57 protein-coding genes (1 of these 57 running past the window's edge) are annotated in these 57671 nt (G+C 41.0%); 22 read left to right on the top strand and 35 right to left on the bottom strand.

Annotated features, from left to right (window positions below; genetic code table 11):
• The first annotated feature begins 188 nt into the window (after nt 1-188).
• On the top strand, nt 189-1538 hold the full coding sequence (locus VHA02S_RS13560) for an MBL fold metallo-hydrolase RNA specificity domain-containing protein (RefSeq protein ID WP_038897741.1): 1350 nt from the start codon (nt 189-191) through the stop codon (nt 1536-1538).
• A gap of 74 nt (nt 1539-1612) precedes the next feature.
• Here VHA02S_RS13560 and VHA02S_RS13565 read toward each other — a convergent pair whose 3' ends face one another.
• The gene (locus tag VHA02S_RS13565) at nt 1613-2779 is read right to left on the bottom strand and encodes a nucleotide sugar dehydrogenase (RefSeq protein WP_038897740.1); all 1167 of its coding nucleotides are present in this window, start codon (nt 2777-2779) and stop codon (nt 1613-1615) included.
• 250 nt (nt 2780-3029) lie between these two features.
• Here VHA02S_RS13565 and VHA02S_RS13570 point away from each other — a divergent pair, with 250 nt between their 5' ends.
• Together VHA02S_RS13570 and VHA02S_RS13575 are read left to right on the top strand one after the other, a co-directional pair.
• Nucleotides 3030-4037 carry a sugar transferase gene (locus VHA02S_RS13570; RefSeq protein ID WP_038897739.1) on the top strand — a complete coding sequence of 336 codons (1008 nt, stop codon included), beginning with the start codon at nt 3030-3032 and terminating at the stop codon, nt 4035-4037.
• Nucleotide 4038: 1 nt separating this feature from the next.
• Nucleotides 4039-4848 carry a glycosyltransferase gene (locus VHA02S_RS13575; protein WP_038897738.1) on the top strand — a complete coding sequence of 270 codons (810 nt, stop codon included), beginning with the start codon at nt 4039-4041 and terminating at the stop codon, nt 4846-4848.
• A 223-nt stretch (nt 4849-5071) separates the two neighbouring features.
• On the opposite strand, the gene VHA02S_RS13580 is transcribed toward VHA02S_RS13575, so the two are convergent.
• The 12 genes from VHA02S_RS13580 to VHA02S_RS13635 form a co-directional block, all read right to left on the bottom strand.
• The gene (locus VHA02S_RS13580; protein WP_050567785.1) at nt 5072-6025 is read right to left on the bottom strand and encodes a glycosyltransferase; all 954 of its coding nucleotides are present in this window, start codon (nt 6023-6025) and stop codon (nt 5072-5074) included.
• The gene (locus VHA02S_RS13585; protein WP_038897737.1) at nt 6022-7236 is read right to left on the bottom strand and encodes an EpsG family protein; all 1215 of its coding nucleotides are present in this window, start codon (nt 7234-7236) and stop codon (nt 6022-6024) included. Before VHA02S_RS13585 ends, VHA02S_RS13580 begins: the two co-directional genes overlap by 4 nt.
• Nucleotides 7220-8455, bottom strand: coding sequence for a CDP-glycerol glycerophosphotransferase family protein (locus tag VHA02S_RS13590; protein ID WP_038897736.1), 1236 nt, complete (start codon nt 8453-8455; stop codon nt 7220-7222). The genes VHA02S_RS13585 and VHA02S_RS13590 overlap by 17 nt, the downstream gene beginning before the upstream one ends.
• A complete protein-coding gene (locus VHA02S_RS13595; RefSeq protein ID WP_050567784.1) occupies nt 8448-9584 on the bottom strand; it encodes a CDP-glycerol glycerophosphotransferase family protein in 1137 nt (378 codons plus the stop codon). The genes VHA02S_RS13590 and VHA02S_RS13595 overlap by 8 nt, the downstream gene beginning before the upstream one ends.
• A 39-nt stretch (nt 9585-9623) precedes the next feature.
• The gene (locus VHA02S_RS13600; RefSeq protein WP_127891273.1) at nt 9624-10877 is read right to left on the bottom strand and encodes an MATE family efflux transporter; all 1254 of its coding nucleotides are present in this window, start codon (nt 10875-10877) and stop codon (nt 9624-9626) included.
• Nucleotides 10878-11046: 169 nt separating this feature from the next.
• Nucleotides 11047-11802, bottom strand: coding sequence for a LicD family protein (locus VHA02S_RS13605; protein WP_155484949.1), 756 nt, complete (start codon nt 11800-11802; stop codon nt 11047-11049).
• Between the two features lie 72 nt (nt 11803-11874).
• On the bottom strand, nt 11875-12645 hold the full coding sequence (locus VHA02S_RS13610; protein ID WP_050567783.1) for an HAD-IIA family hydrolase: 771 nt from the start codon (nt 12643-12645) through the stop codon (nt 11875-11877).
• Nucleotides 12642-13352 (bottom strand): phosphocholine cytidylyltransferase family protein, encoded by a 711-nt coding sequence (locus tag VHA02S_RS13615; RefSeq protein WP_038897733.1) that lies wholly within the window; start codon nt 13350-13352, stop codon nt 12642-12644. The genes VHA02S_RS13610 and VHA02S_RS13615 overlap by 4 nt, the downstream gene beginning before the upstream one ends.
• A gap of 4 nt (nt 13353-13356) precedes the next feature.
• Nucleotides 13357-14394: an iron-containing alcohol dehydrogenase gene (locus tag VHA02S_RS13620; protein WP_038897732.1), complete on the bottom strand. Its 1038-nt coding sequence runs from the start codon at nt 14392-14394 to the stop codon at nt 13357-13359.
• A gap of 238 nt (nt 14395-14632) precedes the next feature.
• Nucleotides 14633-15619 carry a Wzz/FepE/Etk N-terminal domain-containing protein gene (locus VHA02S_RS13625; RefSeq protein ID WP_038897731.1) on the bottom strand — a complete coding sequence of 329 codons (987 nt, stop codon included), beginning with the start codon at nt 15617-15619 and terminating at the stop codon, nt 14633-14635.
• A gap of 291 nt (nt 15620-15910) precedes the next feature.
• Entirely contained in the window at nt 15911-18583 is a 2673-nt protein-coding gene (locus tag VHA02S_RS13630) for an SLBB domain-containing protein (protein ID WP_038897729.1), read from the bottom strand.
• A gap of 66 nt (nt 18584-18649) precedes the next feature.
• Complete coding sequence (locus VHA02S_RS13635; protein ID WP_038897728.1) at nt 18650-19162, bottom strand: porin family protein; 513 nt, start codon at nt 19160-19162, stop codon at nt 18650-18652.
• A 633-nt stretch (nt 19163-19795) separates the two neighbouring features.
• Here VHA02S_RS13635 and VHA02S_RS13640 point away from each other — a divergent pair.
• The 10 genes from VHA02S_RS13640 to VHA02S_RS13685 all read left to right on the top strand — a co-directional run bounded on the left by VHA02S_RS13640 (nt 19796) and on the right by VHA02S_RS13685 (nt 30227).
• Complete coding sequence (locus VHA02S_RS13640) at nt 19796-20014, top strand: hypothetical protein (protein ID WP_017449110.1); 219 nt, start codon at nt 19796-19798, stop codon at nt 20012-20014.
• A 74-nt stretch (nt 20015-20088) separates the two neighbouring features.
• Nucleotides 20089-20763 (top strand): YjbF family lipoprotein, encoded by a 675-nt coding sequence (locus VHA02S_RS13645; protein WP_038897727.1) that lies wholly within the window; start codon nt 20089-20091, stop codon nt 20761-20763.
• Nucleotides 20760-21518, top strand: a complete 759-nt coding sequence (locus tag VHA02S_RS13650) for a capsule biosynthesis GfcC family protein (RefSeq protein ID WP_038897726.1) — start codon at nt 20760-20762, stop codon at nt 21516-21518. The genes VHA02S_RS13645 and VHA02S_RS13650 overlap by 4 nt, the downstream gene beginning before the upstream one ends.
• 2 nt (nt 21519-21520) lie before the next feature.
• Entirely contained in the window at nt 21521-23719 is a 2199-nt protein-coding gene (locus tag VHA02S_RS13655; protein WP_038897724.1) for a YjbH domain-containing protein, read from the top strand.
• A gap of 136 nt (nt 23720-23855) precedes the next feature.
• Nucleotides 23856-24797, top strand: coding sequence for an ADP-glyceromanno-heptose 6-epimerase (gene rfaD, locus VHA02S_RS13660; protein WP_038897723.1), 942 nt, complete (start codon nt 23856-23858; stop codon nt 24795-24797).
• A 115-nt stretch (nt 24798-24912) separates the two neighbouring features.
• Nucleotides 24913-25899 (top strand): lauroyl-Kdo(2)-lipid IV(A) myristoyltransferase, encoded by a 987-nt coding sequence (gene lpxM / locus VHA02S_RS13665; protein ID WP_005434372.1) that lies wholly within the window; start codon nt 24913-24915, stop codon nt 25897-25899.
• The gene (locus VHA02S_RS13670; protein WP_038897722.1) at nt 25896-26618 is read left to right on the top strand and encodes a glycosyltransferase family 25 protein; all 723 of its coding nucleotides are present in this window, start codon (nt 25896-25898) and stop codon (nt 26616-26618) included. The genes lpxM and VHA02S_RS13670 overlap by 4 nt, the downstream gene beginning before the upstream one ends.
• Nucleotides 26615-27670: a lipopolysaccharide heptosyltransferase II gene (gene waaF, locus VHA02S_RS13675; protein ID WP_009698937.1), complete on the top strand. Its 1056-nt coding sequence runs from the start codon at nt 26615-26617 to the stop codon at nt 27668-27670. Before VHA02S_RS13670 ends, waaF begins: the two co-directional genes overlap by 4 nt.
• Entirely contained in the window at nt 27664-28929 is a 1266-nt protein-coding gene (waaA, locus tag VHA02S_RS13680) for a lipid IV(A) 3-deoxy-D-manno-octulosonic acid transferase (protein ID WP_038897721.1), read from the top strand. Before waaF ends, waaA begins: the two co-directional genes overlap by 7 nt.
• A 41-nt stretch (nt 28930-28970) precedes the next feature.
• The gene (locus VHA02S_RS13685) at nt 28971-30227 is read left to right on the top strand and encodes a CDP-glycerol glycerophosphotransferase family protein (RefSeq protein ID WP_038897720.1); all 1257 of its coding nucleotides are present in this window, start codon (nt 28971-28973) and stop codon (nt 30225-30227) included.
• A gap of 3 nt (nt 30228-30230) precedes the next feature.
• On the opposite strand, the gene VHA02S_RS13690 is transcribed toward VHA02S_RS13685, so the two are convergent.
• The 8 genes from VHA02S_RS13690 to VHA02S_RS13725 all read right to left on the bottom strand — a co-directional run bounded on the left by VHA02S_RS13690 (nt 30231) and on the right by VHA02S_RS13725 (nt 36871).
• Entirely contained in the window at nt 30231-31148 is a 918-nt protein-coding gene (locus VHA02S_RS13690) for a glycosyltransferase (RefSeq protein ID WP_080640349.1), read from the bottom strand.
• A 14-nt stretch (nt 31149-31162) separates the two neighbouring features.
• The gene (locus VHA02S_RS13695) at nt 31163-32269 is read right to left on the bottom strand and encodes a DegT/DnrJ/EryC1/StrS family aminotransferase (RefSeq protein WP_009698943.1); all 1107 of its coding nucleotides are present in this window, start codon (nt 32267-32269) and stop codon (nt 31163-31165) included.
• A complete protein-coding gene (locus tag VHA02S_RS13700; RefSeq protein WP_227740413.1) occupies nt 32262-33101 on the bottom strand; it encodes a GNAT family N-acetyltransferase in 840 nt (279 codons plus the stop codon). The genes VHA02S_RS13695 and VHA02S_RS13700 overlap by 8 nt, the downstream gene beginning before the upstream one ends.
• A gap of 127 nt (nt 33102-33228) precedes the next feature.
• Complete coding sequence (locus VHA02S_RS13705) at nt 33229-33654, bottom strand: sugar 3,4-ketoisomerase (RefSeq protein ID WP_009698945.1); 426 nt, start codon at nt 33652-33654, stop codon at nt 33229-33231.
• Nucleotides 33655-34521 (bottom strand): glucose-1-phosphate thymidylyltransferase RfbA, encoded by an 867-nt coding sequence (gene rfbA / locus VHA02S_RS13710; RefSeq protein WP_009698946.1) that lies wholly within the window; start codon nt 34519-34521, stop codon nt 33655-33657. It abuts the gene before it with no gap.
• The gene (rfbB, locus tag VHA02S_RS13715) at nt 34521-35585 is read right to left on the bottom strand and encodes a dTDP-glucose 4,6-dehydratase (RefSeq protein WP_009698947.1); all 1065 of its coding nucleotides are present in this window, start codon (nt 35583-35585) and stop codon (nt 34521-34523) included. The genes rfbA and rfbB overlap by 1 nt, the downstream gene beginning before the upstream one ends.
• 146 nt (nt 35586-35731) lie before the next feature.
• The gene (locus VHA02S_RS13720) at nt 35732-36442 is read right to left on the bottom strand and encodes a 3-deoxy-D-manno-octulosonic acid kinase (protein WP_038897717.1); all 711 of its coding nucleotides are present in this window, start codon (nt 36440-36442) and stop codon (nt 35732-35734) included.
• Nucleotides 36443-36466: 24 nt separating this feature from the next.
• Complete coding sequence (locus VHA02S_RS13725) at nt 36467-36871, bottom strand: diacylglycerol kinase (protein ID WP_005449346.1); 405 nt, start codon at nt 36869-36871, stop codon at nt 36467-36469.
• Nucleotides 36872-36975: 104 nt separating this feature from the next.
• On the opposite strand from VHA02S_RS13725, the gene VHA02S_RS13730 reads away from it, so the two are divergent.
• From VHA02S_RS13730 to VHA02S_RS13740, 3 genes are read left to right on the top strand one after another with little or no spacing between them, the layout of a single operon-like run.
• Entirely contained in the window at nt 36976-38061 is a 1086-nt protein-coding gene (locus VHA02S_RS13730; RefSeq protein ID WP_038897716.1) for a glycosyltransferase family 9 protein, read from the top strand.
• A gap of 38 nt (nt 38062-38099) precedes the next feature.
• A complete protein-coding gene (locus VHA02S_RS13735) occupies nt 38100-38867 on the top strand; it encodes a glycosyltransferase family 2 protein (RefSeq protein ID WP_009698950.1) in 768 nt (255 codons plus the stop codon).
• Nucleotides 38864-39652: a glycosyltransferase family 2 protein gene (locus VHA02S_RS13740; RefSeq protein ID WP_038897715.1), complete on the top strand. Its 789-nt coding sequence runs from the start codon at nt 38864-38866 to the stop codon at nt 39650-39652. Before VHA02S_RS13735 ends, VHA02S_RS13740 begins: the two co-directional genes overlap by 4 nt.
• 48 nt (nt 39653-39700) lie before the next feature.
• Here VHA02S_RS13740 and VHA02S_RS13745 read toward each other — a convergent pair whose 3' ends face one another.
• The 9 genes from VHA02S_RS13745 to VHA02S_RS13785 all read right to left on the bottom strand — a co-directional run bounded on the left by VHA02S_RS13745 (nt 39701) and on the right by VHA02S_RS13785 (nt 47466).
• Nucleotides 39701-40636 (bottom strand): glycosyl transferase family 90, encoded by a 936-nt coding sequence (locus tag VHA02S_RS13745; RefSeq protein ID WP_038897714.1) that lies wholly within the window; start codon nt 40634-40636, stop codon nt 39701-39703.
• Nucleotides 40623-41105: a pantetheine-phosphate adenylyltransferase gene (gene coaD / locus VHA02S_RS13750; RefSeq protein ID WP_005449352.1), complete on the bottom strand. Its 483-nt coding sequence runs from the start codon at nt 41103-41105 to the stop codon at nt 40623-40625. Before coaD ends, VHA02S_RS13745 begins: the two co-directional genes overlap by 14 nt.
• A 96-nt stretch (nt 41106-41201) precedes the next feature.
• Nucleotides 41202-42011: a bifunctional DNA-formamidopyrimidine glycosylase/DNA-(apurinic or apyrimidinic site) lyase gene (gene mutM / locus VHA02S_RS13755; protein WP_038897713.1), complete on the bottom strand. Its 810-nt coding sequence runs from the start codon at nt 42009-42011 to the stop codon at nt 41202-41204.
• A 103-nt stretch (nt 42012-42114) separates the two neighbouring features.
• Entirely contained in the window at nt 42115-42591 is a 477-nt protein-coding gene (locus tag VHA02S_RS13760; RefSeq protein WP_005449354.1) for a hypothetical protein, read from the bottom strand.
• Nucleotides 42592-42660: 69 nt separating this feature from the next.
• Nucleotides 42661-44193, bottom strand: a complete 1533-nt coding sequence (locus tag VHA02S_RS13765; RefSeq protein ID WP_038897712.1) for a phosphoethanolamine transferase — start codon at nt 44191-44193, stop codon at nt 42661-42663.
• A gap of 87 nt (nt 44194-44280) precedes the next feature.
• Complete coding sequence (gene rpmG / locus VHA02S_RS13770) at nt 44281-44451, bottom strand: 50S ribosomal protein L33 (RefSeq protein ID WP_004410866.1); 171 nt, start codon at nt 44449-44451, stop codon at nt 44281-44283.
• A 13-nt stretch (nt 44452-44464) separates the two neighbouring features.
• Nucleotides 44465-44701, bottom strand: a complete 237-nt coding sequence (gene rpmB / locus VHA02S_RS13775) for a 50S ribosomal protein L28 (protein WP_005384783.1) — start codon at nt 44699-44701, stop codon at nt 44465-44467.
• Nucleotides 44702-45004: 303 nt separating this feature from the next.
• Nucleotides 45005-45679: a RadC family protein gene (gene radC / locus VHA02S_RS13780; protein ID WP_005449356.1), complete on the bottom strand. Its 675-nt coding sequence runs from the start codon at nt 45677-45679 to the stop codon at nt 45005-45007.
• Nucleotides 45680-45792: 113 nt separating this feature from the next.
• Complete coding sequence (locus tag VHA02S_RS13785; RefSeq protein ID WP_029788917.1) at nt 45793-47466, bottom strand: methyl-accepting chemotaxis protein; 1674 nt, start codon at nt 47464-47466, stop codon at nt 45793-45795.
• A 207-nt stretch (nt 47467-47673) separates the two neighbouring features.
• Between VHA02S_RS13785 and coaBC the strand changes: the two genes are divergently transcribed.
• From coaBC to VHA02S_RS13800, 3 genes are all read left to right on the top strand, one after another.
• On the top strand, nt 47674-48873 hold the full coding sequence (gene coaBC / locus VHA02S_RS13790; protein ID WP_009701743.1) for a bifunctional phosphopantothenoylcysteine decarboxylase/phosphopantothenate--cysteine ligase CoaBC: 1200 nt from the start codon (nt 47674-47676) through the stop codon (nt 48871-48873).
• Between the two features lie 159 nt (nt 48874-49032).
• Nucleotides 49033-49623 carry a nucleoid occlusion factor SlmA gene (gene slmA / locus VHA02S_RS13795; RefSeq protein WP_005449362.1) on the top strand — a complete coding sequence of 197 codons (591 nt, stop codon included), beginning with the start codon at nt 49033-49035 and terminating at the stop codon, nt 49621-49623.
• A gap of 5 nt (nt 49624-49628) precedes the next feature.
• Nucleotides 49629-50579 (top strand): Kdo(2)-lipid IV(A) acyltransferase, encoded by a 951-nt coding sequence (locus VHA02S_RS13800; protein ID WP_005449364.1) that lies wholly within the window; start codon nt 49629-49631, stop codon nt 50577-50579.
• Nucleotides 50580-50759: 180 nt separating this feature from the next.
• Here the strand turns inward: VHA02S_RS13800 and pyrE are convergent, their stop codons facing one another.
• Nucleotides 50760-51401 (bottom strand): orotate phosphoribosyltransferase, encoded by a 642-nt coding sequence (pyrE, locus tag VHA02S_RS13805; protein ID WP_005379384.1) that lies wholly within the window; start codon nt 51399-51401, stop codon nt 50760-50762.
• Between the two features lie 224 nt (nt 51402-51625).
• Nucleotides 51626-52342 carry a ribonuclease PH gene (gene rph / locus VHA02S_RS13810; protein WP_005430192.1) on the bottom strand — a complete coding sequence of 239 codons (717 nt, stop codon included), beginning with the start codon at nt 52340-52342 and terminating at the stop codon, nt 51626-51628.
• A 174-nt stretch (nt 52343-52516) separates the two neighbouring features.
• Between rph and VHA02S_RS13815 the strand changes: the two genes are divergently transcribed.
• The 3 genes from VHA02S_RS13815 to VHA02S_RS13825 all read left to right on the top strand — a co-directional run bounded on the left by VHA02S_RS13815 (nt 52517) and on the right by VHA02S_RS13825 (nt 55591).
• Nucleotides 52517-53383 (top strand): YicC/YloC family endoribonuclease, encoded by an 867-nt coding sequence (locus VHA02S_RS13815; RefSeq protein WP_009698958.1) that lies wholly within the window; start codon nt 52517-52519, stop codon nt 53381-53383.
• A 126-nt stretch (nt 53384-53509) separates the two neighbouring features.
• On the top strand, nt 53510-54928 hold the full coding sequence (locus tag VHA02S_RS13820) for a winged helix-turn-helix domain-containing protein (protein ID WP_038897711.1): 1419 nt from the start codon (nt 53510-53512) through the stop codon (nt 54926-54928).
• A 186-nt stretch (nt 54929-55114) separates the two neighbouring features.
• Nucleotides 55115-55591, top strand: a complete 477-nt coding sequence (locus VHA02S_RS13825) for a hypothetical protein (protein ID WP_009698961.1) — start codon at nt 55115-55117, stop codon at nt 55589-55591.
• Nucleotides 55592-55645: 54 nt separating this feature from the next.
• Here VHA02S_RS13825 and VHA02S_RS13830 read toward each other — a convergent pair whose 3' ends face one another.
• From VHA02S_RS13830 to VHA02S_RS13840, 3 genes are all read right to left on the bottom strand, one after another.
• On the bottom strand, nt 55646-56599 hold the full coding sequence (locus tag VHA02S_RS13830) for a DMT family transporter (RefSeq protein WP_038897710.1): 954 nt from the start codon (nt 56597-56599) through the stop codon (nt 55646-55648).
• 201 nt (nt 56600-56800) lie between these two features.
• Nucleotides 56801-57172, bottom strand: a complete 372-nt coding sequence (locus VHA02S_RS13835; RefSeq protein ID WP_038897709.1) for a hypothetical protein — start codon at nt 57170-57172, stop codon at nt 56801-56803.
• 173 nt (nt 57173-57345) lie between these two features.
• Nucleotides 57346-57671, bottom strand: the 3' portion of a protein-coding gene (locus tag VHA02S_RS13840) for a phosphate-starvation-inducible protein PsiE (RefSeq protein WP_005449378.1). It continues 100 nt past the right edge of the window; only the last 326 of its 426 coding nucleotides appear in the window; its start codon lies beyond the right edge, outside the window; it ends in the stop codon at nt 57346-57348.

Below are 57671 nucleotides of genomic sequence, written 5' to 3' on the forward strand. Positions count from 1 at the left end.
AAGGAATCTACTAACCGCATGTGTCAAACCCAAAGTTAAGTAACGAAAAGCGCCTTACATCAAAACAAAGAACCTAATCGCACTTCCGATTATTCCCACTCAATTCCATCCAACCAACGAACTCTATTCACTTACCCTGCCCTCAGATTTAGTATTGACCTATGCTTGTTCAAGGAGGAGCAATCGACATGACAACACCAATATCAGACATCGCCAGTGTGATTCACCATGGTGGAAAACATACCGTCACTGGCTCTTGTCATGAATTGAAACTGCCACACGGCAGCATCTTGATCGATTGCGGACTCTTTCAAGGCAAAGACATCCATTTTGGTAATCGCAAGGCATCACTGGATATTGAATTTCCGGTTAAATACATCAAAGCATTAGTCCTGACTCATGCTCATATCGACCATATTGGACGCCTACCTTGGTTACTGGCTGCTGGATTTAAAGGTCCTATTTACTGCACCAAAGCAACAGCCGAACTAGTACCGCTCATGTTAGAAGATGGATTAAAGCTGCAACTGGGTTTGAACTACCACCAGCGTCAACAAGTCCTCAACGTTATTAAAAAACAGCTAAGACCCCATGACTACCAACAATGGCTGCCACTTTGCAAACAATGTTACCTGCGCTTTCAACCAGCAGGGCACATTCTTGGTTCCGCTTACGTGGAATTCAAACTCCCCAATCATGAAATCATCGTGTTTTCCGGCGATCTAGGTCCGTCCAATACCCCGCTCTTACCCGATCCGAAGCCGCCAAAGCGTGCCGACTATTTGTTCATCGAGTCCACATACGGCAACAAAGAGCATGAAGACATTGCCACTCGAACTGAGCGCTTGAACACCATTATCGATCACGCACTGCAAGACGGTGGTGTAATTCTGATCCCAGCTTTCAGCGTAGGACGTACACAGGAACTGTTATTCGATATTGAACAGCTGATTCACCAACGCGACTTGTCGTCTTCTTTGCCAATTATCCTAGACTCACCACTTGCGAAAAGAGTCACGAAGACCTATCGCCGTTTCAAAAAACTGTGGGGAAAAGAAGCAAAACAAAAGCTCAACAATCATCGTCATCCCCTCGCTTTTGAACAATGCATTACTGTAGAAAACCATCGAGAACATCAAGCATTAGTGAATCGACTAGCCTCCACCGACGAGCCTGCAATTGTCGTCGCGGCATCCGGTATGTGCGAAGGAGGAAGAATCGTCAATTACTTAAAAGCACTCTTACCAGACGAAAAAAATGATGTGCTGTTTGCGGGCTATCAAGCGCAAGGAACCTTAGGGCGAGAAATCCAATCAGGCAGCCACACGGTGGATATCGATAACCAACCAATCGAAGCCAACGCACAGATCCATACCATCTCTGGATATTCTGCACACGCAGACCAAAGCGATTTATTGAAGTTTGTAACTGGAGTTCCAGCACAACCAAAAGCCGTGCATTTGATACATGGAGAGAAAGAAGCAAAAAAAGAGTTAGGAGAGAAGTTGGAAGCAGAGGGAATTGAGGTGGTTTATTGATTAGAGCGAAGCAGATACTTAAGTAAGAGTAAAGAAAGAAGGTCCTAGCAAACTAGGACCTTACCGGAAATTGATCAGTCACTACCAAACAAGTCACGCGTGTAAACTTTATCCGCTACATCGGCTAACTCTTCCACCATGCGGTTAGAAACAATCACATCCGCACTTTGTTTGAACTCATTCAGGTCTTTAATCACTCGAGAGTTAAAGAAATCTTCTTCTTTGAGTACTGGTTCGTAAACTACGACCTCAACACCTTTCGCCTTGATACGCTTCATGATGCCCTGAATAGAAGAAGCACGGAAATTGTCCGATCCCGCCTTCATGATTAAACGGTAAATACCGACAACTTTCGGTTCGCGCTTAAGAATAGCTTCAGCCACAAAATCTTTACGAGTACGGTTAGCATCAACAATCGCACCAATGATGTTGTTTGGTACATCTTGGTAATTGGCTAAAAGCTGTTTAGTGTCTTTTGGTAAGCAGTAACCACCGTAACCAAATGATGGGTTGTTGTAATGATTACCGATACGAGGATCCAAGCCAACACCTTCAATGATCTGACGAGCATCCAAGCCATGAGCTTCTGCATAAGAGTCCAGCTCATTAAAGTATGCTACACGCATAGCAAGGTAGGTGTTGGAGAAAAGTTTTACTGCTTCAGCTTCTGTCGAATCAGTAAATAGAACTTGAATATCGTCTTTTACTGCCCCTTCCACCAGCAAGCTAGCAAATACTTCGGCACGTTCACTGCGTTCACCAACGATGATACGTGATGGGTGAAGGTTATCATAAAGCGCTTTGCCCTCTCGCAAGAACTCAGGAGAGAAAATGACATTCTCACACCCCAATTCTTCCTTAATTCGAGCAGTATAGCCAACAGGAACAGTAGACTTAATCACCATTACTGCATCAGGATTGATGGACATAACATCTTTAATCACCGCTTCAACAGAAGAAGTATTAAAGTAATGCGTGACTGAGTCATAATCCGTTGGCGTTGCGATCACAACATATTCTGCACCTTGATAAGCTTTCTGCTTGTCGGTTGTTGCGATGAAGTTTAGTTCCCTGTTTTCAAGGAAGTGTTCAATCTCAGCATCAACAATTGGAGATTGTTTTTTGTTTAGCAATTCAACTTTTTCAGGAACAATATCTAGTGCAACCACTTCATGGTTTTGAGCTAACAACATAGCATTAGAAAGCCCAACATAGCCGGTACCAGCGACAGCAATTTTCATAAGGAAACCCCTTAAATTTTTCCCCAGAAGGATAACAAAAGTAAAGACAGGGTACTATGTTAACTGCAATGCAAGAATGTATTATTGCTATTTCCTACAAGAATTTAAGTAGGATGAGATCTGCTTTTTACTTATTATTGAACACCCCAAAAATCAACTTTGACTGTTTGGGATATAAATTCACCGATAAATACACTATACTTTCTTGATTATCAGAACTTGGCTAGTCTAACATTTAAAAATTTAACCTATGACAGACACTATTGGCACATCGCTTCAAAAGAGAGAAGCAAAAACGTTAACTAACAACGGGGCTCTTAGCACTCAGGCATCATCAGATAACTCGAAAGCAGGAGTTAAGGATACTTGTATATATGTTTATTGCTCGGTATCAGACGAAGAAACCATTTCTTCAGTATTAGCAAAGCACCCTGAAATCAGGGCTCAAGTAAATAACTACTCAATAAGAGATTTCAAAAACAAGACACTATGTCATTTCAGAAGCTCTCAACTAGACAGTAATCAGCAGGCATACCTTGTCGCCGCTACAGAGCTTGGGGCTTGGGTGGAACCTTTAGTGAGTTACTTTGATAGACGTTTGGGGTATACAGAAACTGAACTACTCCATAGTGGCTATTTTCTGCACCAAAAAGCTTTTTCAATCTTGTCTAATAGGAAGAACAGTTGGCAGAAAAGAGCGATTGATTTGCTTTTTGTTTTTATGCTGGCTTGGATAGCCATTCCTGTGGGACTAATTACAGCTCTTTTAATCAAGTTTGAATCACCAGGTCCCGTATTCTTTAAACAAAGACGTACAGGACAATATAATGAGGAGTTCGATGTAATTAAGTTTCGTTCAATGCGAAATGATGCTGAGAAAGATGGGGCAAAGTGGGCAACAAAAAACGATGCCCGAATCACACGAGTCGGAAAATTTATTCGCAAGACACGTATTGATGAACTACCACAGCTAATTAATGTATTAAAAAACGAAATGTCGATGGTGGGACCACGTCCAGAACGAGAAGTGTTTATTTCGGAATTAGAAAAAGAGATTCCTTACTATCGGTTTCGTCATGCAGTAAAGCCAGGAGTTACAGGTCTTGCTCAGGTGAAATATCCATACGGGGCTTCAATTGAAGACGCAGTTTGGAAGCATAAGTATGATATTTACTATATAAAACATCAAAATTGGAAGATGGAAGTGAAGATTTTGCTTCTTACTGTAAAAACAGTTTTGTTTGGGATGGGTCGCTAGTATGAATTCACCGTTTTCTGTTCTCTGTTCTCTGTATTATAAAGAGAAACCAGATTATTTAGAACAATGCTTTAAAAGTCTAGCTTGGCAAACCTTAAAAGCCAATGAAGTAGTGGTGGTTCATGACGGTCCATTAACGCCAGCACTATATGAAACTCTAGAAAAATGGCAGAAAAAACTTCCAATAAAGCAAATAATTATAGAAAAAAACGTGGGGTTAGGAGACGCACTGAATAAGGGATTAGAGCATTGCAGTAATGATCTTGTAGCTCGCGTAGATACAGATGACATAAACCATCCTGACCGATTTGAAAAGCAAATCAAATACATGGATGATAACCCACAAATAGCAGCTGTGAGCTCTGATATAATCGAGTTCGAAGTGACACCAGACAAGCCAAGCAAGGTTAAAAAAGTTCCAAGCTATGAAAAAATAGAGAAATATAGCCTTAAAAGAAACCCTCTTAATCATATGGCAACAGTTTTTAGGAAAGAAGCAGTAGAACAGGTTGGAAGTTATAAACACCATCTTTATATGGAAGATTACTATCTATGGTTACGCCTTCAATCTGGAGGGTTTAAGTTAAGTAATATACCTGAAACTTTAGTTAGCGCCAGAGTGGGAAATGGTATGTTGGAACGAAGAAAAGGGGTGCAATACGCAATTAGTGAGTTAAAATTGATGCACAAAATATATCAGTTAAAACTCACTAAAAAGCCATCAGTTGCAATGTATTTCCTTGTGCGTTCTAGCTCAAGAGTTCTGCCCAAAAGAGCTTTAAAAAACATGTATAATTACATGAGAAAATAACCAATATACCTAAAAGCAAAGCAGGACTGAAAACAAGGTCCTGCTATTAAGTTTATGTAATCAACAAGATATCAATTGAAAAATGGAAAACAAGATTGAAATCACATCAAATATAAATTAACTTACAAAGCAGCCAAGGTAATTGTGAAGTTATATTAATTTAATATACCGATAAAATATTTATCAATATAATCTGACCACTTTGAAAAAAAGAGCATTCAAATTAAACATTAATCCTCTCTATCGTTCTATATATAAACAAATAAAAATTAACTTTGAAATTATCCAAGGCCGTCGAATTACTAGTTATCGCCCTAATTGTATAATAAAAAAACAAAGGGTAATTTTTTTTCGATTTAGAAACTCTCATTTTGTATAACCACTTTTGTTTTAAATTGTAACTTTTAACATCAGATTCCGTCGGTTGATAATCACGCACTTCTAATGAATCGAAAGTATACGTACCTAACTTATCAAAGTCATTAAATTTTCTAGTTATGTAACGACCAACGTAATTCACATATGCAGCATTATTTTTAGTAATACTTGAGTTGTTGTACCTACATTTTAAAAGAACGTCGCTTATATTTCCTACTTTGTAATTGTTAACAAAAACCCTTGCTAAAAATTCTTTATCTTCCGTATGAGGAGAATCAGAATAACCATTGAGTTGTAAATATAAATTTTTCCTGCAAAAAAACGTGGGATGAACAATTCCGATTGTTCCTTTAAGAAGCAGTTTTTTCAAGAATTTGTGTGTTTGTAATTTATCTGTTGTAAAGAAACCTTCTGGCCTAGCATCATCAAACAACAAGACATTTGCTCCAACTAAGTCTAACTTATTTTCCTCTAGGAATAAAAGTTGCCTTTCTAGCCTGTTAGGTAAAGATATGTCATCGGCATCCATTCGTGCGACATACTCTCCGGTACAAAGAGAAATTGCAATATTTAAACTCCGAACTAATCCCAAGTTTTCATTATTAAACCAAGTAACTATCCTCGGATCTCTAGAACTAATGTTTTTAATTAGATTAATATTCTCAAGATTATTGGGGTTATCATTTACGATTATAAATTCGATATCTTTATGTGTCTGATTAGTAATTGAGTATATTGATTCAGCCAGCCAATCAACGTCCTCATTATAAACGCTCATTATGACAGATATTTTTGTCATTTAATAAACTCCAAAAGTGGTGAATATAATAAATTATAAGGAAAGCCATCACCTACGATGAAGCTCTCATTTGCGTAGTTGAAAGTCCTAACGTCTATCATTCCAAGCCAAATAACAGACAACAAAATAGAAAGTGCCCTTTTACGGTATAAAACCCCATTTGCGTAAGCTTGATAGAACAATGGAATAAAAAATATAGAACCATCAATAATTAATCGACCAGCTATAGTCCTAAAGTCAATAAAAGTAATTGCGAGACAAAAATACCAAAATGCAAAATTATTATAGAAACCAAATAATTCAGTTCGATCAAATGAAAATTTGCCCTTATGAAAAAAAGACAAGAGAAAAATGAACAAGCAGATAAGTAACATTATTAAAAATCTAATGTACTCTCCTGAATCGTGAAATCGATATACAGACCAATCTCCATAAATATATGTTTGTATTTTACCACTCAAAAAAGGAATAAATGTTAAGTAAGAAAAAATAAAAGCAACTTGTTTAAGAAGAAGACCTACTAATAAAGAAACAAGAAGATATTTCAGTTTGAAATCAAAAATTCTAGAAATAAAAAATGCAAGTATAGGAAAATAAGCCACTGGATGAATACCTGCACCAAGAGCAAAAAAAAGCACACCAAAAAATTTACTTCTGAAAAAAAGCACTATACCAACAGACACCAAAGAAAATGCCCAAAGAGTCTTATAACCAGAAAAAATTGCGACAAAAGAGATAAGAAAGAAAACTTTAATAAATATAGATTTTGAAGCGTTTGGGTGATTCAATTCTTTATCAAACTGATGAATAATGAAAAAATATGCACCGTAAATAGTAAAAGCGGAAACAAAATTCAACGCTTGAACTGAAAAATCAAATTTGGATAAAAAATAGAAGATTGAATACCAAAATGGATACATCATTTCATAAAGATTCTCCACTGGAAATAATCTTCCGTTATTTAAACTACTCTTATAGTACTCCAAGGAGAGCGCATATCTAACAACATCACCACTATCACCTACTCGATAGTATAGAAAAGCGACCATAGCCATAGCAAGGCAAACATTAAAATATATTATTACCCTACTTTGTAAAGAAATCCGGTTATTTATTAAGTAATAGAAAACATTAAAAAAGAAAGATAAAACGGGAAATAGGATCGTTAATATACTCAGAGATAAAGATATATAACTACTTTTCGGATTCATAGATCAATTCCAATATTTTTTCTGTTGACTTACCTTTAAAAGAATCCCATCGCTCTTGATATACTGAGTTCAAAACATCCGCTTTTAACAAGTTTTCTTCATGAATAACCTCTAATAATGAAGGTAAAGAGTATGCTCTAGTACCCGGCATAGCTTTATAATAATCTTCAATAAACCCTCGGTCATTCATGATATAACTTTCAACATCAAAAGCATAAAATATAATCTCTTTGTTTAACAAAATAAAGTCATAATAAATAGAAGAATAATCAGTAATTAAGCAATCAACTTTGGTTAATATAGGATATACATCTACTTTAGTGTCTAAAAACTCTATGTTGCTATAGCTTCTTTGGTCGCAGAAGGAAGTAGCAGGATGAAACTTAACCAGAAGAAGATAATTGTGCCTTCTAAAAGATTCATTTATAAGTTCGAAGTTTAAATTTTCATCATTCAAAAAATCATAGTCTCGCCACGTTGGCATATATATAAATGTTTTCTTATATTCAGGTATTTTCTCGGTAACTAAAAGAGTATTTTCACAATAAGGAATTATGTTACACCTTTCATGCTCTGTCATGAAGAAAATATCACATCTTGGCATGCCAAACTCTTTAATACGACCTTCTCCTTTTATTCTAAATGCTGTTTCATAATATGATGTTATTTTTTTTGATGTAGATAACAAAAAATCTGGCTTGATAAATATATAAGGAACTAGAATTCGTGATATCAAACTTTTCTCGTTATAAACTTTTGAAGAACGCGCATTATTAGCAGAAAACTCAATATGCTTAATTGGGATACCATGCCATAGATTTATTTTTACAGCTCCTCCCCAGGTCCACATGTTTACATCAATAATATGAAAACAGAATATATAATATTTGGCAGTAAGGGAATGGTAAAGTCCCTTAAATGACCACCTGTAAAACGACTCATACCCTAGATGTCTCATATCTTCAGCAATTGATTTTGAATTTGCTATCCAATAAATAGGCTTTTCTGGTTTTAACTGCTTGCTTATAAGATAAAAGTATTTACTATTATCATTAAATTTTGTGTGACACCCCACAACTATCTTGTTTTTATCTCTCGGAGATAAAAATGATAGAACCAATAATGGATAGCCAAAAATAAGTTCGAGAAGCCTTTGTAATACTTCTCGAAAACTTCTTTTCTTTAACTGAATAAAAATGAAATCAAAGACCTTAATCATCAATAACCCCCAACTTCCTTAGAACAGACTCTGATACATTATCGCTATTGGGGTTAAACTCCCTATTGAAATCAATCACTCTTTGGAGGTCAAAACTCTCGTCAAAGATACTATCGATCAGTTCATTCTGGTTATAAACTAAATCTCCAGGAACAAATTCTTTGTAATTATAATAAAAACCGCGACAAACACTTTCATATTCTTCTAAGTCATATGCATAGAATATCATTTTTCTTTTTAGAATTGCGTAATCAAAAAATAATGATGAATAGTCAGTAACAAGGACATCAGAAATCAACATTAAATTTTGAACATCGTGATAATTACTAACATCTATTATGTTTTTTTCATAACTTAGCATAGAGGAACGCTTAATATTTGAATGCATTCTTATTAAAAAAATGTAATCATTACCTAATTTTTTATTTAAAACATCCAAATCCAAATTAAGGTCAAACTTAGAATTACCATCCCTAAAGGTAGGAGCATATAAAATAACTTTTTTTCTTTTCGGTAACCCTAACTCATTTTTTATTTCCTGCATTTTTTCATTGCTACAACTAAAAAACAAATCATTTCTAGGGTAGCCAATTTCAAGAACTCTATCTCTCGATATTGAGAAGGCATTTGATAGTTTACTGGCTATGTTATCACTAGAAGATAACAAATAGGACCAACTATTTGCATCTTTAAACCAATCCTTCTTTATTCTTGAAAACCTATTATCTTCGATATCTTGAGCAATCTTCTTTAACGGGGTTCCGTGCCAAGTTTGCAAATAAATACTTTCTGGTTTAGGTTTTAATAAATAACTCTCTTGGCAGTTATCTACTCTGAATTCCGACGTAGCTAAATAATAAAAATGGCGCAGTGAATATCTTTTTACGATAACACAGTCATCGATTATTTCATTTGAATTTAAAACCCATACGATTCTTTTTCCATAATTATAATCTCGCAATGTTTCATATATAGCTTTAGGGTCTCCTGAATATTGTTCACCATAAAAACTTGAAAAAATAAAGCTACCTTTTTCTAGTTTAAGAAGCTTAAAAAGGCCATATACCGACTTTAGATACAAATGCTTTATAAATAACTTTAACGCTTTTCTTAAATTATACTTTTTCATTTTATATTAAATAACAATTACATTTTAATTAATTAAAATTTATTCATTTGCATTTCTTTCAGAAACTATGACTGAATACACTAATTTAACCCCATAAAAACGAATAAAGAAAATAGAGAGTTCCACTAAAAAAATTGTGTATACAATAGAACGCAAACTTAGCCCATAAATAAAAAAGAACACACTTAGAAATATAAAATACAAAATTACAGAAACATATGTACTTAAGTTAAAAATGTTTTCCTTCCCAAATACTATTAATATTGAACCTCCAAGATATGAACTTATCACACTGAAAGGCACAATAGCTATCATTGGCAACAAACTCTCATAATCTTGAGGTACATTCCCAGAGGTCAAATAAAATAGAACTGTTTCAAAGTTAAAGAAAATGATTAATGAAATGCAGCTAGAAATAACAAATAACCCACCACCAACACACATTGCATTATGAAAATTCTTATCTATCGAGGTTTTTGAAAAAAACACTTGACTAACGACACCTGTTGGGACCTTTATTCCATTGCTGATTTTTTCGGCAACTAAAAATATGGCAACTTGATCGTGTAATGCTTTATACCCCATAATCATAGTGCTTAATCTTGAATATACTATTACGCTAAGCCTAGATAAAAAGAAATAGAAATTATCTTTAAGGGACTCTACGATTTGAACTCTACTCGGAAGAGCATAATCCAAACAACCACGTTTATATATAAAATAATACATGACGACACATGATACAAAATAATCTAATGTTAGTGCAAAAATATACCCGCCAGCATTATATGAAAAAAAGTAAAGCACTAATATTAATGATACCTTCCCAGGTAAAATAACTTTGGGAATTGTGCGAGCTTCTCCTAAAGCAACTAAAACCCAAGGAAGCAAAAATTGAGATAACACCCAATATGGCGTCAACAGCATAACTAAATCAAAATCCAAATACGGAGAATAGTATGCCACAGAAGAAACGACAATATAAATCAAAGTAAATAATATTAACTTTGATGTCAATATTACATTAAATCTGTCTATAAAAACACCTTTACTTTTTCGAGCTTCGGATAAGTTTTTTAATCCGGAAATCTCATAACCATAGAGAGATATTACGGTGCCAAAATCTAGAATCGCAATATGGTATAAAAGGTTACCTAACTCGGATACTTCTATACGGTCGTATAATATAGGTAAAGATAAGATAGGGACAGCCAGTTGTATCAGCTTAAAAACAATTAAAATTGTTACACTTTTTATTTCATCTAAATTATACTTTATAATTCTGGACAACATATATAACATTCACACCATTAAACAAACTATAATCATAAAATAGATACCATTTAACACCGCATTTCAGGTCGAAAAATAAAGCTGTACATCAATGTAATTGTATTCAACATGCTAAAGTTAACAGAATAGGTATTTTATGAACTTAAAGCATCAAAGTATTCTGTAATTTTTATTGTCTTTTTATTTTCGCTGGTTCTCCTTTTGTGATTTCATATTTTTTAGATTTTGTATATCCCCATTTCTTATATGCAACATTCATATAATCTTTACCATATGCTTGTTCAAGCATTCTGACGTTATTTGGACCTTGAAGTTTTAAATCGTAAAAGTCATACTTCCTTGTAGGGAACACATCACTTTTTTTACATGTCAAACTACCATGCTCTAAATCATGATACATTGTTATAGAATCCCCTTCATCATGCCAAATATCAAAGTCTAAGTGTAACGTATTAGTTTGGCTGTAAAAAACTCGAATATAACCTCCTGATTTTTTAATCATATATTTATCATTATAAGATTCGTTTAAAATATCAGTTACTTTTTCAACATCTTTTTCTAGAATTCCAATATCGATATCTGTGTCCCAAGGAATCAGCCCTTTATGTCGTACACTACCCAAGAAAGTTCCATAGTTAATAAAATATTGAATGGAGTTTTTTTCTAAAACCTCTGTAACGTCTTTCAATATTTCATAGAGATTACTAGCACAGCATATTGGAGTATCCTTGCCAAGTAGATAATATTTGTAGTTCCCACTAAATACATTCTGATCACATCTTAATGTTCCCTTGCTACATTCCTTTTTAGATGTAATAATATTGTCTAAAAGTCTAACAAATATAAACTCAAAATATAGATATGCTGCCTTGACGGTTCCAAAGAGCCCGACCTGGACAAGAAATGACTTAATATTTTTTTTCATAATAAAATTTATAAAACCAAAAAAAAGAAGGGACACCGTATAAACTTGGAGCATCCCTTCGTTTACAAAACACTATAATACTTTGTTTAAGAAATCAGACAACGAATCAACAACATTAATATCATCATTAGAAGTTAAAGTGTCGTTACCCTTTTGATATTCTCCAGTGCAGACTAAAACCGTTGTAGCACCTAACTTCAAACCTATCGCAGCATCGGTGTATACACGATCGCCAGATACTAATATATCATCAGAATCTTTGGATATAACACGAATTAAATCACACATGATATCACTAGGTTTACCAAAGTCTTTCATTGGTTGTTTACCTGTAGTATGCGAAATTAAATTAGCTATTGCACCACAGTCAGGGATTGGGCCATTTTCTGAAGGACAAGCCAAATCTATGTGTGTAATTACCCATGGAATACCACGATTAATAAAAGCACATGCAGTTTGTAATTTTTCGTAGGTTAATTCTCTATCAAACCCAACAACTACTATATCAGGTTCACTATTTGAATATTCACAATCTGCTAATGAACATACTTCATTAGAAAAATCAATTGTCCCAACAGTATATATCTTTCTATATTTGGTTTTTCTTAACCAATCGGCAAGTGTAACAGTAGGTGATATCACACAGGATTCTTTTGTTGGGATGCCTAAAGTATTCAATTTTTCATAATACTTTGCCAACGAAACTGACGTATTATTAGTCATGTAATAAATTTCAGTTCCAGATGATTCTAATTTCTTTAAACTATCTTTAATTCCAGGCAATAATTTCCCATCGACATAAATAGTACCATCTAAATCAAAAAAAGCGTGGGTATATATCACTTGAATAGTTCCTCTGCTTTTTTAAGATCATCGTGATTATCTACTTCCATCCAACTGAGACCATTAAAATCAACGCATGATATATCAGTTAAATTAGCAATATCATTAATTGCCACTTCATTCCACTTATCTAAAACACCATTTTTATTGTACTCTCGCATAACTTCCAAAAGCTTATTAACATCTTCTTGAAGGAAGTTATAGATATCAATAGAAGTAAATATATTATTTTCTTCTGGAAGTAGCTTTGATATTTCCACAACTTTATCATTTTGAAGTTTTACTTTCATATTCTCTTCAAAGTATTCAGAAGAGTCTATTGCAATAGCAGTATTATTCAACTCCAACATTTTCGTCACTATCTCGTCGGAATATATACAATCTGCATTTACAATAACGCAATCTCCGTAGTTAGTACTTTCCAAAGCCAAACGACATGACTCCATGTTATTTGTCGTATCATAGTCACTATTTATTATTACTTCGATACTTTCATCAATGACATTCATTGCATGAACAATTTGTTCAGACAAGTAACCAGCAACGACAGTAATTTTATGGTCAGAACTATTTTTGATAATTTGCTTAACAAGTCTAACGAGTAAAGGCGTTCCTGCAACTTTTACTAATGACTTAGGAGTCGTTTCAGTAATTGGACGCAGGCGACTTCCAATACCCGCCGCCAGAATAATAACATTTTTTTTCATAATTTCACCGTCTCATCGTTCTTTCGAATTCTCTATACTTTAACAATAATTCATCATCTGTAAAATCGTCAATTATTGTTTTCCTTCCTGGTCGTGTTTTTCTCGCACAAGAAAAAACCTCAACTAATTTATCATCGGCTAAGTTTTCATCTGTTAAACATTCTTTAATCATAAAGTGTTTAAATAATGAAATTATTTTTTTATTACTTTTGTTTTGCAAATATAGGCTAAAGAGCGTCGCTCTTCCTACTTTTTCACCATGTAAGAGATTTGTAGATATCCCTAGCTCATCCAGCGCATGACTAATTAGATGCTCACTACCACTACATGGTCTACTACTCCCCGCATACGCCATTGCCATTGCAGATAAAATTTGACCATGAATTACAGCACGCAGAAACTCTGGCGAATCAACTTCCCATGACACACAGTCTAAAAGTTGGAATGCAGCAATTCTAGAAAATTGATATGCCAGATAATGCATATTGGTTTGACCATGCTCTTCGGCATATTCCCAATCAGAGGTAGCACTGATATTACTTAATAAATCTAATGCTGCAGCTATGATATATTTTTTAGGTGCCTTTTTGATTACCTCTAAATCAATAAAAACATGCTCAGGCATTTTTCCCGGTAAACTGTATGTTTTTCCATCTCGACTTAGAACAGCAATAGGAGAAATTAAACCATCATTAGATACGACCGTAGGAAATAGTATCAGATTGTTTTCCGTCACATATGCAAGACGCTTGCTGAAGTCACAAACTTTACCACCACCAACACCTAATATGGTACATTCTTTTGAGCTGAGCTGTGGTTCTAATTTGTTTAGTTCTTCAACCGAGTTATTGTGGACAATAACTATCTCTTTTGGATTCAAATTTGCTTTTATAATGAGTTTTTTTGCTATATCAAATGAAAACCCAGGACCACATATTATGAATAACTCTCCAGTTATAATATCAGTGTAGTCATGGATTTTCTCTTTATCAAAAAACTCGTTATTAATAATATTGATACTTGTAGGAAAGTCTACTTTCATATTAACCTTATAGTTTTCTATTTGGTTTTTTAGTATAAATTAAGTAATTATTTATAAAAACACAAAGTTAACCATCGTGATTTCATTAAATTAGTGAACTATCAAACCAATTTTTATTAAACACATTGTAACTTAGAGAGCCAGCAACATCCCCCCTACAAATAGTAGCCTGTATAGAATAATAGGATATTATATAACCTCTAGATATATCAAACTCTACATCATGTAATTAATACAATTATTCCTGAGAAGTTACATCATCATTTTCAGCGAAAGCAAAGCGTAAAAAGACAATCGCAATACCAATTAAAATGCCAAACAAAGTGCCTAACACACAAATGAGTGCACGCTTAGGTTCATCTTTCAGTTCAGGAACTACAGCAGGATCTATTACTTTAAACACAAATTCTTCTTGAACTTCTGCTAACATCAAGCTTTTAGTTTGGTCTTCTATTAGCTTGTAGAACGTACTTTGCATATCTGCAATAGCTGTTTTTTGTAGTTGAGTGTTTAAATAAGCCAAGTTTTGGGAGGTCTCTGCGATTGTACGAGCTCTCATCGCTTTATTTATGTCTACAATTAACCAGTTTACCCACTCTTGCGCAACGTAAGGTGAATAGTGTCTAATAGATATAGCGTATAATCCGCTCTCTTGGTCTTGCTTTATATTTAATATCTTTTTTCGGAAAAACTCAGTAGCCTCTTGTGCACTTGGTTGTGCACCTCGCAAGCCTTTTGCTTCACGCAGCCATTCATGTGTTTCAGGATTGTAAAGATCTTTATCGATGATAAGTTTGTTGTTTCCTATATCCCACCCCTTTGCAGCCATCAGAGGTACCAATAAATCGTGTTTATCTATGAAGGCATCCAAAAATTGACGAGATTTGATAACTTGTACAGCTAAATTAGCTTGTGAGGCTTCACTTCCACCAAGATTGACTCCAGCTAGAGCGGCTAACCCCCCTAATTGACCTGCCATTTTTGATAAACCACCTCCGTTTGAACTTTCTGCGGGAGCCAACAAAGCATCAGCTTTATAGATATTTGGCAGGCTTAATGCGTAAAGTACGGAACCAATAGCAAACACAAATGTTGTCGCGAGAATGATCCACTTGCCTTTCCATAAGGCTTTAAATAGCTCATGTAAGTCGATTTCATCATCTTTGGACTGGGATAGGGGTGGGTATGGTAGATAATTTGGATTGGGTTCTTTTTGTGGTTCCATTGGTCTTTAGTCCTAAGCTCTGAGGTTCGTTATATTGGACTCAGAGATTGGTGAAATTTGGTAGATTGTTCTCCGACGTTCAAACACAACCGCGCTGTGACAAGATTCCTAGTCTCGCTTCGGCTCGCTGGAATGACGGGCTACGGCTGAATAATGCCACTATTCGTGTTCAGAGTAGTATTTGCCGTTTTGATTAATTATGTTCATAAAATTGAGCTTATGTAACTTTCATCGTTACATAAGCTCATACTATTATTGAATTTCTAACCTTGTTTAAGCTGATTGGTTTCGTTACTTCAACGCGTTTATCGCTACACCTGTTTGGTAAAGGATTTGCGTAGCTGCAGTCCAAGTGCTTAATGCATCGCGGTAGTCAGTATCGATTGGCACAACAATCGTATCGCCAGCTTTTAACTGTTCGTGATTGTTACCAAACCAGTATCCTGATGTTGGTTTGTAAACCGAACCATCTGCGCGCACAACGAAGATACGGTCTTCATCCGCTTGTTTTTTCGCACCACCGGCTTTGTTCAAGTAATCGTCTACATCTAACTTGTTATCCAATAGGTATGTAATTGGAACTTGAACTTCACCCATGATCGAAACCGTGTTTCGGAAGGTCGGTACAAATAAGAAGTCACCGTCTTCTAACATAAAGTCCGCAGAACGCTCGTCTTTAAGGATACGATTAAGCTGTACGACCATACGACCAAGCGCTTTGCTGCGACTTGCTTCTTCAACAAACTTCAGTGTTTTGTCGGGATCTGAAATAACCGAGCCCATATTGCTGTCTGCGCGGAAGGTTTTCTTCGCAGTTTCTGCTCGCATATCTGCAGCATATTGGTTTAGTAGCTTTTGCTCTTGAAGGCGCAAAGCCTCACGAGTAAAGATAGCCCCTTGCGGATGTGCGAATTCGGTTAAACCACCAGCACGCTCTAACAGTTCACCTAAGGTCTCGCCCTGACGGACGGTGTAAGTACCCGGGAAGCGAACTTCACCTTGCAGTGTTACCGTGCTTTGCAGTTTGACGTTTGGCTTCTCAAGAATATTCAAACGGTCTCTACCAACAATAATGGCATCGTCAGCCGTGCTGCCCTTAATCGCTTGGCGCAAATCAATTCGCTCAACATCAATAGAAGCGCGCTCATCTTTACTGTTAATTACCGTACGAGCTAACTCGGCGTTGATGGTGAAGGCGTTATAAGTCAAACCACCTGCAGCTTCAATCAAGGTAGAAATCGTCATACGGGGAGTAATTGGGTAACGCCCAGGGTGTTTTACCTCACCGAAGACTTCGGCAATTTGTGGAGCCAAACCCAAACGCGACTGCTGTTGAAGTTGGAGCAGCACAGGTGCAAGCAAAGTGCGACGCGTATTTTGCTTTAATGCTTCAAAATCGTCTTTAGTGATTTCTTTGCCACGGAACACGATCTTTGGTTGCTTTGAATCTTTTTCTACTGGAGTGGCAGAAGACACCGCCACTGATGAGCTCATGACTTCTTGCTCTTTCAATTGCTCTTGCTGTGCTTGAAGTTGAGCTTGCTCTAAGGTTTTCGCTTTGGTAACTGTCTCTTGATCCGCTAATGTATCCAAATCTTCGTTATTGAAGCGGTTAAACACTAAGACTCGATCGCGAGAGTTCAGCTTCAAGTTATCTTTACTCGTTGGAGAAAGAATCGCGTTAGCAAGATTGACCTGATAAACCTCGATATCGCGTTGAGGGTTAATCTCACGCACAACAATGGCATAGCTTACATCTGCAGTAGAATTAAATGAGGTATCAACGGATTGGAATAAATCTGCGATTCGCAGCCCGCTCTTCCACTCTATAAAGCCCGGATGACGAACATCACCTTCAATTTGTACGTAACGGGTCAGCTCTTCATTTTTCTTGAGCACATTAACCGCATCACCATCTTTGACTTTAGTTTGTTGGTCATGTGACTGGCTAAAGTTCAGTGTTAATGCATCGCGAGCACCTTTTGCGGCGTAACGCTTCACTTCGATTTGGTCGCTATAAGCGTTAGCCGTAAAACCACCCGCCATTTGAATCGCTTGCTTATAAGTTTCACCTGGTTTGATTTCATAGATTGCAGGACGGTTTACTTCACCATCAATCGAAATCGTGTTACCCAATGCACCGATGAAGACCACGTCCCCTGGTAACAAGCGGATGTCGTTACGCGCATCACCTTTAAGTAACAGGTCGTACATATCCAGTTTACTAATTACCTGACCATTGCGCTTAAGTTGCACGTTACGAAGGGCGCCACTCTCACTAAAGCCACCGCTATAGTAAATCGCTTGAGAGATCGTAGTTAGGGCGCTCACCGTGTAAGCGCCAGGCTTGTAGGCATCACCCATAACAAAAACTTGCATGGTGCGCATTTCGCCCAATGAAATATCACTACGAACTCCGATCATTTGCTCTTTTACACGCTGATTTAGAGAATCACGCACGTCAGGGAATGTCATCCCTGCCACTTGAACAGGACCAAGAGAGGGGAAATTAATGATGCCAGCGCGATTAACGCGAAGGCGATGAGTCGTATTCTCTTTACCAAAAAGTTGGATAACGATTTCATCACCAGCCCCTACCGTGTAGTCAGCCGGAACAGGCACGTCACTGATTGGCGCAAACGTCGTCGGTGAACCTGCAAACAAATCTAAGCCAAAACGTTTTAGACCTTGTTCGTTCTTTTTTGAGTCTTTGACTTTTGCTCCCGCCGCGCTGCTTGTGACCGGACGTTGTTCAATCACTTGAGGATTTTGGTAACTACTTGGTTGAGTTGAAGTACCGGATGGAACAGATACACCGTATTTTTTTGCCAATGCTTGTTGCTGATCTTTTGGCAAATTTTGGAACATCTGAATTTGTTCTGGGGTTGGAGTCTGTGCCTGAGTAAGTGGCGTAAATAGGCTTGCCAGAATGCAAGCGCATATCGAGAAATATCCTTTGAGCATGATAATTCGCTATTTAAAGTCAGAAGTTAAAAATCCTAGCCACAAAACTAGGCGCTAGGTCCTTAATTAAAATCGGTGTTGAAAGCCAAGAGTAAGTGCATTCAAGCGAACCTGATCTTCAGATGTGCTGTCAACAAACTCAAAGACAACCGCATTCTGCTTGTCCAAAGCGTAATGCATCCCCAAACCAAAGCTAAAGCCTTGATCTTTATTTGAGCCTACATTTTGTTGGTCAATCTGAACACTCGAATAACCAGCAAGCCCGTAAAGAGCAACACGTTCGGATACGGGCATATTCAATTTGACAAAACCACTTGCGAGACTGTCTACTGCCAGTCCGTTGTCTCGCTGTACAGAAGTTCCGTAACGCGCTTCAAAAGCAAGGTAATCATTGAAGAAGTAACCAGCTTGCGCTTGAAGAAGGAAAGGGTTTCCCTCTGTTACTGAAGAAGAATAATGAGATTCGGCGTTAGAGTAACTGACTAACGCACCAGCATAAAAATCTGCTGAGGCAGAAAATGAGCACAAGCCTAAGCTGATTGCACTCAACGCCCCTAGCCATGGTCGTTTATTAATCACGGAAGTGTTCCTTGGGTGTCGACTGACCGCTACACATTATGAATGACGCGCGCAGTGAATGTCTGTTAACTTTTGTCAATTTCGTTTGTGCGTTTCCACGCTACCGCCCGGCGGCATTACGCGTTAGCCACTGTTCGCTGATTCCCGATCCATTCGGTTTATTGATATAACTATTCTTTTTTAAGCCTCACTTTTGCGACTAGCCGTCCAAAAAACAGTCTTGATAAACGCCACACAAAAGCTGGCAAATTATGCATTGATTAGCGCAAAACGGCAAGAGGGGGGGGACTTCTAAGAGTTCTGTTTATGGCTATCAAATTCTCATGGATGAGAAAAGCATTGGCTGTCAGCGACTTAAAACAAGATATAACGAGAGTTGCTTTAAATTAAAATCGTGAACGTTTGCATGAACTCTGAAGTGACTTCAACTTAAGTAGTAGAATACGCATTTTTATTAAATACGATAATTACACATAAGCAATCCTCTATTCTCCCACGATCTTTCTTTAGCGTTAGGTAAATTCGCATAGGAAACTATTTACATGCTGATTGTTTTTTAACTAAAATGAGAGATGGTGTGTGATAAACAGACCAAACATCGATGTTTTAAAATCTGAAATACAAGGATTAATAATGAAGAACACAGCTCTAGCTATTCTTATGGCTCTAAGCGCATCAACTGCATTTGCAGCGACTGAAGCTGGTACTACTGGTACAGCAGCAGCATCTGCAACTGGCACAACTGCAGTAGCAGTAGGTGCAGCAGCAGCAGTAACTGTAGTAGCAGTTGCAGCGTCAGATAGCGATTCAACTTCTACGTCTACTTCTACTTCTACTTCAGTAACTAAATAATTATTTTAGTTTTGTAGATATGGAAACAATCGCCCTGATCTATTCAGGGCGATTTTATTTGTAATGAGGGAATGATGAACACCTTTCTATCGCTAAAATGGATGCGCTTACTTATTGCCCTACCTTTACTGAGCTCAATCTTCGGCTGTACACAAAAATTTAATGACGTATCCGCGACAGTCCAAGAAGCTTATGGCAACTACATCGATGTCGAGCTAACGCCAGAAGAAGTTGAAGCGGTTCCTTATGCTAGTGCTTACTTAAAAATTGGTGACCAAAAACAGGTCTTCGTAGTGTTGGCCTTTGCTGAGCAAAACCCATTAACTGGCAATACCCAATTAAAGTGGGTAAGTGCGGACAAGGCAATGGTGATAACAGAGAACGGTCATATTGTTAAAACTATTGGCTTGCAAACCACCAATCTAGCAGGCATTTATGGCAACGTTCCTGCCTACTCAGCACCCTCTGTACAATATTCTCTTTCTTACGATTGGTCTGACAAATACCGTTATGGGTTCCCGGCTAAAGTCCAACGTTCTCGTCAAGGTAAAGAAACCGTCATAACCCCTATTTCATCTATCTCTACTGATGTTTATACAGAGGTTGTAACGTTTACCAGCTTAGAAAAAAGTGTAGAGAACCAATACTGGGTAAACGGTAAAGGAGAAGTAGTGAAAACACGCCAACACTTAGGTCCAAACATGGTGCCTGTTGAATTGACGATTCTGAAAGGGTACAGCAAATCATGAATAAGCGACCGCTATCTTTATTAAGCCTAAGTTTAACGGCAACGATTCTGGCGACACCTACTACCGTTCAAGCTCAAAATCCCCCCTCTTCACCGCTTAGTGTTGAACTTGTCGGAACGGGCAAAGCATTGCAGTTCCAACAAGCGGCACGATTAGAGAGCCTACTTAAGCATGCACAAGAACAACAAGTCACCCTGCAATACCCTTTAGCTGTGACTCTATTTGATAATTCCGAAACAGCAGTGCAAGAAAGTACTGCCTTAAAGAATTCGGTGTTGAACCAAATGATTCAACATAATTTGGTTGCACACCCATTTTACAAGTTTATCCAACAAAACCAGTTTGCACCTCGCGTGCTGTCGGCCATTGATGTTGATCGCATCCGTCTGGATAAATTTGATAACCCTCTTTTACAAGGTCAACTTGCGTTAAGTGCACCAAAACGCAAAGAGAAAGTGTTGTATGTGGGTAACTTAGAAAAAGTCTACGCAGTAAACCAAGCGGGTATCGCTCTGCATGAACAGGTCGATAATCTACGTTCAGGTGATATTGGTGAGCTCGCCTATCCGCCAATTCTAGTTTACCCGGATGGCAAGGTCGTTCATCCTCACCATGGCAGTTGGTTAACCACTCAATATTACTTGCCGCCACTTACCATTGTGTATATCCCATTTGATGAGTTCGAAAAATCACAAATGGATAAAGACATTGTCGCTCTGCTTGCACAACGTAAACCAACCTCATCGAAGAACTAAACATGAACCTGATCAGAACCAGTTTATCCCTTTCTTTAATTGGTCCAGCGTTGGTGTGGGCTCAAGACATGCCTTTTGAAGTGCCGCCATTGCAACCATCACAAATGGACTTTGGTGGGGTCGGCTTAATGCAGATGCCAACCGGTCGTATGGCGCCTGAAGGCGAGTTTAACTTTGCTGTTACTGGCAGCGATGAGTACCTTTTCTATAATGTCACACTGCAAGTCATGCCCTGGTTAGAAACGACGATTCGCTACACCATGGTGAATGATCTTTTCTATAGTAGCGATCCAAGCTTCTCGGGTGATACCAAATACACTGACAAAGGCATCGATTTTAAAGTTCGACTTTTGCAAGAGTCAGAATACTTACCAGAGCTGTCTGTTGGTATTCGTGACTTTGCAGGCACCGGTCTTTTTGATGGTGAGTTTGTTGCAGCAACTAAACGTTACTCTAACCCAAACCTAGGTACCTTTGATTTCACTTTAGGTATGGGCTGGGGCTACTTAGGTACGCGCGACAACATCAGCAACCCAGCTTGTAAGCTGTCCGATAGTTTCTGTGAACGCCCTTCAGACTTTAAAGGTAATGGCGGTAGTGTGGATTTTGAACGCTGGTTCAAAGGTCCAGCAGCACTCTTTGGCGGTGTCGAGTATCAAACTTTGCATGCCCCGCTACGATTTAAGCTTGAATACGACAGCAACGATTACAGCGAAGATTTCCCTGTAGTACGTGGTGGTGTAGACATGACGCCTCATACGCCTTGGAACTTTGGTGTTCTGTATCGTTTAGGGCATATGGCAGATTTGCGCTTGAGCTACGAGCGAGGCGATACGTTAGTTGCAGGCGTAAGCCTTTACACAAACTTCAATGATATGCCGTCTTTCTGGCGTGATACACCAACGCCAGAAGTTGAAGACAAGCAACCAGAGCAACTGTCTGATGTAGATTGGGAACGTGTTACTGAGGAGCTGGATAAAATTGCTGGCTACCAAAATACCCAACTCTATGTTGAAGATAATACCGTTTCGGTTGTCGGCGAGCAGAAGAAGTATCGCGACCGCAACGAAGCTCATGAAAAAGCAGCGGCAGTCCTTTACAACGAAATGCCAGACAACATTGATACCTTTACTATCAATGAACGCAGTCGTGGTCTGATCGGCGATCAAACGGTTATCTCCAAAGAGAAATACCGTGACTTTGCAGAAGTTAACTACATCAATCCAAATATCGAAGATGCAACATCAACCTCAAACGATAAACCGCAAGGTGAGCCTGCTTACGACGGTTTTGAGCGCTTTGATTGGGGCTTCTCACCAAAACTGGCTCAGACCTTAGGCAACCCAGAAGAGTTCTATCTGTTCAGTGTCGGTTTAAGTGGCAGCGCCTCTTACTGGCTGACAGATAACCTAGAAATTGGTGGCTCGCTATACTGGGATTGGTATAACAACTACGATAAGTTTAACTACGTCACCCCACCAGACGGCACTTCGATTCCTCGTGTACGTACCATGTTCCGTGCCTATCAAAATGAACACGCGGTAACCATGTCCAACCTACAGTTAACTTGGTTCCAAGAGTACTCAGATACCATGGACCAGCAGTTCTACGCTGGTTATCTAGAAAGTATGTTTGCGGGTGTGGGTACCGAATTCCTGTACCGACCGAAAGGCGCAAACTGGGCGATCGGTGCAGATGTAAACTTGATCTCTCAACGTGACCCACAAAGCTACTTCGGTGTATACGATGAGAAATGGCAATACGTTCCAGAATATGGACGTCCGTTTCAAGTTGTAGATAAAGGCTTTACTGGTTTTGTGTCTGGTTATTACTACCCTCAATGGGACTTCCTACAAGATTTGATGATTCAAGTTGATGTTGGTCAGTTCTTAGGTGGAGACATTGGCACACAAGTGAACGTGTCTAAACAGTTCAAGAGCGGTGTCATTGCCGGTGCATTCGCATCAATCAGTGATTTGTCGGCTGACGAATTCGGTGAAGGTAGCTTTACTAAAGGCTTCTACATTTCAATTCCATTCGACATCATGACAGTGAAACCAAGCAACAACCGCGCGTTCTTTAGCTGGCAACCACTGACTCGCGATGGCGGTCAGAAGCTAGGTCGTAAGTACAGCTTGATTGAACTTACTGATGAACGTAACCCTTGGTACCAGAGACCAAACGCATCAAACGCTGAATAACAACACTATTTAAGGGAGCTTCGGCTCCCTTTTGTTTATACCCAAGCGCTCTATACCTTTCTTTTCCTTCCAATAGCGCTAATTTCTGTTTCTTGCTAGAATTCCTGAGAAAATTTTAATCTATGGTGGAAGTCTTATGATCATCGTAACTGGTGGTGCTGGCATGATCGGCAGCAACATTGTTAAAGCACTGAACGAAGCAGGTATTAACGATATTCTGGTTGTCGACAACCTAAAAAATGGCAAGAAGTTTAAAAACTTAGTTGATCTTGATATCACAGATTACATGGATCGTGATGACTTCCTTACTCAAATCATGGCAGGTGACGACTTCGGCCCTATCGAAGCTATCTTCCATGAAGGCGCTTGTTCTGCGACAACCGAGTGGGACGGCAAATACATGATGCTAAACAACTATGAGTACTCAAAAGAGTTGCTTCATTACTGTCTAGATCGTGAGATTCCATTCCTGTACGCGTCATCAGCAGCAACATACGGTGAGACAGATACGTTTGTTGAAGAACGTGAATACGAAGGCGCACTTAATGTATACGGTTACTCAAAACAGCAATTTGATAACTATGTGCGTCGCTTATGGCAAGATGCCCAAGAGCATGGTGAACAGCTTTCTCAAATCACTGGTTTCCGCTACTTCAATGTGTACGGTCCACGTGAAGATCACAAAGGCAGCATGGCATCGGTAGCCTTCCACCTAAATAACCAAATCAATGCTGGTGAAAACCCTAAATTATTTGCAGGCAGCGAATCATTCAAACGCGACTTCGTTTACGTTGGTGATGTGTGCAAAGTTAACCTTTGGTTCCTAGAAAATGGTGTTTCTGGCATCTTCAACTGCGGTACTGGTCGTGCAGAATCTTTTGAAGAAGTGGCAAAAGCAGTGGTCAAACACCACAACAAAGGTGAAATCCAAACCATTCCGTTCCCTGATCACCTAAAAGGCGCTTACCAAGAATTCACTCAAGCGGACCTAACTAAGCTTCGTGCAGCTGGTTGTGATGTAGAATTCAAAACGGTAGCTGAAGGTGTTGCTGAATACCTAGCGATTCAAAACCGTTAATTCCCTTCAAAGGTGGTAGTTAACTCTCTACCACCTTTACTCTGATACGATTACTAGTATCATTTCTACAGACCCCCAATCGCCTTTCTTCAAAAATATAGGTACTTAAAACTTCATGACTAATCAACGTGATGATTTCGATCCTAAAGCTTATAACCCTGAATTTGAGCGCCACTTTTTAGCGCCGAAGTATTGGGGTACGTGGATAGGCGTTGTCCTTTCTTTGCCGCTTGCTTTACTACCTTTAGGGGTTCAAAAATGGCTAGCAAAAACCATCGCGAAGAAACTGGCTAAATCGCACAAAGGTCCGGCTCACCGAGCTCGAGTAAACTTTGAGCTGTGCTTCCCAGAGAAATCATTTGAAGAGCGCGAAGCACTGATTGAAAAAACGCTTTATACCGCAGCATTGTTCTTTTTCCGTTTCAGCTTACTTAGCTTACGTTCATCTAAATGGTTACAGCAACGTTGCCAGATCCGAGGTTTAGACATCCTTCAAAAACACATCGACAATGATGAGAAAGTCATTTTGATGGTTCCACACTCATGGGCAATTGATATTCCTGCGGTGTTACTTGCTTCGATGGGAATGCCCGTCTCTGCGATGGCAAAAAAGCAGAAAAATGAAGTGGCAGATTGGCTAATGCACGAACAACGTGTGCAATATGGCGGTCGCGTTTATGAACGCTCTGGTGGTGTTAAGCCGTTTTTGAAATCAGTTCGTGACGGTTACATTGGCTATTACTTACCCGATCAGGATCATGGTCCTGAACACAGCGTTTTTGTCGATTTCTTTGCGACCAGAAAAGCAACGCTTCCAGGCTTAGGTAAAATTGCCAAACTGTCACGCGCTAAAGTGTTACCTATGTTTGCTTCTATGAATACAGAAGATGGTACGTTTGATATCGAAATCTTACCGGCGTTTGAATTAGACAAGGGCGAAGAACAAGATGCTCGCACTTGTAACCAAGCGATTGAGTACTTTGTAGCAAATAAGCCTGAACAATACATGTGGGTGTTGCAGCTTTTACACTCTCAAGAAGATGGCAATAATTATTACAATTTGTTTAAACCAAGATATAACAGCGACTGGAAAGTGCAGTGAAAGTATTTGTCGTAAGCTTGGCTAGATCACTGGATCGCCGAGAACGTATTGAAGAAAAGTTAAAACAACAGGGCATTGAGTTTGAATTTTTTGATGCCGTAGATGGATCTATTGACGGTTTTCTTCATTCAGAAAAAAGCCGTCCAGCCATAACTCAGCGCCGCAAAGGGTATCAATTAAAAACCAGTGAAGTTGCTTGCTTCTCAAGCCATTACGAGTTGTGGGTTCGCTGTACTGAGCTCGATGAACCGATCATTATCTTAGAAGATAACGTCGACCCTGTAGAAGGATTAAAGCAAGTACTCGCGCATACCCTTCCGCTGACTTCTACTTATGACTACATCAAGCTGTCTGCCACTCAGAAGCGCGCATTCACTCCAATCATACCGATTGATGATAGTCATATGCTAGGAGGCTACTCTGCTGGGACTTGTGGTACTACCGCTTATATTGTCACACCGAAAGCAGCCTCTAAGTTTGTTAAGCATGCTCAAGAGTTTATCGAACCGGTAGATGACTACATGGAAAAACCATGGCGTCATAATGTTCAGACTTACAGTGTTGCCCCAGATCTTTTCACTAGAGCTCAAATCGCTTCAACGATTGGCGCTAAAAGAAAAGACAAGTCGAAGATGACCGTACCTAATAAGATCTACGCAGAACTCTTCAGAACCTACGAATCCATTCTTAAGTTTATGTACTGGAAGAACAAAGCATGAAAATACTCATCATCGGACCATCTTGGGTTGGTGATATGGTGATGTCACAGTCACTGTACATCGTTTTAAAGCAACTTCATCCAGAAAGCCAAATTGATGTAATTGCACCAGGTTGGTGTAAACCAATTCTTGAGCGCATGCCAGAGATCCACCAAGCCATTGAAATGCCTATTGGTCATGGTGAGTTCAACTTATTGGGTCGTCGAGAAATTGGTAAATCACTACGAGAAAAACAGTACGACCACGCCTACATCCTGCCGAAGTCTGCAAAGTCAGCACTGATTCCTTGGTTTGCTAATATCCCACTTCGCACTGGTTGGAAAGGTGAAATGCGCTACGGTCTACTCAATGACTTGCGTCCAAATATGAAATCTTTCCAGTTTATGGTTGAGCGCTATGTTGCATTAGCCTATTCACAAGCGGAGATGATCGACTCTTCTTCTCTGGGCGGTTTAGAAACATTGCCTCGCCCTAGCCTGTTTATTGATAAACAAGAACAAAGCGCTACGATTTCTAAGTTTAATCTCAACCAAGAATCTCCTGTTGTTGGTCTATGCCCTGGAGCGGAATTCGGTCCCGCGAAAAAATGGCCCGAAGCGCACTATGCAGAAGTGGCAATTCAAATGGCGAAATCAGGGCATCAGGTATGGTTGTTTGGCTCTCAAAAAGATCTCGAAACCTGCAACAACATCAAGCAATTAGTACCTCAAGAACATCAGCATCAGATTCACGTTCTAGCAGGGCAAACAAGCCTGATTGAAGCGGTTGATCTTCTGGCGGCTTGCCAGACCGTTGTTGCGAACGACTCAGGTCTGATGCACGTGGCAGCGGCCGTTGGCTGTAACGTCGTGGCGGTCTATGGCTCCACCTCACCGAAATACACGCCACCACTTGCAGAGAAGGTAGAGATTGTTCATACGGACATTGACTGCCGTCCATGCTTTAAGCGCGAGTGTCAGTTTAAGCATTTGAAGTGCTTAACTGAGTTATCGCCAAAGCAAGTTTTGGATAGTATTCAAAAACTAGAAGCGATCGCTGTTGGCTCATGTTAATTCGTATTCTCTATACTCTCTTGCTCACAATCGCATCGCCTTTCCTATTGGTTGGCTTATACAAAAGTAAGCCAAACAAACCCAAATTTGGTCAACGTTGGAAAGAGCACTTTGGTATTACTCCGAAATTAACAAGCGACGAAAAGCCGATTTGGATACATGCAGTCTCTGTCGGCGAAAGCATTGCTGCTACGCCTTTTATTAAGGTGCTTAAAGAGCAAAACCCTGAGCAGCCTATTCTGGTTACGACCACGACGAGTACCGGAGCGGAACAGATTGCTAAGCTGGGTGATTTAGTTGAGCACCGCTATATGCCAATTGACTTCGCCTTTGCGGTAAAACGCTTCCTAAAGACAACACAACCGAAGCAAATGCTGATCATCGAGACGGAGCTGTGGCCAAATACGTTAAACGAGGTCCATAAAGCCGGTATTCCTATCAGCGTCGTCAATGCCCGCTTATCGGAAAAATCACGTAGCAACTACGCCAAAGTTCAGCCTTTGTTTAATCTGATGTTGCCATGCCTAACTCAAGTTCTTTGTCAGACAGAGTCAGACGCAAACCGTTTTGAACGACTGGGGGTTGATAAAGACAAACTGAAAGTCACTGGCTCTATTAAGTTTGATATTCAAATCTCGGATGACGTGAAAGAAAAGAGCAAAATACTAAGGCAAGAGCTAGGTCAAAATCGCCCTGTGTGGATTGCAGCAAGTACTCATAAGGGCGAAGACGAGCAAGTCTTGGTAGCACATAAAAGAGTGTTAGAGTCACACCCAGATGCACTTTTGATCCTTGTACCTCGTCACCCAGAACGTTTTGATGATATGTACGATCTCTGCCAACAACAAGGCTTTGAAACCGTGCGTAGAACCACACAAGAGAACGTGGCTAATTCAACTCAAGTTTATCTCGGCGATACAATGGGAGAAATGCTTCTATTGTTAGGTGCTGCTGATATCTGCTTTATGGGCGGCAGCTTGGTTGGAGATAAGGTTGGTGGACACAATGTATTGGAGCCTGCAATACTAAAAAAAGTCGTCATCACCGGCCCTAGCTATTTCAACTTTAAAGACATAGTGAATGATCTGATACAGGCAAATGGGATATTAGTATCCAAAGATTCTGTTGGCATTGGGAGTCACCTAACACACCTTATTTCTGAACCACATTCACAACATGCTTATGGACAAAATGCCTACGAGTATGCTGTTAAAAATCAGGGAGCGTTAGCTCGGACAAATAAGATAATAAAAAATTAAAACTTCCTTTATTTTACCCATAAAGTCAAAAGGTTAATAACATGTCATTAAAAACACTTTTCAAGACGCTAAAAAAACAGGTCAAGTACCAAAAAAATATTATCCAAGATAACCAACGGATCAAAAAAATAAAGAGAAAGGACAAGATCAAAGTTGGATTTTTTGTTTTACATCATAGCGTATGGAAAAGTGACCCTGTTTTCAAAGCAATGTTAGAAGATGATTATTTCGAACCATTTATTTTCATCTGCCCTGTAAATAACATTGAAGATAATCAAGCGATCGAAGATATAAAAACGAATGTTAACTTTTTTGAAAAGAAAGGATACCCTGTAATAAGTTCTTATGATGAAAATAACTCGAGCTGGGTAGATATAGATTCATTAGACATTGATCTTATATTTTTCTCTAATCCTCATAAACTAACGAAAAAAGAATATTACACAAGCGCATACCACAACCACCTATCAATATATATACCATATTCACATCAAATATCTAAATACCATAATTATAAATCACAATATAATCAAGATTTTCACAATATGATGTGGGCTATCTATGCACCTCACTTCGATGACATGGATATATTCAAAGAATACGCTATTCAAAAAGGAAAAAACGTCATTGTGACAGGTTACCCTTCCATGGAGCCTCTGCTTGAAGATAACCAACCTAACGAGAGCCCTTGGAAGCAACAAGAGAATACAAAACGAAAAATTATATTCGCTCCACATCACACTATCGACACACCTGAACTTCCATATAGTACTTTCATCAAGTTTTCTGATGTTATTAAAGAGCTTTCTGAAAAGCACAAAGATGATATTCAATGGGCTTTTAAACCACACCCATTATTAAAAGAAAAACTGTACCATCATACTGATTGGGGCAAAGAAAAAACCGACGAATATTATGATTACTGGAAAAACTCCCAGCACTGTCAACTGGAAGAAGGGGATTATTACGATCTATTTAAATCTTCAGATGCAATGATTCATGATAGTGGCTCTTTCTTGGCAGAGTATCTCTATGTTAAAAAACCTGTATTATACTTATCTCTTAGTGAAGACATTCGAAATTATCAAAATGCGTTTGGTAACAAAGCCTACGATTGTTGTACAAAAGGTCATTCTGAAAAGGATATCAATCAATTTATAAGTGAAGTTATTGATGGAACAGCAAAAGTTGATAATACATTTTTAGAAAATGATATTTTGGTTCACTTTGCTGACAAGACACCAACTCAAAAAATAATATCTCACATAAAAGAAAAACTAATGGATAGCCCCAATTAGGGGCTACTTCATTCTTCGCAACACTTTAAATGCATTGTGAAAATCACCAGTTTTCAAAAGGTAAGTCAGAGTATATATATATAGCTTTGACTTATTGTATGGAATTCCCATCATAAACTTAGCTATCTTCACTCTTTTTTCTATTGCGCTTACTACTTGTGCATTTGGCTTACTGTTAACATCGACTAAATTCATTTCGAGGTCTTTCAGTTCTCTTTCAGCATTGACAACTATATTTCTATACTTATCTTCGTATGTTGTCTTACTAAAATCAGAAACCCCACCGACTCGGTACTTCAACCATAGCTTGTGTTCATAATGGGTTCCATTTAAAAGAAAAGCTCGAATGACATTAATTCTGTCTTCGTTTATCAAACCAAAATCATACGGCTCAAACAAGTCCAAAATTTCTGAGCTATACGCGGCACAACAACCATTAACTATGCACTTTCTATTGATTATGTTGTCTAGGGAGTACGGTTTAATAGAAACGCCTTCTGATTTAAAGCTTTCGATAACTTCGCCACACTCAGAGATTTTCTCAAAGCCACCAATAATCAAAGACGGTTTATTATTGTTGACCCAAGCAGAGTATGTTTGCTCTACTCTCTCTGGATAAGCAATGTCGTCACCAGCTTGAACAATTATCAGCTTTTCGGAAAACTTTCCTCTCAGGGAATTAATTTGGCTAACAAGACCAATATTTTTCTCATTGTGTCGATATTCGACATTCAAGCCTTCTGGCGCAGCATCGATCTCTTGAAGTATAAGATCGTGACTCTTATCGGGAGAGCAATCATCTAATACTAAAACCAAGCCTGGCCAAGCTGTTTGGTTGAATATCGATCTTAGACTCTCTCTTATATACTCTTCTTGCTTATAGCAAAATAATACATAAACAACATCATCTAGAATCTTCACATTACCTTTCCTCATCAATCGATTTGAAAGCTATTGATTGCATCGACAACAAGTGCTTTTTCTTCGTCAGTCAAACACGGAGACATCGGCAATGATAATACTTCGGTCTGCAATTTCTCAGTAATAGGCAAAACAAGATGGTTGTATTGTTTGTACGCCTGCTGCTTATGAGGTGCTATAGGGTAATGTACTTGCGTTTGAATTCCGTTATCCGCAAGGTGAGCTACTAACTCATCGCGGTATTTCGTTCGTATAACGAACAAGTGCCAAACATGAGATTCTGGTTCATCGATTAATGGTAATTCGATGAGAGGATTCGTCATATTTGACAAATAAAACTCAGCTAGATTACGTCTTGCTTGCGTTTGTTTTTCCAAATATTTCAACTTAACCCGGAGCATCGCTGCTTGGATTTCATCAAGGCGGCTATTTTGCCCAGGATAGATGTTTTGATACTTAACATGAGAGCCATAGTTTCTTAGAGCTTTCAAGGTATCTGCAAGCGTATCGTCATTGGTTGTGATAGCACCACCATCACCTAATGCACCTAGGTTTTTTCCTGGATAAAAGCTAAAACCGGATGCATCACCAAATGCTCCAGATCGAGTATCTTCTAAGCTTGCACCATGAGATTGAGCACTATCTTCTAAAACGAGTAAGTCGTACTTTTTAGCGATATCAAGAATTACTGGCATATCCGCTAATTGACCATATAAGTGGACTGGCAAAATAACTTTGGTCTTATCCGTAATCGCTGCTTCAATTGCAAGTGGACAGATATTGTGAGTCTTCTCATCCGGTTCAACAAATACAGGAGTTAGTCGAGCTTCAGTAATTGCTAGAACAGAGGCAATATATGTATTTGCTGGAACGATAACTTCATCACCATCCTTGATTTTTCCTAGCTCTCGCCATGCTTTCAAGGTTAAAGTTAATGCGTCAAGCCCATTTGCTACTCCAATACAGTGCTTAACACCGCAGAACTTCGCAAATTCACTTTCAAAACTTTCCGTCTCAGAACCAAGAATATACCAACCAGAATCGATAACCCTGTTGCAAGCCTCTTTAAGCTCTTGCTTATATTCATCGTTTAGTGTTTTAAGGTCGAGAAAATTAACCATTTATATTAATCTCATAAAAGTCATGAACAACAGCTCTTGCACCAAAAGCTTCTTTTTGAAAAATAAGACCTGTATTTAAATACTTACCATTGTCTTCGTTGGAGTTACCAAAATCAAAATAGCTTTTTTCTGGATACACTTCAGTAATCAAGTGATGAATAACCAAATCCAACGCACCTAGTTTTCGTCCTAGATCATTTGACGCAAGATATTGACAGTGAACGATATTTTCATTCTCAAATACGACTGAACCAGCCAGAACTTCATCTTCATGATAAGCTAAGTAACATTTAATATTATCTTTAAAAATAGAACCAAGATGGGTAATTTCATCCAAAGTATGAACTGGATTTACACCATGTTGTTTCGACAATACATCATTTAGCAACTTCCAGTATGCATCAAAGCTATCAACTTCTTTAATGGTTACACCATTTTTGATCGCTTTTTTGAAGCTACGACTTCTATGGTATGGCAACCTGTTGCTCATAAAGATAGTTGAACTTACATCTCTTCGGTATAACTCAGCATTGATTCTAAAAAGTGCGTACAAATCTTCTTCACAAGCATTATCTGAATATATGTATGGCATCTTTTTGTAGATTAACTTATCCATTCCTTGAGACTTGTAGTACTCGAGAACGACAGAAAAAACTTCCAACATTTTCTCCGTTGTCATTAACCCACAACTCAAAAAACCACCAAAAGTTAAGCCTTGATGAGTGAAAATGGTAGTGCCAGATTCATTTGCTGGAAGCAAAGATATAATTCTATTTTTATCATCAAATATCATCAATGAATGATCATTGAATCTATCCTTGTGATACTCCATGTAATCTCTATTAAACATGAAGTGTTTATTTCTACATTTAGATAAGTATAAATCCCAATCGCTCTTAAACTCATCTGAATATCTTGTAACTCTCATCGAAAATGACCTGGTTTAAACACTGTTAAAATCAATCTGAAACTCTAATATTGTTAACGTTTTCAACTGCTAACAAAAAATCACTATAATTTCGAATATAATCGGCTTCATCATAGAAGTCGCTTGCAACAACCATCAACACACAATCTTCTGAAAAGTCGTGCATCTCTCGCCATTTAAGCCCTTTGATATGCAGGCCGACATCCGGAGAAGATAACGTCACCCGCTCCTTCGTTGTTCCGTCATCAATCAAGAACGTAACGCTACCTTTCATACAAATTGCGACTTGCTCTAAATCGTAGTGAGCGTGAAAACCTCTTGATAACCCACTTTGAGTATCAAAAATGTAGTAAATACGCTTGATATCAAACGGAATGTTTTTATTTTGCTCTAATGAGATCAAAGAGCCTCGCTCATCACCCATTTTTTGGAAAGAAATCAGCTGTATATTAGACATTTATTCTTCCAATAACTCTAGAAGGTAGCGCCCATAATCATTTTTGGACAACGCTTTACCTGCTTTCTGAATTTGCTCTTTTGTTAACCACCCATGGCGATAGGCAATTTCTTCAAGACATGCCACTTTATAGCCTTGACGTTTTTCGATCGTTTCAACAAAGTGCGAAGCTTCAAGCAAACTGCCATGTGTCCCGGTATCTAACCACGCAAAGCCTCGCCCTAAAATATCGACGGTTAACTTTCCTTTCTCTAGATAAGCTTGGTTGATACTTGTAATCTCAAGTTCTCCTCGGTGAGAAGGCTCAATGGTCTTTGCGATTTTAACGACATCATTGTCGTAAAAATATAAGCCTGTCACCGCATAGTTTGATTTCGGTTCAACTGGCTTTTCTTCAATTGAAAGAGCTCGCATTTGATCATCAAATTCAACGACACCAAAACGCTCAGCATCTTTTACTTTATAACCAAAAACAGTTGCTCCTTCACTTAAAGCCGCTGCTTGCTGAAGTTTTGGCGAAAAACCCTGTCCATAAAAGATATTGTCGCCTAGAACCAAACACACAGAGTCATCACCGATAAACTCTTCACCAATAATGAATGCTTGAGCTAGACCATCTGGCGTGGGTTGGATTGCGTATTGCAGTTCGATACCAAAGTCAGAGCCATCACCAAGCAAGCGCTGAAAACCTTCTTGGTCTTCAGGAGTGGTAATCACCAAAATCTCACGAATACCAGCAAGCATAAGTACTGACAGTGGGTAGTAGATCATTGGCTTATCGTATACAGGCAGTAACTGCTTAGAAACGCCTCGCGTAATTGGATATAAACGCGTACCAGAACCACCAGCAAGAATAATACCTTTCATTATTCACCCGCTCCTAATCGTTCAAGACTGTATGAGCCATCAAGCACACGTTGCCACCATTGCTGGTTGTTTAGATACCATTCAACGGTTTTTCGAATGCCACTTTCAAATGTTTCTTCAGGCGTCCAGTTCAGCTCTCGAGCAATTTTTGTTGCATCAATTGCATAGCGTACATCATGACCTGGTCGATCTTTCACATACGTGATCAACGATTCATAAGATTCAACACCTGCAGGTTTGTTTGGTCGAAATTCTTCAAGTAGCGAGCAAATGGTTTTCACGACTTCAATATTCGCTTTTTCATTGTGACCACCGATGTTGTATGTCTCGCCAATTTCACCTTCTGTCACGACTTTGTAGAGTGCGCGAGCATGATCTTCGACGAACAACCAATCACGGATTTGCATACCATCACCGTACACAGGCAACGGCTTGCCATCCAAGGCATTCAAAATCATCAGTGGGATCAGTTTCTCTGGGAAATGGTAAGGTCCATAGTTGTTCGAGCAGTTGGTCACCAACGTAGGAAAACCGTAAGTGCGTTGCCACGCTCGAACAAGATGATCGCTGGACGCTTTAGAAGCGGAGTACGGGCTACTCGGTGCATAGGATGTAGTTTCAGTAAACAAATCATCCGTACCTTCTAGGTCACCATACACTTCGTCGGTAGAAATATGATGGAAACGGAAAGCGGCTTTGCGTGTCTCATCCAGTGTCGACCAATATTGACGAGCCGATTCAAGAAGGTGATACGTCCCCATGACATTGGTTTCAATAAATGCCGCAGGTCCATCAATGGAACGGTCTACGTGCGATTCAGCCGCAAGGTGCATCACGAGATCAGGTTGATGCTTTGCAAATACGCGATCAAGCTCGTCACGTTGACAGATATCAACATGCTCAAAATGGTAACGTTCACTATCCGATACTTCCGCTAAGGACTCTAAATTGCCAGCGTAAGTCAATTTATCTAGGTTAATGACGGTATCTTGGGTATCACGAATGATGTGTCTTATGACTGCAGAGCCAATAAAACCAGCACCACCAGTTACTAGTATTTTCATTATGAACGTTACCTGCTTAATATTGTGCTCACGTAAAGCACGAGAAATCTTGTTTAATTGTAGTTAAATGTGCGCTTAAACTACGCCACTTGGCTTACCTTAATAAGATAGCCAAGTCTAAATTCTTGATTGTTCGTCGTTGGTACCTAACGACTTAAAGAGTACGCCTTTTCAAGCACAGCGAAGTCGCTTTCTTGCCAATGTATTTGACGTTTGTTCAACTCTTTCAGAAACGAGCGCTTCAAACGCTCTAAGTTGCCTTGCTTCCAATCACCATCCGGTTGCTGAGAGCATTTATCAAAATCGATGATCCATACCTTTTCTTGCTCATCAATTAAGATGTTGTGAATGTTCAGATCGGTATGGTTCACGTTGACGTTGTGCATCTTGGCAATTTCTTGCCCTACCTTCTGGTACATCGCTTCCGGTAATGGGTTTTCTTGCAAAATACTGACCAAGTCTGTGGCATTGGGAATTCTTTCGCTCAAAAGATCCGCTTGGTAAGTTAAGCCAGTTTTAACTGCGCGCGCAGCAATCGGTCGAGGGACATTCACACCAGACTCAATCAGCACTCTGAGCAGATTAAACTCTTGTAGGCTACGAGTCTGCTCCCATCCAGTAAACCAATAGTGATCTTCAACCAACTTGCCAAATAAACCACCACGGCGGTAATGACGCAAAGCAGCTTGCATAGTATCAAGTTGAACAAACCATGTGGTTCCACGTCCGGATGCGCTGCCCACCACTTTATCTTGCTCTTGCCAATATTGGGCATCAAACAACGCTTGGCTTGAGTCAGTGATGATTTCATCATCAAACCACACCATGCTATTGCCTTGTTGATAACTCTGAGTCATGTCGAAAGTTGCCGTTAGGTTTTATTAAAAGTAGTGGCTGATAAGAATATACAGCCATGTAAAGCCAGCAAAAAATAGCGCAACCATCACTGCAGCTGAGCCAATGTCTTTTGCTCGTCCACTCAGTTCATGATGCTCGACACCAATTCTATCAACAACGGCTTCAATGGCAGAGTTAATCAGTTCAACGATAAACACTAACACTACAACGCCTAACATGAGAATGCGTTCTACAACACTTAAATCAAATACACACACCAATGCAATCGCAAGTACCAGCATGGCTAATTCTTGCCTGATGGCTGCTTCATGTTTAAACGCCGCTTTCAGCCCTTTTGCAGAATATCCAGCCGCTTTGATGACGCGCGTCAAACCCGTGTTTCCAGGTTTACCTGAGTTCAATGATTGGTGTTGTTTTGTCTTTGACATTAAGAGGGGCTCGTCAGTACTCATTATAGAAGCGGTGTATTTTACATTTATTGGGGATGTCTGCATAATTTACCTGCATCTATTTATCTTATCAGACAATAACTATGTTCACTTCTGCCCCTTCTTCACTCTGTATATTGCGTTTATCCGCCATCGGCGACGTTTGTAATACCATCGCGACGGTTCAAGCGATTCAAAAACAATGGCCTGATACCCATATCACTTGGATTACTGGCAAGCTTGAAGCTCAATTGCTGCAAGCGATAGATGGTGTTGAAGTGATTGTTTTTGATAAAAAAGCAGGTCTTGATGGTTATAAGTCATTGTGGAAGCAGCTCAAAGGACGCAAGTTCGATGCTTTGCTTCATATGCAATATGCCATTCGAGCGAGCGTGGCGACGTTAGGTATTAAAGCGAAGTACAAACTTGGGTTCTCTTCTGACCGTAGCCAAGACTTTCAAACTTTGTTCACCAATGTCAAAGTTCCTTCACCAAGCTCTTTGCATGTTGCGGATGGTTTAATGGCGTTTGCCCATCAAATTGGTGTGCCTCAGTCAGAACTTACTTGGTCATTGTCGTACTCAGAGCAAGATGCTCTCTGGGCAGAAACTAAGATCTCAGAAACTAAGCTCTCGAAAACTCAGCGCCAAGCTGATAAGCCGAATCTATTGTTGGTCCCTGGGGCAAGCAAAGCTTATAAGAACTGGAACGCAGAAGGTTATGTTGATGTTATCAACCACGCTCGAGAGAAAGGCTGGAATGTCATCTTAGCGGGTAGCCCAGCGAAAGTAGAAGTCGACTTAGCTGAACGCATTCAATCTTTACTTACAGAACCTTGCTTAAACTTGGTTGGAGAAAGCTCCATCATGCAAATGCTGGCACTGATTGATAAGGTTGAGATGGTGATTGCACCAGATACTGGTCCTGCCCACATGGCAAGTGCAATGCAAACCCCGATTATTGGCTTGTATGCTCACCATAACCCTGTCCGTGTTGGTCCTTATAACTATTTGAAATACGCCGTTTCAGTGTATGAAGAGACCATTTTTGCAGAGACTGGAAAAACCAGCCAAGAGCTAAGCTGGCGAACGCGAGCAAAAGATGAAAAAGCGATGAACCGTATCACGAGTGATCGTGTCATGGTTATGTTTGATCAAGTCGTAGAAGATTTGTATCCCCAATATCAGTAAACTCCCCCTATATAAGATTGTTTAAGAAGGAAACCAACTTGTCTAAACCCACTTTAGCCGTTGCCTTAATCGTGAAAAATGAAGAGAAGCACCTACAAGCTTGTCTAGACACAGTGAAAGATTGGGCTGATGAGATTGTCCTTCTTGATTCAGGCAGTACTGATCGCACTGAAGAAATCGCCAGACAATATACCGACAAGTTTTACACCAACTTGGAGTGGCCAGGATTTGGCAAACAGCGCCAACTTGCTCAGCAATACGTAACCGCAGATTATGTGCTTTGGTTGGATGCCGACGAACAAGTCACGCCAGAGCTGAAAGAAAGCATTTTAAAAGCCGTTGAGAATGACGAGCCAAACACACTGTACAAAGTGAATCGTCTGAGTGCCGCGTTTGGTAAGTTTATCTACCACTCAGGATGGTCACCAGATTGGATCGTTCGTCTCTACCGCACCAGTTATACCCACTATAATGATGCTTTAGTGCATGAAAAAGTCGAAGATAAAGGCTTTGCAATCAAGAAACTGGATGGCAGATTACACCACTATACGTACGAACACCTCCATCATTACATCAACAAAACCACAGGTTACCTCAAAGCTTGGACAGACGAGCGAGAAGGCAGGAAAAAATCCGGTCTCAGCACGGCAATCATCCATGCATTAGCCAGCTTCTTGAAGATGTACATTCTTAAGCGTGGTTTTCTTGATGGTAAGCATGGCTTCATCCTTGCGTGGTTAAGCATGCATTCTACCTTCGTTAAATACATCGACTTATACTTACGCGAACAGGCGAAAAAACAATGAAAACGACTTTAATTATTACCACTTATAACTGGAAAGAAGCCTTAAAATCCGTGTTAGAAAGTGTAAAGCGCCAAACCGTTTTGCCTGATGAAGTTATTGTGGCAGATGATGGTTCTCGTGAAGATACCAAAGCAATGATTGACCAAATGCGTGAAGGTTTTCCGGTTCCACTGGTACACAGTTGGCATGAAGACAATGGCTTCCAGCTTTCTATGAGTCGAAACCGTGCAATCGCTAAAGCATCAGGCGATTACCTAATCATGATCGATGGCGACATGGTATTGTCGCAAACCTTTATTGAGTCCCACAAACGAGTGGCAAAACCAAATTGGTTTGTTCAAGGTGGTCGAGTTCTGACTGACGAAGCGTGCAGCCGTGAAATTATGGAAAACGGATTGGTTCCTTCTGTATTTAGCAAAGGGATCCGTAACCGTAAGAACTGCATCACAAGCTCACTGCTATCGAACTGGTTCTCATACGAACGCAACAACGATAAGGCGACTCGCGGCTGTAATATGGCGTTTTGGCGACAAGATGTTATCGAAGTGAATGGCTTCAACCAAGATTTTGTCGGTTGGGGACGTGAAGACAGCGAATTTGTTCATCGCATGCTTAACTCAAACAAGTCACGTCTTTACCTAAAATTCGCCGGTGTGGGTTACCACTTATATCACGTAGAAAACTCTCGTGCGTCATTGGGTCAAAACGATGAGATCTTAGATAACACCATTAAAAACAAACTTAAGCGTTGCGAAAACGGTGTTGACCAATTTCTAGAAGCGTAAAAACTTTAGAAGCTTATAAAAATATGAAAGGGGCGTTTCGCCCCTTTTTTATTGTTGTTGAGATAAGGTGAAGTACTTATCGGCAACCATCAATGAGATCAAACGCTCTTTACGTTTATCTTTAAACTGCTCAACCCATTGGTGCGCATTCTCAATGATCGCTAATGCTTCTTGCTCATTCGCTAAGTAATAGTCCATCTTTTCAGGCAAATCCGAATAATCATCCTTCACTTCAACATAGTGGATGCCAGCTTCTAGCTTACCTTCCATAAACCATGTTTCGTACTTAGGCTTCGACATAATAACCAATGAGTTCGAGGACATTGCCCACTTCAGGTTGGTTGCAACATCATTGCCTTCAATACACAACAAGAACTTGTATTGAAGCTGCTCCTCAATACTCATAAAGCCTTTTTCCCAGAGCTGTCCTTCTTGTGGTCGAGTCTGACCAATATTGCACTGCGGATGATCGTAGAAAGCATGAATTACCGTTTGACGGTGAGGCTGAAAACCGACGCCTCGCCACGCCACCATGTCTTTCTTATCTCGGTAGCTCATTTCGTCATCCACAAATTTAAAGTGACGAATTTGATTCAGCTTTAAAACGATAGAATTCTGATTGTCACCATGGATAGGACGACTTTTAATAAAGCTCGGCACATTAGGAATATGCGTCACATCACCATTGATGTAGTTAAACGTAAACTCAGATGGGAAATAGCGTATAACTTGGCGCGTATCGAAAAAATAAGTCCAACCTTTTGTTTTTTTGAACTCACCAATCTTAGCGTAACTCTGCTCTCGGCTATCGACCGAAAACAACTGTTCACACTTGTTGTAATAATTCACTCGCTCAAGACAGTACTGCTTCTCCGCTTCATTCAGAGTCGAAAGTAAACGCTTTGCTTGCTCTCGATAGACAAAACGAGGGATCAGCATCGAGAGAGCGTTTGAGAAATAATAAGGAAACTTACTGTCTTTCATTTACTTTCTTCTCGATAGCCTTAGCCACTGCCGCAGGAACAAATTGCTCAATACTGCCACCATGGATGGCAACCTCACGTACGATGGTCGACGATAAAAAAGCAAACTCTTCTTCAGGGGTCAAAAATACACTCTCAATCCCAGGCAATAACTTGCGATACATGTTGGTCAAGCCAAACTCATACTCAAAATCGACCGTCGTTCTTAACCCACGAATCAATACTTTAGCCTGCTCTTGACGAGCAAAGTCCACCAGTAACCCAGAAAAGCCTTTCACTGTTACACCAGGTAAATGCGCCACGACCTCTTCCATCAAAGCAACGCGTTCTTCCAATGTGAACATCGTATTCTTTGAAGGGCTTGCTGCGACTCCGATAACGACTTCATCGAACATTTCATGGGTGCGCTCGATAAGATTTAAGTGACCATTGGTAACTGGGTCAAATGTTCCTGGGTAAATGACTTTCATAGGATGTACTGATTTATTCAAAACTGTATGAATTATTGAAGGAAAGGTCGGCGATTACAACTGCTTGATAGAAATACACCGGAGACGATCTTATTTCTACGGCTGACACACATTGCAAAAGAAGGTATTACGTTGCCCTATTTTCTGCTCTTGGAGAGCTTCACCGCACTCTGGACATGGTTCTCCGGCTTTTCCATAAACTAATAACTCTTGTGCAAAGTAACCAGGTTTGCCGTCCGCTTGAGCGAAGTCTTTAAGTGTAGTTCCACCTTGCTGAATCGCGATTTCTAACGTGGCTTTGATGTTCTCCACCAGTAATAGCCACTCTTTCTTAGTTAGTTTTCCTGCTGGGCGAGTTGGGTGAATGCGGGTTTTAAATAAAGACTCATTGGCGTAGATATTCCCAACGCCAACCACCACTTTATTGTCCATAATGAACTGTTTAACCGCAACACGCTTACCTTTGGCTTTGTCTGCTATATATTCAGCGTTGAACTCCTCGGTTAAAGGCTCAGGTCCCATATGATCTAACACGGTGTGAGACTCATTAGGAGCGCTCCAAAGCCAAGCACCAAAACGACGCGGGTCGTTGTAGCGTAGCACTTTGCCATTGGTGAGTTTAAGGTCAACATGATCGTGCTTTGCCGCAGGGAAGTCAGCGTCGAGTACACGCAATGATCCAGACATGCCAAGGTGAACAATCGCTGTACCTTGGTCAGTATCAATCAATAAGTACTTTGCGCGACGACGAATATTACGAATAACCTGCCCTTCCAAAAGCTTAAGCTCTTGAGGAATATCCCAACGTAGCTTCGGAGTACGAAAAACAAATGCCTTGATCGTCTGCCCAATCATATGAGGGCTGATCCCCATTCGGCTTACTTCAACTTCTGGTAATTCAGGCATTTGACTCTCCTTAACAGCGTCAGAAACAACATTAGTGAGCGCTTAGCATAATAGAAAAGCAGCATGACAAACACAGTTTCAGCGAAAGGTTATTACGCAACTTTTACTTAGGCATGATGTAGTTACCATCAACAGAAATGGCAATCCACTTGTCTTGCCAATTTTTAAATAGCCAAAAATCGTCAAGGCGGTAAAAGGTGATACGTTGTGGCTCTTCCAAACCTTGATACCAGACTTCGATGCTTTCCGGCGATGAAAGGCGAGGCTTTAACTGTTCATACTGCTGAGAGTTCAGTTCTGTTCCTTCAAGTGATTGCCAGCGAGTCACTATTTCTTGTACGGGGATATTGGCTTTAATGTTGGATTGCCACTGTCCATTTTGCTTGTCTAATTCCCAACCAGCATAGTAAATGGCACTGACATCATGATCGGAGCGTAACAAGTTCGGATACGGATCCACTTGTTCATCGATAAGGTAGGTTTTGATCCAAGTTGGCGCATTAAGGATCACCATGAACACGATGATGCCTAAGATTAGAATATTGTTCCAACGACGGCGGCGGTGCACCTTTTTAGACATAATTCACCTCATCGCGTAAATCAGCAGCAGCTTAACCAAGCTGCTGCTATTTAGAGAATCTACATTAAACTATGATTGAATCGGATCATCTTTTAACGTACTTAGCGGAACCAATTTACCTTCTCCATTATTCACTTCCGGCACATCCGCGTGTGAAGAGAAGAAAGAAGGTAACGCATCCAACCTCTGACTGGAGACACCCATCAATTCAGAGATTGCTTTGATCATTGTGAAGCCATTACGTGGATAATCAACTACTTTTCGTTCATTGAAGTCCGAACCAATAACAAACAAAGGCACTTCGTAGGATTGTTTTACCGATGGATCATGACGCAAGTTTTCACCACTATTGCGATGCCCAAGTCCGTGATCGGAAACATAAATCAAGTTGTATGGCAGCGACTGCTTCCCAGCAAGTTGGGTAATTTTCTCTAGCATTGTGTCTGTTTGCTTTATCGACTCAATGTAACAAGAGATCTTGCTGCCATTGAAGTCAAACTCAACATCACCTTCCACACGATCACAGAAGCCTGGGTGTGAGCCAATTAAGTGGATCACAATCAATTTTGATTTATCGTCACTCGACAGCGCTTTTTGAATGCTTGGCAGCAGTGTGCTGTCATAAACGTTCGAGTCTCTAAAGCTACCGCTGCGTGTAAAGGAAACATGCTCAGCATAGTTAGCAATTGAACTGATCCCGGTATCGAATTCTCCCATTCGACCCTGGTTAGAAATCCAATAGGTTTCCACACCAGCCATTTGCGCTAAGGTGTTGATGTTGTTATTCAGCTCAATATCAAGACCATCATTCATTGTGACGTAGCGCATTACCGAAGTGAACGTGTTCGGACCTGGGGACAAAAAGTTTGTCCAAAGCTGCCCTTTAGCCGTCGACATAAACGGCGTGTTTTCCATCGGTAGACCATACGCATTCATGTAGTCTTTTCGTACACTTTCACCAATCACAAAAATGGTGTTCTTAGCCTCGCTCGGTGTTTTAGTAATTTGCCAAGAGGCTGGGATTTCACGCTGAGCCATGATCTCTGCATTGTATTGATGGTACATGTTGTACGAATCAAACCAATCAAAGATAAATCGAACTGGTGGGTAACGCATGTAAGAGAGCAATGCATGCGTGTAGTCGCTATTAACATTACGGTCTTTAATGGTGCGAATAGGCTTATCTAAGAGTAAGAACGAAAACAAGATCAGACAGAATACTGATGTTTTACGACCTTTAAGTTGTGGTACCCATTTGAACAGGTAAAAGGACGCTGCAGCGAAAAGTGCCGCGACTGCCAACGTTTTGAGCTCCAAGTCATTAAAGAACTCAAGCGCTTCTGAAGGGTTGGTCTCAATCAGTGAAGAAATGATGGTCAAATTAGGATGACCATAATTCCAAGAAACAGGAATATAGAAAGTCGCAGTCACAGCTAACAAGGCATATACCCAGTGACCAATACGATGAGCTTTAAGAAAAGCAATCGTAATCGACATTAAGATAAGACAGTCCGCTTTTATTTCATAACCCAGTGCGGCACTAAACATCACAGCTAAGATAATTAATGCAACAAACTTCAAGGCTTGTAACCCTAAATGCATACTTACTTTACTCCTATAACTACAGCAAATAATAAAAAACCCAGCTCGAGAGCTGGGTTTTTTAAATCGTCAAAGAGACAAAATCAATTATTTGATTTTCGCTTCTTTGTACATAACGTGCTGGCGTACAACTGGATCAAATTTCTTGATCTCAAATTTGCCTGGCATGTTACGCTTGTTCTTATCAGTTGTGTAGAAGTGGCCTGTACCTGCTGAAGATACTAGACGGATTTTCTCACGAACGCCTTTCTTTGCCATTGCCTATTTCCTCTTAAACGTTTTCGCCACGTGCACGCATATCAGCAAGAACAGTATCAATACCCTTCTTGTCGATGATACGCATACCTTTTGCAGATAGGCGTAGTTTAACAAAACGTTTTTCGCTCTCTACCCAGAAACGATGAGTTTGTAGGTTCGGCAGAAAACGACGCTTAGTAGCATTTCGTGCGTGTGAACGGTTGTTACCCGTTACTGGACGCTTACCAGTTACTTGGCATACTCGTGACATGAATGTCTTCTCCAAAATCGTTTCAGCTCGATATCAACCTTGGTGGCCGAACCTCTCTATTTCTTGGAAAGAAGTTAGAGGTTAAGAACCGCTATGGAAAATCCATACAAGGCTATCAAAGGTCGCGCATTATACTAACTTGATATGCATTGCTCAAGACCCGAACAGATCCTTTTTACAGGTTTTCGTGATCTTTTTTTAGACAGCAGGTTTTTTCTAGCAGTCCAAGCTGAATTCAGTTAAAAATTTAGTGGCGAGGATGATAGCAGATTTTTAGCAACTAACAACCTAAAAAACGCACAGTTATATCCAACCTCTTTCGGCAAAAGAGACGCTTTCCCCATCTCCGATAACGAAATGGTCCAAAATCCGAATATCCACCAGTGCTAATGCATCAACTAAACGCCGCGTAATCCTTCTGTCTGCTTGGCTCGGCTCCGCTACACCAGATGGATGGTTGTGTGCCAGAATTAACGCAGCGGCATTATGGTGCAAGGCGCGTTTGACCACTTCTCTTGGATAAACTGACGCCGCATCGAGTGTGCCTTCAAATAAAATCTCATCTTTTATCACTCGATGCTGGTTATCTAAGAAAAGAATGTAAAAAGCCTCTCTTTGACGGTCTCTTAATATAGAGGAAAGGTAAAGTTTGGTTTGTTCTGGACTGGTTAACGCATCACCACGCTTTAATGTCTCAGCTAAATAGCGTTGTGTCATTTCCAAAACAGCTTGCAACTGCACATACTTGGCTTGCCCTAACCCTTTATGCTGGCAAAACTCTTTCTCTGAAGCCGAAAACAACTGGCGCAGTGATCCAAAGTCTTGAATAAGAAAGTCAGAAAGCTCTATTACGTTCATGCCTTGCGTGCCTGTACGTAGGAAAATTGCAAGTAACTCCGCATCCGATAGCGCTTGCGGACCGCGTTGCAGCAACTTCTCTCTTGGCATGGACTCGTTAGGCAAGGTTTTCAGTGTCATTAGTCGGCTCGATTGATGAGTGAGCGCCTATTGCACAAAATAAAAAGCGAAAGTCGAACCTGACTTTCGCTTTTTTCGTTAGCCACTGCTTTTCTATGTAATCAAGCGATCCATCAAAGCTTGAAATTTCCAACCAGATCGTGAATTTCAGATCCTGACTGTGACAACTGAGTACTGATGCCTTCCGCATGCTGAAGTGTGTCATTAATACGATTCACGATTTGCTGAATCGCCACTAGATTCTGGTTGATGTCTTCAGCAACAGCACTTTGCTCTTCAGCCGCAGAAGCGGTTTGAATGCCCATATCTCGAATTGTTCCGATAGAATGGTGCACGCCGGACAGCGATTGCTGAATCATTGACGACTCTTCAACGGTCTTCGCGCCGCGCTCTTGGCTAGCCGACATAGTGGTCACCGCTCTCGAAACACCAGTTTGTAGTTGCTTGAGCATATCGCCAATTTCATGGGTGCTGTTTTGCGTTCGACTGGCTAACGAGCGAACCTCATCAGCCACCACAGCAAAACCTCGACCTTGCTCGCCAGCACGTGCAGCTTCAATCGCAGCATTCAATGCGAGTAAGTTGGTCTGCTCGGCAATTTCACCAATAACATCGAGCACCTTAGTAATCTGCTCAGTTTGTTGGCTCAGTTCTGCAATCGCATCAGAAGTACTGTTCACTTCATCGACCAGCTTGCTAATGCCATCAATCGCTTGATCGACTTCGCGCTGCGCCTCGGTCACTTGTTCGTTCGCATCGTCAATCGCCTGAGCAGTAGCATTGGTATTACTTGCGACCTCTTTTGCCGTCATGCTCATTTGTGTTACTGCTGTTACCACCTTATCAGTTTCGAGGCAGTGGTTTTGCATTTGAGCACTGGCTTGAGACGTTTGCTGATCCAATTGTCCAGAGACGCTTTGTACTGTATTAGCAGAGCGCTGAATGTCCTGCATTAGCGGATGAAGCTTATCCATAAACTCATTAAATGCCGATGCCACCTCACCGACTTCATCTTTACTTTCAATTTTTAGACGAGCCGTCAAGTCGCCGCCACCGGCAGCCACGTCTTGTAAAGAAGCGGCAATATGTTGCAACGGAAGAATTCCTTTGGAGACGATGATGCTGGTAAGTACGCTAGTAATAATAAGCCCGATAACCGAGATTGTTACCGCTGAGATCGTATGTTCATTCAACTCTTGTGTACGCAGTTCACGCTGCATTGCCACTTGCTGATCAATATCATCAATATAGATGCCCGTACCAAGCACCCAGTCCCACTTAGACAAGTACTCGGCATAACCTAATTTTGGAGCTTGCGCATCAATAGTTGGTTTATGCCAAGAGAAATAAAGGAAACCATCTCCGTTCTTAGATGCATCAATCAGTCCGCCAATCACTGCTACGCCATTTTCATCTTTCAAGCCGATAAGGTTTTTACCTTCTAGGGATGGCTTAATCGCATGCAGCGTGTTGACCCCTTTCGAATCATAAGCAAAGAAATAACCGTCGCTTTCAAAACGCATCGCTTTGAGAATTTCTTTTGCCGCTTCTTTGTTATTGCCGTTTACGTCCGTATCGTAAAGCGGCTTTATCGCTGTAACACCCATCATCATGTAGGCTTGCAGCTCTTTTTTACGTGTATCAATCAGCTCTTGTCTATCTCGAGCTAATTCCGCTTCTAAGCTATTACTACCATTGATGTAATACACCACCGAGATCAATGTGGTGATCAACAACAAAGGGATCAGAGTCACCAGCAGCAATTTACTTCGACTTTTCAACACCATCTTATTCCACTACCTCATTATTGTTATTTTTCCCTTTCTATCTTGCAGAGCAAACAGAGATTGTCTGTGAAGTAAGCAAAAGTTTTATATAAGGCTCAGCAATTAATATTCGGTAGTTTGATATGGATTAGCTTCTGATCAGATTTGCGTGGGCGGTGAGAGATTCAGTTGTGCTAAACTCGTCGCCAGAAAAATTGGAGATCTCACATGCAAACACTAGCAGGAAAGAAAATTCTACTCGGCATCAGTGGCGGTATTGCCGCGTATAAATGTGCGGAGCTAACCCGTCGCCTAATAGAAAGAGGCGCACAAGTTCAAGTAGTGATGACCAAAGCGGCGAAGGAGTTCATTACTCCCTTAACCATGCAGGCAGTCTCTGGGCGTCCGGTGTCGGACAGCTTGTTAGACCCTGCGGCAGAAGCATCAATGGGTCACATTGAACTGGCAAAATGGGCAGATTTGGTTCTTCTTGCACCTGCAACTGCAGATTTGATTGCACGTATGTCGGCAGGTATGGGCAATGATTTGCTCACTACGTTAGTACTTGCGACAGATTCTCCTATCGCTGTTTCACCAGCAATGAATCAGCAGATGTACCGTAACGTCGCAACCCAAGAAAATATCGCAACACTGGCACGCCGTGGTATGCATATCTGGGGACCTGCGGCGGGTGAACAAGCATGTGGTGACATTGGTCCTGGTCGTATGCTAGAGCCAATGCAACTTGTCGGTTTGTGTGAACAGTTCTTCCAACCAAAACTGTTAGCAGGAAAATCAGTATTGATCACCGCGGGTCCGACTCGCGAAGCGATTGACCCAGTGCGATACATCTCTAACCACAGCTCAGGAAAAATGGGCTTTGCATTAGCGAATGCCGCAGCACAGTTGGGAGCCAAAGTAACGCTTATCAGCGGACCTGTCAGCTTGAATACGCCAGCAGGTGTTGAGCGTATCAACGTTGCGAGTGCTCAAGAGATGCATGCTGCTGTGACAACTCACGCGCCTAACCACGATGCTTTCATTAGCTGTGCGGCAGTGGCGGATTACCGCCCAGAAAATGTAGCGTCTCAAAAGTTAAAAAAGACTGAAAACAACGACCAGATGACCATCAATATGGTGAAAAACCCTGATATCGTAGCGACCGTTGCCAATATGACTGAGCAACGTCCATTCACGGTTGGCTTCGCAGCCGAAACCAACGATGTCGCTACTTACGCTCGTGGCAAACTGGTGAAGAAGAACCTCGACATGATTTGTGCGAACGATGTATCAGTTGAAGGTCAAGGCTTTAACAGTAACGACAACGCCATCACCCTGTTCTGGTCGCAAGGCGAACTGGCGTTAGCATTGGAATCAAAAGAAGCATTGAGCTTCAAAATCTTAGAAAAGATGCATGATTTAATGTAATAACCCTTTCGTTTTCATCGAAAACTGGCACAAATTTGGTACAAACATGACAACTGAGGGTGTTAAAGCTCCCATTACACCCTCGCTAGTCTAGTTTGATGCCAAATAGCGTCTTATAATCCCCTCCGCTCAACTTTGTATTTTGAAAGGAAGTAACTAATGGCCGGCAGTAAAAAATCCAATCGTCGTGAAGAAATCTTGCAAGCTCTCGCACAGATGCTTGAATCTACAGAAGGCGCTTCACGCATTACTACGGCAAAATTGGCTAAGCAAGTCGGTGTTTCAGAAGCGGCACTTTACCGTCACTTCCCAAGTAAAGCTCGCATGTTTGAAGGCTTGATTGAGTTCATTGAAGAAGCACTCATGACACGTATCAACCGTATTTTGGATGATGAGAAAGACACGCTAGAACGCATTCGCTTGGTTATGCATCTTATCTTGGCATTCTCAGAACGTAACCCAGGTTTGACACGCATTCTTTCTGGTCATGCTCTAATGTTTGAAAATGAGCGCCTACGCGATCGCATCAACCAGTTGTTTGAGCGCATCGAAACACAACTTCGTCAAATCCTGCGTGAACGTAAGATCCGTGAAGGTAAATCTTTCCCCGTTGAAGAGCGTATTTTAGCCGCTCAGATCCTAGGGCAAGTTGAAGGTAGCTTGAACCGCTTTGTTCGCAGTGACTTCAAATACCAACCAACGGCAAACTTTGACGAGTACTGGGCACTTCTTAGCGCACAAATTAAGTAGAGATTATGAGTAAAGACAAATTCACTAAGCCGGAGTTTTCTCTTTCCCTTCTCCACCCTCGCCACTGGGGCGTTTGGCTCGGCTTTGGCTTTTTGGCTATCGTAGTTAATATTCTTCCATACCGCATGCTGCTATCGTTAGGTCGTACGCTCGGTCACATCGGCATGCGCTATGGTAAAAAGCGTGTGCATGTTGCAACGCGTAACCTAGAGTTGGCATTTCCAGATAAGCCAGCAGAAGAGATTCAACATATTGTTGAAGAGAACTTCAAAAACACCGGTATGGCGTTAATTGAAACGGGCATCACTTGGTTTTGGCCAACGTGGCGTTTCAAAACGCTGATCATTGAGAAAGACCTAGTCGCACTTCGTGAGAAAGCCGCAGAAGGCAAAGGTGTCCTACTGTGCTGTGTTCATGCTCTTAACCTTGAGATCACGGCGCGCGCTTTTGCGGTTCTTGGCGTGGCTGGGTACGGTGCGTTCCGTCCACATGACAACCCTGCGTACAACTTCATCCAGTATTGGGGGCGCACACATAACGGCAACAAACTGATTGACCGTAAAGACGTTAAACAGATGATTCGCGTTCTACGCAGCGGTGAGCGCTTGTTCTACCTGCCGGACCACGATTACGGTCGCAACAAATCTGTATTTGTGCCGTTCTTTGCGGTCGAAGATGCATGCACCACAACTGGCACTAGTATTTTGGCTTACACATCTAAGTGCTCGATTATTCCGGGTTCTGGTTTCCGCAATAAAGATGGCAAGTATGAAATCATTGCTGATAAGTGCATTGAAGCCGACTATCCGAAAAAGGATGAAGTCGCAGCAGCGGCTTATATGAACACCTTTGTAGAAGAAGTGATTCTGCGCGCACCAGAGCAATGGATGTGGCTACACAAACGCTATAAAACAATGCCTGACGAAAGCACGCCGAAAGGTATTCGCTACAAATAGGTGACGTCGACAGATTAAAAAGGGGCTGATGGATAACCACCAGCCCCTTTTTCTTTCTGTAAAACCAGACTCCCAATTCATCGTTCTTCCTCTTGAAAATGACGATGAACAATCTCATTAACGTCATTTCCTACAGTGAGGAGCAAACGCGATAGGAAATCTCGCTTTCCAAATTCAGAATTAAATGCCGTATTCTGCGCGGTACGCTTTGACTGCTTCTAGGTGCTCTTTGTCTGTACCTTTCTCTTCAAGGAAAGTCACAAGGTCAGTCAGGCTAACGATTGAGATGATTGCACAACCAAAGTCACGCTCCACTTCTTGAATCGCAGACAGCTCACCTTTGCCTTTTTCTTGGCGGTCAATCGCAACCAACACACCAGCAAGGTCTGCGCCATTTGCTTGAATGATTTCCATCGATTCACGAATCGCAGTACCTGCTGTGATTACGTCATCCACTAGCATAATACGACCTTCAAGCGCCGAGCCTACAAGGTTACCGCCTTCGCCGTGGTCTTTCGCTTCTTTACGGTTGAAGCAGTAAGGCGTGTCGATATCGTGGTGATCCGCTAGCGCTACTGCTGTTGTCGTCGCGATTGGAATACCTTTGTACGCTGGACCAAACAGCACATCAAACTCAATGCCTGAATCCGCAAGCGCTGCGGCATAAAAACGACCAAGACGCGCTAGGTCACGACCAGTATTGAAAAGACCAGCGTTAAAGAAGTACGGGCTTTTACGGCCAGATTTCAAAGTAAACTCACCAAACTTAAGAACTTCTTTCTCAAGTGCAAACTCAATAAATTCACGCTGGTATGCTTTCATTATTTTCTCTCTAAATGCAGGCTTGGTATCCATATTCCCAAGCAGTTAATAAACACTAATGCGTTATCTCCTAAGTAGATGGATTTACAGCTAGGCAGCAAGTTTTTCTATCCCTATGAGCATAGTTTTCTATGTGATTAGGGTAGAAAAATGAAGCGAACAACGCTGTAGATTCATATACGACGGAGATAAAAAAATAGCCCCCATAATGGGAGCTATCTAAATCAATTGGCTAACGCCGCCTTCTGCGCTGCGACAATTTCCGTAATGCCGACTTTCGCCGACTCTAACAGAGCCATCAGTTGCTCATGACTGAACGGTTCACCTTCTGCGGTGCCCTGAATTTCAATCATCTTGCCTTCTTCTGTCATCACAACGTTCATGTCTGTGTCTGCCGCTGAATCTTCAACGTACTCAAGGTCACACAGAACATCATCGCCTAGCAAACCAACTGAAACTGCCGCTACGTGACCTTTCATTGGGTTTGCTTTTAGCTTGCCGCTATCCACTAGGTGTTGAAACGCGTCTGCCATTGCAACGCTTGCGCCGCTGATAGATGCAGTGCGAGTACCGCCGTCTGCTTGGATAACATCACAGTCAACCGTGATCATGAACTCACCCATCGCTTGTAGATCAACCACTGCGCGTAGGCTACGTGCGATCAAGCGTTGGATTTCCATCGTACGACCACCTTGCTTACCGTTTGCCGCTTCACGACGAGTACGCGAGTGAGTTGCACGAGGTAGCATGCCGTATTCAGCCGTTACCCAGCCTTTACCTTGACCTTTTAGCCAACGAGGCACAGATTCTTCAACGGTCGCATTACACAACACTTTGGTGTTACCAAATTCAACTAACACTGAGCCTTCAGCGTAAGCTGTGTAGTTACGAGTAATTTTGATTGGGCGAACTTGGTCCGCCTTGCGATCGTTTGGACGCATGGGCATCTACCTTAAGTAATGAGGAGAAGACGATTTGGTTGGGCGCAGATTATAACGGAATCGATTAAATAAAGCTATCTGGACAATCTCGACTCAGAATAGCAAAGCCACTGCCATTTGGCTGTGCTACTATTGCGGGGTAATTTTCAGCAAATTAGAAGACAGGAAAATTCAATGATTTACAGTATGACAGCGTACGCGCGTAAAGAAGTGAAAGGCGATTGGGGTAGCGCAGTATGGGAAATCCGCAGTGTAAACCAACGCTACCTAGAAACTTATTTCCGTATGCCAGAGCAGTTCCGTGCTCTTGAGCCAGTACTGCGTGAGCGTTTTCGTAAGCGCCTAGCACGCGGCAAAGTAGAATGTAGCCTGCGTTTTGAAGCTAACCCAGCAGCAAAAGCTGAACTAAGCATCAATGAAGCACTGGCAAACCAAGTGATCAAAGCCGCTGAGCAAGTGATGCACATGACTGGTGAGCTAAGCCGCATTAACCCATTCCAAGTAATGCAATGGCCAGGTGTGATGGAAACACCAGAGCAAAACATGGATGAGGTAAACAAAGAACTGCTTGCTGCTTTTGACGAAGCAATCAACGAGTTCATCGACGCGCGTGGTCGTGAAGGCGACAATATGAAAGCGCTTATCGAGCAACGCCTAGAAGCGATCACTGCAGAAGTTGTAAAAGTTCGCGCACGCATGCCAGAAATCCTAGAGTGGCAACGTGAGCGTCTGTTCTCGAAGTTTGAAGATGCAAAAGTAGAGCTAGACCCATCTCGCGTTGAACAAGAACTTATCCTTCTGGCACAAAAATCAGACGTAGCAGAAGAGCTAGACCGTCTTGACTCTCACGTGAAAGAGACCACAAACATCTTGAAAAAAGGTGGTGCTGTCGGTCGTCGTCTGGACTTCATGATGCAAGAGTTCAACCGTGAATCGAACACGCTAGCGTCAAAATCTATCAGCACAGACATCACCGCATCAGGTGTTGAACTGAAAGTTCTGATTGAGCAAATGCGCGAACAGATCCAGAACATCGAGTAATAAAAGACCTTGATGAGATATCAAAAAGCCTCGCACTGCGGGGCTTTTTATTTGCTGATGCTGAACTTGCTTCCTATTTATAAAACCAATAGGCTTGTGTGGTTACTTCTAAACCATTGAATCGCTATGACTCGCTCGCATTGCTTCATCCTGCAACATGACTCCCCTATTTCTTTCTATCCTGATAAAAATCAGTTGATGATTGATAGTGAGGAGATTCATTTAGAACCATTGCAAGCAAAACTGCTGAGCTACTTTATCGAGAACCGTGGGAAAGTACTGAGTACCCAGCAAATAGCCGCCGATGTCTGGCAAAGAACGCAGGTTTCCGACAACTTGGTGAGACAAGTGATCAGTCTACTGCGCAGTCAGCTTCAGGACAAAACGCGTCCATATCGCATCATTCAAACCATTCCTAAGCAAGGTTACTTATTTGATATCGAAGTGACTGAGCCAAGCATAACGCGCACTCCAATCACTGAAGAAGCCGTTTTACTTACTCGTACCACTAAGCCTAAAAACAAGCGCTTAGTTTTAGCTGTAGCGACAATCCTGACTGTTGGAATTATTGCGGCTTGGGCAGTGCAAAATGGTGACACCATTGATGACACCACGGTAATCACAGCACAACAAAGCGACGTAGTGCCCGTTTATATTCATGATATTACGCTTGATTCCACCAGCAACTTTGAAATGGCAGAAAGCGTATATAACTATCTCTTCTATGGGTTAAATTCAGCCAAAAACCTATCTGGTTATCACTATTCTCAGTTATCCCAACAAAGTAAGCAGTCTCTTGCCAACCACGGTGTTGAGCTCAAAAGCTGGATTAAGAAAGTAGATAGCAATTATGTGCTTAGCGTCTTGGTGCAAAACAACCATCAACCCAACCAGAGCCAAAAGGTAGAGAAGACGTTTAACCAAGATAACTTCTTCGATGCTATCGGCGATGTAATTTTAGAAATCAAAGCCATCATTGCACCAATGAGTTCCGATTACGAAGTGACTAGCCATCGCGTGACTTCCATCAGTAACTATGACGATTGGAAAGTGATCTCTGAAGGGATTTCTCTTTTCTATCAAGGTAAAGGTGGTCCTGATTTTTCGGATATTGCTCAGCAGCTTAATGCGATTCAACAACAAGGGCGAGACAGCTATTTGGTCAGCGCTTTGTTGTCTTACTCTGAATCTTTAGCTTACTTACGCGAGCACAAACAAGAAGATCGCGAACAGGCGCTTCACTCAGCTAAGCAGGCGTTCGAACTGAACCCACGCTGTGATATTGCCAACCTCACTTTGGGGCTTGCTTTGCTTATCAACCAGCACCCGAATCAAGCCTTCCCCTACTTGTTTTATGCAGCAGAAAGCACGCCAAGCCCAATCAGTTTTTACTTGCTCAGTGTGGCTGACAAACTCGCAGATAACCCGAAAGGCTCGCAATACAATTACCAACGCTATACGGAGATGAAAAAAGAGCATAACGGTCAACTGTTTGATCTTATTGAATCTTCACAAAAAGCAAACCTATTCCAAACAGCAGAATAGCCTCAAATAAAGCGAAGTGAAAAATCGCTGCTCTCGCCTATTGTTCAGTCAACTTCCTCAATGCTGATGGGTATTCTGGATGTTTGATTTTTGTTTGGAGTTCAACTCGCTTGCCTTGCATCAAGCGTAAAAAACGCACCTTCCACATACTTGTAAACCAAATCATTCATTTCTTGGGATACACACATGTTGAAGAAGTTTGCTTTTCAGATCATTCCAATCCAGATCTTTCTGTTCGTCTTTTGGTTCAAAAATGGCTTTATCGATAAAGTGATGGGTGTGCTACTTGGCATCATCACGCCTGATACCGCCTATGCAGGTGATACTTGGGCTGGCTGGAAAGGTTATATCGTTGGAACGTGGGATAAGAGCCAAGTCGGTCATGCACTGCTGAGCCCAACGTTTGACTTTATGTTCCCGATTCTCATTGCTTTGCAGTGCTTACCGTTTTTATTGGTGATTCGCTCGGTGCTGGCAGGCGAGTTTATGGCTGGTAAAGAACGTCCGTGGCTACTCTATGCGGCTTTTGCATCTCTGTTCGTAACGGGTTGTATGGCTTTCACCCAAACCATTACGGGAGCAAGTGATGGGCAATATCTATGGCAATTTATTGGCTTTAGCATGGTTGCTATCATGTATCTGCGTAACGAACAAGGTAAATAGCATTACGCCAAAAGCCCCAACTAAATGGGGCTTTTTCATGATGTTTAGCCTATGTTAGGCATTGATATTCTTCATACAATGTTCACATAGCACAGGCTTTTTCTCAGCAGGTTTTAGGCGAAAACGCTGCCAAAAAGCAGGCTCGGCTTTAGTCAAAAAAATACCTCCGAGCAATGGCAGCAGCAGAGCAACGGAAACTAATGACAAACTGTTACCTGCAATCCATGTTGAAAGGCTAAGCGCTATCAACGGGAAGAATAGGAAACAAATCGAGGCGGTAAACGGCGTCGACACTTGTCCAAGCTTAAAGTACGCCACGATGCCACCAACGCTAGCAAACATACCGAGATAAATCACAGCGGTAATCGAATCCATCGAGAACTGAGAAAGATCCGGCTGTTCGACAATCAGTGAGGTGATAAAGAGCAACGCTGAGGCAACAAAGCTTGGAAAGGCGTTGTAAGTCAGCACTGGAATGCCTTTACAGAACTTTTCAACAAACACGTACATCACCGAATGAATCGCGACCGCGCCGCCTAAAGCGAGAAAGCCCAGTAGATAATCCTCGCCACCTAAACTCATCTCTTTCGCCAGAATCAAAACTAAGCTCAGAACCGCAACCAAAAGACCGGCAATCTGAGATTTACGTAACCTAAGCCCAAGGAACAAGCTCGATGTCACCATGACTGCGATTGGCATATTGGCGAAGATGATCGAAGCAAGACCTGATGAAATATACTGTTCGCCAAAAATCATCAAGGTAAATGGAATCGCGAAATAGAAAATCGCAACCACGAACATCCAAAATACTTTTCCCTTAGGAAAGAACAGGGGTTGATTGAGGTGTTTCGCCAACATGATTAATAGCGGCGCAGCGATCAGGAAGCGCAGACCGGTGGCAAAGATGGGCGGAATAGTTTGCACTGCCACTTCCATCGCAAACCACGTGGTGCCCCAAATCAAGCACACAGACACAAATAAGATGATTGGTAAATGCTTATGCGTCATGGCGACCTCCCGCTTGTCGGTTGATAACAAGGTTTGGTAGGCACGCAGCAAGGTGCTCAGTACGAGCAATTAGATTGGTTTTCATTTTTCATTCCCATCACAGGATGGTGCAAATAGGGAGCTATTTACACGCGTAACAAATTCGCACGGCATTACGTGCAGTAAAATTGTTGGCAGCGAAATGATGCTGCGAGATAGGAATTAAGCTATCGGAGGACGATAGTGAGAGTGCATTTCTGCACTGGTATAGAGCGCGATTTTGCTTATCGCCAGTTCATCTCTGTAAGGTGCTTCATAAGATCTTGGCTGAGTTTCAACAACAGCCGTCCCCGATGCGTGACCATGAGAACAACACTGCTTTTCAAAGCATGTTCCGCCCGGTTCACAGCAACCTGACTCGTTCTCTTCTACCGAGCCAAAGGTCAAATCACAGTAGCTAATATGCAGAGAATCAGCCATCGCCATGTGATTCGCCGTTGATGGTATTTCTGCACGAGCGAGACCGCTTGAAAGCGCAAAAGCAATCAAGACACTCAGCAGAAAGTAAATTGTCGATGTGCTTTTCGCTAGCATCACAATATCTCATCAAACAGGCAGAAAAAGAAAAGGTTAGTGTGAAGATACTCATCAATAGAGCAAGAAACAAGATGGCTTGAGATGACTTTACACTTTTTTACCCCCCAAGCCATTTGGATGCGATTTCCCTTCACGCAAAAATAAAGCCTCGCACTGAGCGAGGCTTAACATCATTCGTCTTTTTCGGCGGTTTGATTATCTATATACGGCCAATAATGGTGACCAACTCGAATAACCAAGGTTGCCGCAGCCAGAATAAACGCAGCTAAAGAGAGCCATACTATCATCACGGAGTCGAGCTCTTTCATACCAAGCGTGATGTAGCGAGCAATGGCCATCATGGCAATATAAATTGGGTAACGAACGGGTATCTTACCATTCATCACGAACTGCCCGACCATGGCGAGCACTTCCAAATAGATAAACATCAATAAGATGTCATCGAGCGATACACGCTTTTGTACATAAATGTGAATAAACTCTTCCACCATCGCCC

It is taken from the genome of Vibrio harveyi NBRC 15634 = ATCC 14126 = KCTC 12724, assembly GCF_001591145.1.
Lineage (GTDB): Bacteria > Pseudomonadota > Gammaproteobacteria > Enterobacterales > Vibrionaceae > Vibrio > Vibrio harveyi.

Coding starts and splice junctions, on each gene's coding strand:
- VHA02S_RS13575 (WP_038897738.1), top strand. CDS start 4,039: ATGAATTCACCGTTTTCTGTTCTCTGTTCTCTGTATTATAAAGAGAAA.
- radC (WP_005449356.1), bottom strand. CDS start 45,679: ATGACACTGAAAACCTTGCCTAACGAGTCCATGCCAAGAGAGAAGTTG.
- VHA02S_RS13820 (WP_038897711.1), top strand. CDS start 53,510: ATGACTCGCTCGCATTGCTTCATCCTGCAACATGACTCCCCTATTTCT.
- VHA02S_RS13700 (WP_227740413.1), bottom strand. CDS start 33,101: ATGGAGTATCACAAGGATAGATTCAATGATCATTCATTGATGATATTT.
- VHA02S_RS13720 (WP_038897717.1), bottom strand. CDS start 36,442: ATGACTCAGAGTTATCAACAAGGCAATAGCATGGTGTGGTTTGATGAT.
- VHA02S_RS13650 (WP_038897726.1), top strand. CDS start 20,760: ATGAATAAGCGACCGCTATCTTTATTAAGCCTAAGTTTAACGGCAACG.
- VHA02S_RS13815 (WP_009698958.1), top strand. CDS start 52,517: ATGATTTACAGTATGACAGCGTACGCGCGTAAAGAAGTGAAAGGCGAT.
- VHA02S_RS13625 (WP_038897731.1), bottom strand. CDS start 15,619: ATGGAACCACAAAAAGAACCCAATCCAAATTATCTACCATACCCACCC.
- VHA02S_RS13640 (WP_017449110.1), top strand. CDS start 19,796: ATGAAGAACACAGCTCTAGCTATTCTTATGGCTCTAAGCGCATCAACT.
- VHA02S_RS13825 (WP_009698961.1), top strand. CDS start 55,115: ATGTTGAAGAAGTTTGCTTTTCAGATCATTCCAATCCAGATCTTTCTG.
- rpmB (WP_005384783.1), bottom strand. CDS start 44,701: ATGTCACGAGTATGCCAAGTAACTGGTAAGCGTCCAGTAACGGGTAAC.
- VHA02S_RS13800 (WP_005449364.1), top strand. CDS start 49,629: ATGAGTAAAGACAAATTCACTAAGCCGGAGTTTTCTCTTTCCCTTCTC.
- VHA02S_RS13760 (WP_005449354.1), bottom strand. CDS start 42,591: ATGTCTAAAAAGGTGCACCGCCGCCGTCGTTGGAACAATATTCTAATC.
- VHA02S_RS13615 (WP_038897733.1), bottom strand. CDS start 13,352: ATGAAAAAAAATGTTATTATTCTGGCGGCGGGTATTGGAAGTCGCCTG.
- rfaD (WP_038897723.1), top strand. CDS start 23,856: ATGATCATCGTAACTGGTGGTGCTGGCATGATCGGCAGCAACATTGTT.
- coaBC (WP_009701743.1), top strand. CDS start 47,674: ATGCAAACACTAGCAGGAAAGAAAATTCTACTCGGCATCAGTGGCGGT.
- VHA02S_RS13590 (WP_038897736.1), bottom strand. CDS start 8,455: ATGATTAAGGTCTTTGATTTCATTTTTATTCAGTTAAAGAAAAGAAGT.
- rph (WP_005430192.1), bottom strand. CDS start 52,342: ATGCGTCCAAACGATCGCAAGGCGGACCAAGTTCGCCCAATCAAAATT.
- VHA02S_RS13580 (WP_050567785.1), bottom strand. CDS start 6,025: ATGACAAAAATATCTGTCATAATGAGCGTTTATAATGAGGACGTTGAT.
- rpmG (WP_004410866.1), bottom strand. CDS start 44,451: ATGGCAAAGAAAGGCGTTCGTGAGAAAATCCGTCTAGTATCTTCAGCA.
- VHA02S_RS13565 (WP_038897740.1), bottom strand. CDS start 2,779: ATGAAAATTGCTGTCGCTGGTACCGGCTATGTTGGGCTTTCTAATGCT.
- VHA02S_RS13595 (WP_050567784.1), bottom strand. CDS start 9,584: ATGAAAAAGTATAATTTAAGAAAAGCGTTAAAGTTATTTATAAAGCAT.
- VHA02S_RS13705 (WP_009698945.1), bottom strand. CDS start 33,654: ATGTCTAATATACAGCTGATTTCTTTCCAAAAAATGGGTGATGAGCGA.
- VHA02S_RS13785 (WP_029788917.1), bottom strand. CDS start 47,466: ATGGTGTTGAAAAGTCGAAGTAAATTGCTGCTGGTGACTCTGATCCCT.
- waaA (WP_038897721.1), top strand. CDS start 27,664: ATGTTAATTCGTATTCTCTATACTCTCTTGCTCACAATCGCATCGCCT.
- VHA02S_RS13740 (WP_038897715.1), top strand. CDS start 38,864: ATGAAAACGACTTTAATTATTACCACTTATAACTGGAAAGAAGCCTTA.
- VHA02S_RS13560 (WP_038897741.1), top strand. CDS start 189: ATGACAACACCAATATCAGACATCGCCAGTGTGATTCACCATGGTGGA.
- VHA02S_RS13645 (WP_038897727.1), top strand. CDS start 20,089: ATGAACACCTTTCTATCGCTAAAATGGATGCGCTTACTTATTGCCCTA.
- rfbB (WP_009698947.1), bottom strand. CDS start 35,585: ATGAAAATACTAGTAACTGGTGGTGCTGGTTTTATTGGCTCTGCAGTC.
- VHA02S_RS13630 (WP_038897729.1), bottom strand. CDS start 18,583: ATGCTCAAAGGATATTTCTCGATATGCGCTTGCATTCTGGCAAGCCTA.
- VHA02S_RS13745 (WP_038897714.1), bottom strand. CDS start 40,636: ATGAAAGACAGTAAGTTTCCTTATTATTTCTCAAACGCTCTCTCGATG.
- lpxM (WP_005434372.1), top strand. CDS start 24,913: ATGACTAATCAACGTGATGATTTCGATCCTAAAGCTTATAACCCTGAA.
- waaF (WP_009698937.1), top strand. CDS start 26,615: ATGAAAATACTCATCATCGGACCATCTTGGGTTGGTGATATGGTGATG.
- VHA02S_RS13600 (WP_127891273.1), bottom strand. CDS start 10,877: ATGTTGTCCAGAATTATAAAGTATAATTTAGATGAAATAAAAAGTGTA.
- VHA02S_RS13605 (WP_155484949.1), bottom strand. CDS start 11,802: ATGAAAAAAAATATTAAGTCATTTCTTGTCCAGGTCGGGCTCTTTGGA.
- VHA02S_RS13765 (WP_038897712.1), bottom strand. CDS start 44,193: ATGCATTTAGGGTTACAAGCCTTGAAGTTTGTTGCATTAATTATCTTA.
- VHA02S_RS13695 (WP_009698943.1), bottom strand. CDS start 32,269: ATGGTTAATTTTCTCGACCTTAAAACACTAAACGATGAATATAAGCAA.
- VHA02S_RS13725 (WP_005449346.1), bottom strand. CDS start 36,871: ATGTCAAAGACAAAACAACACCAATCATTGAACTCAGGTAAACCTGGA.
- pyrE (WP_005379384.1), bottom strand. CDS start 51,401: ATGAAAGCATACCAGCGTGAATTTATTGAGTTTGCACTTGAGAAAGAA.
- VHA02S_RS13730 (WP_038897716.1), top strand. CDS start 36,976: ATGTTCACTTCTGCCCCTTCTTCACTCTGTATATTGCGTTTATCCGCC.
- VHA02S_RS13585 (WP_038897737.1), bottom strand. CDS start 7,236: ATGAATCCGAAAAGTAGTTATATATCTTTATCTCTGAGTATATTAACG.
- VHA02S_RS13570 (WP_038897739.1), top strand. CDS start 3,030: ATGACAGACACTATTGGCACATCGCTTCAAAAGAGAGAAGCAAAAACG.
- VHA02S_RS13685 (WP_038897720.1), top strand. CDS start 28,971: ATGTCATTAAAAACACTTTTCAAGACGCTAAAAAAACAGGTCAAGTAC.
- rfbA (WP_009698946.1), bottom strand. CDS start 34,521: ATGAAAGGTATTATTCTTGCTGGTGGTTCTGGTACGCGTTTATATCCA.
- VHA02S_RS13830 (WP_038897710.1), bottom strand. CDS start 56,599: ATGACGCATAAGCATTTACCAATCATCTTATTTGTGTCTGTGTGCTTG.
- coaD (WP_005449352.1), bottom strand. CDS start 41,105: ATGAAAGTCATTTACCCAGGAACATTTGACCCAGTTACCAATGGTCAC.
- VHA02S_RS13620 (WP_038897732.1), bottom strand. CDS start 14,394: ATGAAAGTAGACTTTCCTACAAGTATCAATATTATTAATAACGAGTTT.
- mutM (WP_038897713.1), bottom strand. CDS start 42,011: ATGCCTGAATTACCAGAAGTTGAAGTAAGCCGAATGGGGATCAGCCCT.
- slmA (WP_005449362.1), top strand. CDS start 49,033: ATGGCCGGCAGTAAAAAATCCAATCGTCGTGAAGAAATCTTGCAAGCT.
- VHA02S_RS13655 (WP_038897724.1), top strand. CDS start 21,521: ATGAACCTGATCAGAACCAGTTTATCCCTTTCTTTAATTGGTCCAGCG.
- VHA02S_RS13835 (WP_038897709.1), bottom strand. CDS start 57,172: ATGCTAGCGAAAAGCACATCGACAATTTACTTTCTGCTGAGTGTCTTG.